58 protein-coding genes (2 of these 58 cut by a window edge) are annotated in these 55,704 nt (G+C 69.9%); 39 read left to right on the forward strand and 19 right to left on the reverse strand.

The annotated features are described in order from the left end of the window. The 4 genes in view from LX88_RS32725 to LX88_RS32740 are tightly spaced (at most 24 nt apart) and all read right to left on the reverse strand, a layout consistent with a single transcriptional unit that may run on beyond the window. Positions 1-1,257 carry the 5' portion of a glycoside hydrolase family 65 protein gene (locus LX88_RS32725; protein WP_258951644.1) on the reverse strand. Its footprint begins 1,059 nt before the window's first position, so only the first 1,257 of its 2,316 coding nucleotides appear in the window; its start codon is at positions 1,255-1,257; its stop codon lies beyond the left edge, outside the window. Beyond that, the gene (locus tag LX88_RS32730) at positions 1,254-1,931 is read right to left on the reverse strand and encodes an HAD family hydrolase (RefSeq protein ID WP_258951645.1); all 678 of its coding nucleotides are present in this window, start codon (positions 1,929-1,931) and stop codon (positions 1,254-1,256) included. Before LX88_RS32730 ends, LX88_RS32725 begins: the two co-directional genes overlap by 4 nt. 7 nt (positions 1,932-1,938) lie before the next feature. After that, the gene (locus tag LX88_RS32735) at positions 1,939-2,157 is read right to left on the reverse strand and encodes a hypothetical protein (RefSeq protein WP_258951646.1); all 219 of its coding nucleotides are present in this window, start codon (positions 2,155-2,157) and stop codon (positions 1,939-1,941) included. 24 nt (positions 2,158-2,181) lie between these two features. Next, positions 2,182-2,883 (reverse strand): VIT1/CCC1 transporter family protein, encoded by a 702-nt coding sequence (locus tag LX88_RS32740; protein WP_258951647.1) that lies wholly within the window; start codon positions 2,881-2,883, stop codon positions 2,182-2,184. Positions 2,884-3,060: 177 nt separating this feature from the next. Between LX88_RS32740 and LX88_RS32745 the strand changes: the two genes are divergently transcribed. Further along, positions 3,061-3,705 (forward strand): hypothetical protein, encoded by a 645-nt coding sequence (locus tag LX88_RS32745; RefSeq protein ID WP_258951648.1) that lies wholly within the window; start codon positions 3,061-3,063, stop codon positions 3,703-3,705. A gap of 219 nt (positions 3,706-3,924) precedes the next feature. Further along, entirely contained in the window at positions 3,925-4,227 is a 303-nt protein-coding gene (locus LX88_RS32750) for an iron-sulfur cluster biosynthesis protein (protein WP_258951649.1), read from the forward strand. A 103-nt stretch (positions 4,228-4,330) separates the two neighbouring features. Here LX88_RS32750 and LX88_RS32755 read toward each other — a convergent pair whose 3' ends face one another. The 3 genes from LX88_RS32755 to LX88_RS32765 all read right to left on the reverse strand — a co-directional run bounded on the left by LX88_RS32755 (position 4,331) and on the right by LX88_RS32765 (position 7,234). After that, complete coding sequence (locus tag LX88_RS32755; RefSeq protein ID WP_258951650.1) at positions 4,331-4,891, reverse strand: LysM peptidoglycan-binding domain-containing protein; 561 nt, start codon at positions 4,889-4,891, stop codon at positions 4,331-4,333. A gap of 164 nt (positions 4,892-5,055) precedes the next feature. Continuing rightward, positions 5,056-6,042, reverse strand: a complete 987-nt coding sequence (locus LX88_RS44445) for a C40 family peptidase (RefSeq protein ID WP_258951651.1) — start codon at positions 6,040-6,042, stop codon at positions 5,056-5,058. 223 nt (positions 6,043-6,265) lie between these two features. Beyond that, positions 6,266-7,234, reverse strand: coding sequence for a C40 family peptidase (locus LX88_RS32765; RefSeq protein WP_258951652.1), 969 nt, complete (start codon positions 7,232-7,234; stop codon positions 6,266-6,268). Positions 7,235-7,455: 221 nt separating this feature from the next. On the opposite strand from LX88_RS32765, the gene LX88_RS32770 reads away from it, so the two are divergent. From LX88_RS32770 to LX88_RS32790, 5 genes are read left to right on the forward strand one after another with little or no spacing between them, the layout of a single operon-like run. Continuing rightward, on the forward strand, positions 7,456-8,448 hold the full coding sequence (locus LX88_RS32770) for an ABC transporter substrate-binding protein (RefSeq protein WP_258951653.1): 993 nt from the start codon (positions 7,456-7,458) through the stop codon (positions 8,446-8,448). 4 nt (positions 8,449-8,452) lie between these two features. Then, on the forward strand, positions 8,453-9,652 hold the full coding sequence (locus LX88_RS32775; RefSeq protein ID WP_258951654.1) for an MFS transporter: 1,200 nt from the start codon (positions 8,453-8,455) through the stop codon (positions 9,650-9,652). A 14-nt stretch (positions 9,653-9,666) separates the two neighbouring features. Then, entirely contained in the window at positions 9,667-10,671 is a 1,005-nt protein-coding gene (locus tag LX88_RS32780) for a hypothetical protein (RefSeq protein WP_258951655.1), read from the forward strand. Between the two features lie 18 nt (positions 10,672-10,689). Then, a complete protein-coding gene (pip, locus tag LX88_RS32785; RefSeq protein WP_258951656.1) occupies positions 10,690-11,607 on the forward strand; it encodes a prolyl aminopeptidase in 918 nt (305 codons plus the stop codon). Continuing rightward, positions 11,604-12,011 (forward strand): DnaJ family domain-containing protein, encoded by a 408-nt coding sequence (locus LX88_RS32790; protein WP_090064929.1) that lies wholly within the window; start codon positions 11,604-11,606, stop codon positions 12,009-12,011. Before pip ends, LX88_RS32790 begins: the two co-directional genes overlap by 4 nt. On the opposite strand, the gene LX88_RS32795 is transcribed toward LX88_RS32790, so the two are convergent. Beyond that, positions 12,012-12,530: a lytic polysaccharide monooxygenase auxiliary activity family 9 protein gene (locus tag LX88_RS32795; protein ID WP_258951657.1), complete on the reverse strand. Its 519-nt coding sequence runs from the start codon at positions 12,528-12,530 to the stop codon at positions 12,012-12,014. 264 nt (positions 12,531-12,794) lie between these two features. Here LX88_RS32795 and LX88_RS32800 point away from each other — a divergent pair, with 264 nt between their 5' ends. The 10 genes from LX88_RS32800 (at position 12,795) to LX88_RS32845 (ending at position 22,315) form a co-directional block, all read left to right on the forward strand. Further along, positions 12,795-13,490, forward strand: coding sequence for a Crp/Fnr family transcriptional regulator (locus tag LX88_RS32800; protein WP_258951658.1), 696 nt, complete (start codon positions 12,795-12,797; stop codon positions 13,488-13,490). A gap of 106 nt (positions 13,491-13,596) precedes the next feature. After that, complete coding sequence (locus LX88_RS32805; RefSeq protein ID WP_258951659.1) at positions 13,597-13,725, forward strand: hypothetical protein; 129 nt, start codon at positions 13,597-13,599, stop codon at positions 13,723-13,725. Between the two features lie 22 nt (positions 13,726-13,747). Beyond that, positions 13,748-14,431 carry a hypothetical protein gene (locus LX88_RS32810; protein WP_258951660.1) on the forward strand — a complete coding sequence of 228 codons (684 nt, stop codon included), beginning with the start codon at positions 13,748-13,750 and terminating at the stop codon, positions 14,429-14,431. A gap of 36 nt (positions 14,432-14,467) precedes the next feature. Then, positions 14,468-16,624, forward strand: a complete 2,157-nt coding sequence (locus tag LX88_RS32815; protein ID WP_258951661.1) for an ATP-binding protein — start codon at positions 14,468-14,470, stop codon at positions 16,622-16,624. Between the two features lie 230 nt (positions 16,625-16,854). Further along, on the forward strand, positions 16,855-18,879 hold the full coding sequence (locus LX88_RS32820; RefSeq protein ID WP_258951662.1) for an ATP-binding protein: 2,025 nt from the start codon (positions 16,855-16,857) through the stop codon (positions 18,877-18,879). 177 nt (positions 18,880-19,056) lie between these two features. Continuing rightward, a complete protein-coding gene (locus tag LX88_RS32825) occupies positions 19,057-19,224 on the forward strand; it encodes a hypothetical protein (RefSeq protein WP_258951663.1) in 168 nt (55 codons plus the stop codon). 175 nt (positions 19,225-19,399) lie between these two features. Then, positions 19,400-20,521, forward strand: a complete 1,122-nt coding sequence (locus tag LX88_RS32830; protein ID WP_258951664.1) for a helix-turn-helix transcriptional regulator — start codon at positions 19,400-19,402, stop codon at positions 20,519-20,521. A gap of 74 nt (positions 20,522-20,595) precedes the next feature. Next, positions 20,596-21,387: a cytochrome c biogenesis CcdA family protein gene (locus LX88_RS32835; RefSeq protein WP_258951665.1), complete on the forward strand. Its 792-nt coding sequence runs from the start codon at positions 20,596-20,598 to the stop codon at positions 21,385-21,387. Positions 21,388-21,395: 8 nt separating this feature from the next. Next, positions 21,396-21,869 carry a redoxin domain-containing protein gene (locus LX88_RS32840; RefSeq protein WP_258951666.1) on the forward strand — a complete coding sequence of 158 codons (474 nt, stop codon included), beginning with the start codon at positions 21,396-21,398 and terminating at the stop codon, positions 21,867-21,869. Between the two features lie 155 nt (positions 21,870-22,024). Further along, positions 22,025-22,315, forward strand: coding sequence for an HPF/RaiA family ribosome-associated protein (locus LX88_RS32845; RefSeq protein WP_372511463.1), 291 nt, complete (start codon positions 22,025-22,027; stop codon positions 22,313-22,315). Here the strand turns inward: LX88_RS32845 and LX88_RS44780 are convergent. Then, positions 22,216-24,069: a PEP/pyruvate-binding domain-containing protein gene (locus LX88_RS44780; RefSeq protein WP_443674880.1), complete on the reverse strand. Its 1,854-nt coding sequence runs from the start codon at positions 24,067-24,069 to the stop codon at positions 22,216-22,218. The two genes, LX88_RS32845 and LX88_RS44780, sit on opposite strands and share 100 nt — an antisense overlap. A gap of 208 nt (positions 24,070-24,277) precedes the next feature. Here LX88_RS44780 and LX88_RS32855 point away from each other — a divergent pair, with 208 nt between their 5' ends. Then, on the forward strand, positions 24,278-24,625 hold the full coding sequence (locus tag LX88_RS32855) for a YciI family protein (protein ID WP_258951667.1): 348 nt from the start codon (positions 24,278-24,280) through the stop codon (positions 24,623-24,625). Continuing rightward, positions 24,625-25,821, forward strand: coding sequence for an RNA polymerase sigma factor (locus tag LX88_RS32860; RefSeq protein WP_258951668.1), 1,197 nt, complete (start codon positions 24,625-24,627; stop codon positions 25,819-25,821). The genes LX88_RS32855 and LX88_RS32860 overlap by 1 nt, the downstream gene beginning before the upstream one ends. On the opposite strand, the gene LX88_RS32865 is transcribed toward LX88_RS32860, so the two are convergent. Together LX88_RS32865 and LX88_RS32870 are read right to left on the reverse strand one after the other, a co-directional pair. Beyond that, the gene (locus LX88_RS32865; protein ID WP_258951669.1) at positions 25,762-26,319 is read right to left on the reverse strand and encodes a copper resistance CopC family protein; all 558 of its coding nucleotides are present in this window, start codon (positions 26,317-26,319) and stop codon (positions 25,762-25,764) included. The two genes, LX88_RS32860 and LX88_RS32865, sit on opposite strands and share 60 nt — an antisense overlap. A gap of 67 nt (positions 26,320-26,386) precedes the next feature. Then, entirely contained in the window at positions 26,387-27,559 is a 1,173-nt protein-coding gene (locus tag LX88_RS32870; protein WP_258951670.1) for an MFS transporter, read from the reverse strand. 120 nt (positions 27,560-27,679) lie between these two features. On the opposite strand from LX88_RS32870, the gene LX88_RS32875 reads away from it, so the two are divergent. After that, a complete protein-coding gene (locus LX88_RS32875) occupies positions 27,680-28,075 on the forward strand; it encodes an ATP-binding protein (protein ID WP_258951671.1) in 396 nt (131 codons plus the stop codon). Between the two features lie 82 nt (positions 28,076-28,157). After that, entirely contained in the window at positions 28,158-28,559 is a 402-nt protein-coding gene (locus LX88_RS32880; RefSeq protein ID WP_372511464.1) for an ATP-binding protein, read from the forward strand. Here LX88_RS32880 and bla read toward each other — a convergent pair. Further along, entirely contained in the window at positions 28,552-29,451 is a 900-nt protein-coding gene (gene bla / locus LX88_RS32885) for a class A beta-lactamase (protein ID WP_258951673.1), read from the reverse strand. The genes LX88_RS32880 and bla overlap by 8 nt on opposite strands. 59 nt (positions 29,452-29,510) lie before the next feature. Here bla and pdxY point away from each other — a divergent pair, with 59 nt between their 5' ends. After that, a complete protein-coding gene (gene pdxY / locus LX88_RS32890) occupies positions 29,511-30,362 on the forward strand; it encodes a pyridoxal kinase PdxY (RefSeq protein WP_258951674.1) in 852 nt (283 codons plus the stop codon). Here pdxY and LX88_RS32895 read toward each other — a convergent pair. After that, on the reverse strand, positions 30,340-30,996 hold the full coding sequence (locus LX88_RS32895; RefSeq protein WP_258951675.1) for a GntR family transcriptional regulator: 657 nt from the start codon (positions 30,994-30,996) through the stop codon (positions 30,340-30,342). The two genes, pdxY and LX88_RS32895, sit on opposite strands and share 23 nt — an antisense overlap. Before the next feature lie 9 nt (positions 30,997-31,005). Continuing rightward, positions 31,006-34,518 carry an ATP-binding protein gene (locus LX88_RS32900; RefSeq protein ID WP_258951676.1) on the reverse strand — a complete coding sequence of 1,171 codons (3,513 nt, stop codon included), beginning with the start codon at positions 34,516-34,518 and terminating at the stop codon, positions 31,006-31,008. A 94-nt stretch (positions 34,519-34,612) separates the two neighbouring features. Between LX88_RS32900 and LX88_RS32905 the strand changes: the two genes are divergently transcribed. From LX88_RS32905 to LX88_RS32950, 10 genes are all read left to right on the forward strand, one after another. Continuing rightward, entirely contained in the window at positions 34,613-35,992 is a 1,380-nt protein-coding gene (locus tag LX88_RS32905) for an extracellular solute-binding protein (protein WP_258951677.1), read from the forward strand. Next, positions 35,985-36,851 (forward strand): carbohydrate ABC transporter permease, encoded by an 867-nt coding sequence (locus tag LX88_RS32910; RefSeq protein ID WP_258951678.1) that lies wholly within the window; start codon positions 35,985-35,987, stop codon positions 36,849-36,851. Before LX88_RS32905 ends, LX88_RS32910 begins: the two co-directional genes overlap by 8 nt. After that, positions 36,848-37,669 (forward strand): carbohydrate ABC transporter permease, encoded by an 822-nt coding sequence (locus tag LX88_RS32915; protein ID WP_258951679.1) that lies wholly within the window; start codon positions 36,848-36,850, stop codon positions 37,667-37,669. Before LX88_RS32910 ends, LX88_RS32915 begins: the two co-directional genes overlap by 4 nt. Further along, positions 37,669-38,652, forward strand: coding sequence for an ABC transporter ATP-binding protein (locus LX88_RS32920; protein ID WP_258951680.1), 984 nt, complete (start codon positions 37,669-37,671; stop codon positions 38,650-38,652). The genes LX88_RS32915 and LX88_RS32920 overlap by 1 nt, the downstream gene beginning before the upstream one ends. A gap of 2 nt (positions 38,653-38,654) precedes the next feature. Beyond that, complete coding sequence (locus LX88_RS32925; RefSeq protein ID WP_258951681.1) at positions 38,655-39,347, forward strand: phytanoyl-CoA dioxygenase family protein; 693 nt, start codon at positions 38,655-38,657, stop codon at positions 39,345-39,347. Between the two features lie 130 nt (positions 39,348-39,477). Then, positions 39,478-40,299, forward strand: coding sequence for an ABC transporter permease (locus tag LX88_RS32930; RefSeq protein ID WP_258951682.1), 822 nt, complete (start codon positions 39,478-39,480; stop codon positions 40,297-40,299). Then, positions 40,296-41,300 (forward strand): ABC transporter substrate-binding protein, encoded by a 1,005-nt coding sequence (locus tag LX88_RS32935; protein WP_258951683.1) that lies wholly within the window; start codon positions 40,296-40,298, stop codon positions 41,298-41,300. Before LX88_RS32930 ends, LX88_RS32935 begins: the two co-directional genes overlap by 4 nt. Before the next feature lie 11 nt (positions 41,301-41,311). Further along, complete coding sequence (locus LX88_RS32940) at positions 41,312-42,103, forward strand: ABC transporter ATP-binding protein (protein WP_258951684.1); 792 nt, start codon at positions 41,312-41,314, stop codon at positions 42,101-42,103. Positions 42,104-42,243: 140 nt separating this feature from the next. Continuing rightward, a complete protein-coding gene (locus tag LX88_RS32945; RefSeq protein ID WP_258951685.1) occupies positions 42,244-44,274 on the forward strand; it encodes a PQQ-dependent sugar dehydrogenase in 2,031 nt (676 codons plus the stop codon). Continuing rightward, positions 44,271-45,200: a LamG-like jellyroll fold domain-containing protein gene (locus LX88_RS32950; RefSeq protein WP_258951686.1), complete on the forward strand. Its 930-nt coding sequence runs from the start codon at positions 44,271-44,273 to the stop codon at positions 45,198-45,200. Before LX88_RS32945 ends, LX88_RS32950 begins: the two co-directional genes overlap by 4 nt. Positions 45,201-45,253: 53 nt before the next feature. Here LX88_RS32950 and LX88_RS32955 read toward each other — a convergent pair whose 3' ends face one another. Together LX88_RS32955 and LX88_RS32960 are read right to left on the reverse strand one after the other, a co-directional pair. After that, positions 45,254-45,808 (reverse strand): DUF4232 domain-containing protein, encoded by a 555-nt coding sequence (locus LX88_RS32955; RefSeq protein WP_258951687.1) that lies wholly within the window; start codon positions 45,806-45,808, stop codon positions 45,254-45,256. 88 nt (positions 45,809-45,896) lie between these two features. After that, on the reverse strand, positions 45,897-47,072 hold the full coding sequence (locus tag LX88_RS32960; RefSeq protein ID WP_258951688.1) for an SGNH/GDSL hydrolase family protein: 1,176 nt from the start codon (positions 47,070-47,072) through the stop codon (positions 45,897-45,899). A 66-nt stretch (positions 47,073-47,138) separates the two neighbouring features. Here LX88_RS32960 and LX88_RS32965 point away from each other — a divergent pair, with 66 nt between their 5' ends. Next, positions 47,139-47,678, forward strand: a complete 540-nt coding sequence (locus tag LX88_RS32965; protein ID WP_372511466.1) for a class I SAM-dependent DNA methyltransferase — start codon at positions 47,139-47,141, stop codon at positions 47,676-47,678. A gap of 13 nt (positions 47,679-47,691) precedes the next feature. Here the strand turns inward: LX88_RS32965 and LX88_RS32970 are convergent, their stop codons facing one another. Then, positions 47,692-48,510, reverse strand: a complete 819-nt coding sequence (locus LX88_RS32970) for a LysR family transcriptional regulator (protein ID WP_258951690.1) — start codon at positions 48,508-48,510, stop codon at positions 47,692-47,694. 83 nt (positions 48,511-48,593) lie between these two features. Here LX88_RS32970 and LX88_RS32975 point away from each other — a divergent pair, with 83 nt between their 5' ends. Next, a complete protein-coding gene (locus LX88_RS32975) occupies positions 48,594-49,463 on the forward strand; it encodes an MBL fold metallo-hydrolase (protein WP_258951691.1) in 870 nt (289 codons plus the stop codon). A 29-nt stretch (positions 49,464-49,492) separates the two neighbouring features. On the opposite strand, the gene LX88_RS32980 is transcribed toward LX88_RS32975, so the two are convergent. Beyond that, positions 49,493-49,843, reverse strand: a complete 351-nt coding sequence (locus tag LX88_RS32980) for an MmcQ/YjbR family DNA-binding protein (RefSeq protein ID WP_258951692.1) — start codon at positions 49,841-49,843, stop codon at positions 49,493-49,495. 334 nt (positions 49,844-50,177) lie between these two features. Between LX88_RS32980 and LX88_RS32985 the strand changes: the two genes are divergently transcribed. From LX88_RS32985 to LX88_RS32995, 3 genes are all read left to right on the forward strand, one after another. Beyond that, entirely contained in the window at positions 50,178-50,912 is a 735-nt protein-coding gene (locus tag LX88_RS32985) for a carbonic anhydrase family protein (RefSeq protein ID WP_258951693.1), read from the forward strand. A 94-nt stretch (positions 50,913-51,006) separates the two neighbouring features. Continuing rightward, the gene (locus LX88_RS44785) at positions 51,007-51,276 is read left to right on the forward strand and encodes an MFS transporter (RefSeq protein ID WP_443674881.1); all 270 of its coding nucleotides are present in this window, start codon (positions 51,007-51,009) and stop codon (positions 51,274-51,276) included. 380 nt (positions 51,277-51,656) lie between these two features. Beyond that, a complete protein-coding gene (locus LX88_RS32995; RefSeq protein WP_258951694.1) occupies positions 51,657-52,865 on the forward strand; it encodes an MFS transporter in 1,209 nt (402 codons plus the stop codon). Here LX88_RS32995 and LX88_RS33000 read toward each other — a convergent pair. Beyond that, positions 52,772-53,365 carry a DedA family protein gene (locus LX88_RS33000; RefSeq protein ID WP_258951695.1) on the reverse strand — a complete coding sequence of 198 codons (594 nt, stop codon included), beginning with the start codon at positions 53,363-53,365 and terminating at the stop codon, positions 52,772-52,774. The two genes, LX88_RS32995 and LX88_RS33000, sit on opposite strands and share 94 nt — an antisense overlap. Before the next feature lie 108 nt (positions 53,366-53,473). Between LX88_RS33000 and LX88_RS33005 the strand changes: the two genes are divergently transcribed. Beyond that, a complete protein-coding gene (locus tag LX88_RS33005) occupies positions 53,474-54,826 on the forward strand; it encodes a gamma-glutamyltransferase (protein WP_258951696.1) in 1,353 nt (450 codons plus the stop codon). Between the two features lie 100 nt (positions 54,827-54,926). Next, positions 54,927-55,704, forward strand: the 5' portion of a protein-coding gene (locus LX88_RS33010) for an MFS transporter (RefSeq protein WP_258951697.1). Its footprint extends 386 nt past the window's final position; 778 of the gene's 1,164 nt are visible here — the first part of the coding sequence; its start codon is at positions 54,927-54,929; the stop codon falls past the right edge of the window.

Consider the following 55,704-nt stretch of genomic DNA (forward strand, 5'->3'; position numbering starts at 1 on the left):
CGCCGGCCAGTACGCGCTGCACTCGGCGCCGTTGATCGAACGCCACGGGAACGCGGCACCCTTGAGCCCCAGCACCTTCGCCCGCTCGCGAGCCTTGTCCAAAGTGGAGTGACGCCAGCGCAGGGCGTCGCGGGCCGCGTCCGGGACCGTGTAGGTGAGCACCGGGAGCACGAACATCTCGGTGTCCCAGAACGCATGGCCGTCGTAGCCCGGTCCGGTGAGACCCTTGCCGGGGATGGCACGGGACTCGCCGCGCGCTCCGGCCTGTAAAATGTGGAACAACGCGAACCGGATCGCCTGCTGCAGCTGGTCGTCGCCCTCGATCTCGATGTCCGCGACTTCCCAGAAGTCGTCCAGGAACTCCCTCTGCTCCTGCAGGAGCCCTTCCCAGCCCGTCTGGCAGGCGCCGGCGAGCGCGGCCTCCACCTGGGCGCGGAGCGCGGGCGTCGAACGCTGGCCGGACCAGCCGTAGGCGATGTACTTCGTGAGTTTCAGACAGCCGCCCGCGGGCACGTCGACGGCCGCGGTGAACCGGGCCAGGTCGTCCTCCGCGCGGATCTCCGTGCGGGTGTCGACACCGTCGACGTCGATCTCGTGGTCCATCGCGGCGGCCATGCGCAGGCCGGACACCTTGGTGTGGTGGCACAGCACGGCCCGCGTCTTCTCGGCCATCGTGAAGTCGTTGACCAGCGGGGAGTCCAGTGCGGCGGCGACACGCGGGTCGCTGCTGCGGCTCTTGTTCGGCTCGTTGGCGAGCAGGTCGGACTGGACGACGAGCTGCAGGTCGTCCATCGGCTCGACCTCGTAGCGGATGGCCGCGACCGCGCGCTGCGTGAACGACACGAGCCGTTCGCTGCGCACGGTCACACGCCTGCCCGTCGGTGACTCCCAGACCGTGCGGCGGCGCAACGTGCCGGAGCGGAAGTCGAGCGTGCGTTCGTGCTCGATGGCGTTGCCGTAGCGCATGTCCAGCGGCTCGTCCTCGACCAGCAGCCGGATGATCTTGCCGTCGGTCACGTTGACGACGGTCTGGCCCGCCTCCGGGTAGCCGTAGCCACCCTCCCCGTACGGCAGCTGGTGCTCTTCGTAGAAACCGTTGAGGTACGTGCCGGGCAGGCCCCTCGGCTCGCCCTCGTCCAGACTGCCGCGCATGCCGATGTGGCCGTTGGACAGCGCGAACGTCGACTCGGTCTGGTGCAGGTGGTCCACGGACAGGCCCTGCCAGCGCAGCTGCCACGGTTCGACGGCGTAGCTCATGACAGCAGCTCGTCGAGCTCGTCGACGACCACGTCGGCGCCACCGGCCTTGAGGGCCTCCGCCTGGTCGCCGCGGTCGACGCCGACGACGAACCCGAACCCGCCGTCGTGCCCTGCCTTCACGCCCGCGAGCGCGTCCTCGAACACGGCGGCGTTCTCGGGTGCGGTCTTGAGTCTTCTGGCGCCCTCGACGAACGAGTCCGGCGCCGGTTTGCCGCGCAGGTTCGACGCGATGATGACGTTGCCGTCCACCAGCGCGTCGACGTAGTCCAGCAGGTTGCCCGCCCGCAGGACGCGCATGGCGTTGGCGGACGACGTGACGACGCCGATGGGCATGCCCGCCGCCCTGGCCGCCTTCAGGTAGTCGACCGAGGCCGGGTACGGCGTGATGCCCTGCTCGTCGATGATCGCGTTGACGAGGTCGTTCTTCTGGTCGCCGATGCGGCGCACCTCGTCCTCCGGCGGCGTGAGGCCGCGTGAGGTCAGGAAGCTGCGCACGCCGTCGTAGCGCGGTTTGCCGTCCACGTAGGCCAGGTAGTCCTGTTCGCTGAACGGCTGCCCCATGGCCTCGAACGTCTGCCGCCAGGCCTGCCGGTGCAGCACGGCCGTGCTCGTGAGCACGCCGTCGAGGTCGAAGAGCAACGCGGTGATCTTCTCCGGGATGCCGAGGCTCATGTCTCGATCATGCACCCGTCGTACCGACATCGCCGCGTTCTTCCGCGAGCCGTTCGTCCAGCGGTCGTGGGTGAGCCTGCTCGTACTCCGTCATCCCGTACTTGGTGGACTCCGCCCAGCCTTCCTCCGGCTCGGTCTCCAGCGGGTCGCGTCCGAGGTTGTCCTCGTCCAGACCCTCGAAGTCCTCGCTGTTCTCCTGGACGTAGGCGCCGCGTTCTTCGCTCATGGGCTCCCAGTACCCACTCCGGCGCTATCCGATGCTTTGGCCGACCAGCGAGCCGATGGCGTACGTGACGCCCATCGCGATCAGCCCGCCGGCGATGTTGCGGACGACCGCGCGCCGTTTGCCGGCGCCGCTGAGCCTGGCGCTGATGAAACCCGTCAGGGCGAGGGTGAGGACGGCGGCGGCGACGGTGACCGGCACGCGCAGGCCGGTCGGGGTGAGGGCGATCGCGGCGAGGGGGAGGAGCGCGCCGATCGTGAACGACACGAAGCTCGCGATGGCGGCGCCCCACGGGTTCGTCAGCTCGTCCGGGTCGATGTGCAGCTCGGCGTCGGCGTGGGCGGCCAGCGCGTCGTGTTCGGTGAGCTGCCGGGCGACCTCCTGCGCGGTCTGCTCGTCGAGGCCCTTGTCCTCGTAGATCTCCTTGAGCTCCTCGAGCTCCTGCTCGGGCGTGTCCCGGAGCTCTCTGCGCTCCTGGGCGAGCAGGGCGCGTTCGGCGTCGCGCTGGCTGCTCACGGACACGTACTCGCCGCTGGCCATCGACATGGCGCCCGCGAAGAGGCCCGCGAGGCCCGCGACGAGGATCTGGGAGCGGTCCGTGGTGGCGCCTGCGACGCCCACCACGAGGCTGGCGGTCGACACGATGCCGTCGTTGGCGCCGAGCACGCCCGCGCGCAGCCAGTTCATCCGATCGCCGGTGACCTCGTCGTGAGGCTCGTGGTGGGTCATTTCCGCAGGTTAGCGCCGGTCTGCCGGCTCGTGGGGCGACCACGCCGCGCACCGTTCGGGCTCTGCTGAACGGGTGAGTTTTCCCTGGTCAGAGCTTGGAGGTTCATTTTTTGTCAGACCCCCGTGGCAGCATGTCGAACAGGTGTTCGTGTGCGTGCTAGAGGAGGTCAGTCCCCGATGCAGATCGAACCCAACCGCTGGCCAGGCCGCGTGGTGCCGTCCACCGGTTCCGACGTGGACGTCGCCGTGGAGTCCCTGTGCGTGCGCGCCTCGTGGGCCGATGCCGACCGCCGCTGGGTGCGGCGCCTGCTCGAGCCCTGGTTCCGGGCGGGCTGGAGCGTCGACGCCCTGCTCGTCGCCATCGACAAGAAGCCGGACGGCACCAGCCAGGGCCGCCCCCGTTCCCGCGCGCAGGTCGCGCACGAGTTCCTGCGAGCCCGCCTGCGCACCTGGACGGCGGACGGCGCGGGCCTCGCCAAGCCACCGCTGGCGGGCATCTCCCTCGGCGAGTGGTACCGCGTGAACCGCCGCAACGCCGCTCTGAACGCCCCTCGCCGGGGCGGAGCCCTCAGCTCGCAGGGCCGCCAGGCGCAGGCGGAGACGCGTGCCCTCGCCCACCGGCGCGACCCGGTGGAGCGCAGCCGCGAGAAGGGTCGCCGCAGGCAGGAGGTGCTCGACAGCCTGCTCGTGCCGGGGCAGGAGGTGCCGTCGTTCGCCGACTCGTGGCGGCTGGTCGCCGACCTGATCCCGGTGCAACGGGTGTGCTCGGCCTGCGGGCACGTGCGGAACGAGGTGTCGAGGCAGGCGCACCGCGTCGCCTAGAGGCGGCGGTGTGCCGCTCGAGACCGTCCGGCCGGGCGGCGAACCAGCTTCGGCACCGGTAGCGTTCCCAGCTGCGGGATCGCGTCCTAGTCGATCACGAACATCGGCCCTGCCCCCATGCAAAGGGCCTTCTACCTGCGACTTCGGCGAACGGCGGTTGAAGTCGGCCCAGGCCGGGAACACGGAACGAGTTTCTTGTTTCCGATGTAAGGGGCCGACATGCTCGAAGTCACGCCGATGGCCGCCGAGGTCATCAACGAGCTGACGACACAGTCAGAGGGCGCCACCGACGACATCGGCCTGCGTTTCGCCCTGGCCACCGAGCAGGACAGTCAGGCGGCGCTGGAGCTGTCGCTCGGCGAGGCCGTCGACGGCGACGAGGTGGTGGCCGCCCCCGCGGGCGCCAAGGTCATCCTGGAGCCGGCGGCCGCCCAGTACCTGGAGGACAAGGTCCTCGACGTGCGCCAGGACGACGAGGGCAACCCCGCGTTCGCGATCGCGCGCCAGGAGACGTCCGACTGAGGTTCTTGGTCAGGTGGGATCAACGATGATTCCCCGGCATGCGAATCGGGCCGGACCCCTCCGCGAGAAGGGTGTCCGGCCCGATTCGTGACAGCCCCCGGGCTCAGGGAATGGTCAGCACCTGGCCGGGGTGGATGAGGTCCGGGTTCGCGATGCCGTTGGCGGACGCGACCTCGCCGTAGCGGTTGCCGTCACCGTAGAAGCGCTCGGCGATCGCCCAGAGGGTGTCGCCACCGGCGACGGTGTAGGTCTGCACGGCCGGAGCGGCGGGCGCGGCCGGAGCCTCCTCGACCGGCGCGGGAGCAGCAGCCTCGGGGGAGGCCTGCGGCGAGTCGGTGTTGGTGTTGGAGGCCCACTTCGCGCCACCGTCACCACCGAACACGACCAGGTTCCTGTCGTCCTGCAGGACCAGGCGCGCGCCCTCGTTGCCCTGCGTGCCCGTGGACCACACGGCGTTGTCCTCGCTCGTGTAGAGCACGAAGTTGCCGTCGGCCTGCAGTGCGGCCCGCACCGCGCCCTTGCCGTCGGTGCCGCTGGCCCACACCGTGCCGGTGTTCTCCGACAGGACCAGGTTCCCGTCGGACTGCAGGGTCAGCATGTACCCGTTGGCGCTGGTCAGCTGCTGGCCGCGGGTGAGTTCCTGCCCGGCTTGCAAGGTGTCCACAACAAACTCCACTTCGGACGATGACGACCGCCCGAACCGGCGGCGCCCGAAGCGGAACCTAGTCAGGCCGGCACCGTGCCGCCGGGTCAGCGGCGCACGTGCACCCGAGGGAGTGAAAAACGCCCCCTGCCCGGAGGCAGGGGGCGTTCAGCACGAGGAGGAGATCAGCCCTCGATGCGCCGGATGCCCGAGATCGGTCCGATCGAGTCGATGTCGGCGATCTTCACCGGCTGACCCTCGGTCGACGCGTGCACGGCGCGAATGCCGTCCACCGCCATCGCCACGTGGGACTGGCTTGAGTAGTAGACCAGGATGTCGCCGGCCTTGACCTCGCCACGGCTCACCGGGCGACCGGCGGCCGCCTGCGCGTAACTGGTGCGGCCGATGCTCACGCCCGCAGAGCGGTACGCGGCCTGGATCAGCGACGAGCAGTCCCAGGAGTTCGGACCGTTCGAGCCGTAGACGTAGGGCTTGCCACGCTCGCCGAGCGCGAACTGAAGAGCGCGGCCCGCCGTACCGGCCGGCACCGAGATGTTCGACATGTCGCCGGACGCGGCCAGCTGGCTCTTCACCGTGTTGCTGAGCGACCGGTACTGGGCCGTCGCCTCCGCGAGCTGCTTGTCGAGATCGGCCTTCTTCTGGTCCATCTCGGCGAGGAGCTTCTTCGACGTCTCGGTCGCCTCGTTGGCCGACTTCGTCGCCGCGTCGGCCGCGTTGACGGCGTCGGTCAGCTTCTGCAGCGCGTCCGCGTTGTCGGCCGCGAGGATGTTGATGGCCGACATGCGGTTGAGGAAGTCCTGCTGCGAGTCGCTCACCAGCAGCGCGGAGATCTGGCTGAAGTTCGCGCCGGAGTTGGTGGCCTCGGTGAGGAGGTCGACCTGACCGCGGAGGGACTCCTCGGCCTTCTGGGCGTTGGCCAGGTCGCCCTTGGCCTTGTCCAGCTCACCCTGCTTGGCCTTCAGGTCTTCCTGGGCCTTGAGGTGGTCCTGGTTGAGCTTGGAGGCCTGCTCGGACAGCTCGTTGAACTTCTTGAGCGCGTCCGCGGCATTGGGCTGTGCGGTGGCCGGTGCCGTGGGGAGTGCCGCCGCGACGACTGCTGCCGTCGCTACGAGAGCTCCACGCACGATGCGGCGTGAGGGTTGCGACACCACGTCGCGGTTCCTCCTTTTTCCTGGCAGTCGCCCCCGCGAGAATTACTCCGCGTGAGGCGACAACCTTGGCGGGTGCCCCGAGTGGGTTAACTGCTGGGCCGAAGGTCTCGGCAAGGTTACGGAATGACCTTGCTCTCGTCTACCACCGGGGGCCCACCAGTTCACCGGCCAGCACGCTCTCACAGTCGCCCACGTGGGTTTATCGCGGGGTAGGAGAGACGCGTCACCCGACAACCCGGCGAATCACCGAAATAGGCCCGATCGAGTCGATGTTCGCGATCTTCACCGGCGTGCCCTCGGTGGACGCGTGCACCGCTCGGGTGCCGTCCACGGCCATCGCCACGTGCGACTGACCCGAGTAGTAGATGATCAGGTCACCCGGCGCGACCTCGCCGCGGCCCACGCCACGACCGACCTTCGCCTGGTCGTAGGTGACGCGCGGGATGGACACCCCGGCGGCCCGGTAGGCGGCCTGCATCAGCGACGAGCAGTCCCACGAGTTCGGTCCGTTCGAGCCGAACACGTACGGCTTGCCCTGCTCGCCCAGAGCGAAGGTGAGCGCGACACCGGCCGCACCGGCGGGCGCGTTCACGGTGACCTTGGGGCCGGGAGCGGCCAGGGTCTGCTTCTGCGGCGCGGACAACGACTGGTACTTCGTCCGCGCGGTCGACACCTGCTGTTCCATGGCGACCTTGCGGGTGGAGACGTCCGCGGCGAGCTTCTCCGCGGCGGACGCGGCGTTGGTCGCGTCGGTGCGGGCCTTCGTGGCCTCGGCCAGCGTGGCGCTCATGCGCGACACCGCCGCGTTCTGGTCGGCGGCGATGATGTTCATCGCCTGCATGCGCTCCAGGAAGTCCTGCTGGGACGTCGAGGTCAGGAACGCCGAGAGGTCGTTGAGCCGGGCGCCCTCGAACGTCGCCTCGGTCAGCGTGTCGACCTGGCCGCGGAACTGCTCCGACTCGGCCAGCGCCTTCTTCTCGGCCTCGGTGGCGGTGACCACGATCCCGTTCGCCCTCGACAGGTCGCCCTGCGCCTTGAGGTGGTCCTGGCTGAGCTTCTCCGCCTCCCGCGTCAGGTCGTTGTAGACCTTCAGCGCGTCGTCGGCGGGTTGCGCGTGCGCCGAAGGCATCGACACCACCGTCGCGGCGATCACGGCGGCCAAAGCGGTAGTCCTTGCAGCACGGCCGGGCACGCGGCCTCCTCAGGAGTCGGAATCGGCTTCTGAGGAGGCCTACGGCCGAACGGGTGCCGGGGTTCAGTCGAAGTGGACGAGCGGTCCTTTCCGGCCTTTTTCGCTTCCGCAGGTGAACGCCTGGTCGCCGGGCGATTCCGCACGGTGACGCACCTACCGCGAATTCCCGGTTCCCAGACCCTCTTGATAGGTTAGGCAAGCCTAAATCAGGAGGTGGACAGGTGTGCAGGACAGTCGCCGCGGTTCTACTGCTCGGCCTAGTGGCCGGGTGCGGAGGAAACGCTCCCACGGAGCAGGGAAGTGGCCAGTGGTCCTTCAAGGACGATCGCGGTAAGGAGGTCACCGCGCCGAAACGGCCGGAGCGCGTCGTCGCGCAGGTGTCCGCCGCGGGCGCCCTCAAGGACTACGGCATCAACGTCGTCGGCACGTTCGGCCCGCTCAAGCGCGCGGACGGCACGACCGACCCGGAGGCCGGCAGCATCGACCCGAGCCAGGTCACCGACGTCACCGGCCCCGGCTACGGCGAGATCGACTTCGAGAAGTTCGCCGCGCTGAACGCCGACCTGGTCGTCGCCGGCCACTACCCCGAGGTCTCCGGGCTCTGGCACCTCACCGCCGAGTTCGAGGAGAAGGTCCTCAAGGTCGCCCCGACCGTCGGCATCGGCCAGTCGAAGATCCAGCTTCCGGACGGGATCAAGCGCTTCAAGGAGCTCGCGAAGTCGCTCGGCGCCGACGTCGAGTCCGCGAAGGTGAAGGCCGACGAGGAGGCGTTCACCAAGGCCGCCGACAGGCTCAAGACCATCGGCAAGAAGATGACGGACGCGAAGCAGAAGATCCAGGTGATCGGCGCGGACCCGAAGCTCCTCTACGTCGCCGTGCCCGCCCGCAACCCCGACCTCGACTGGTACGTCAAGGAGCTCGGGCTGCCGCTGCTCACGCCGGACAAGCCCGACACCGAGGGCGGCGGTTACTTCCAGTCGCTGTCGTGGGAGAACTCCGGCACGTACAAAGAGCACGTGATCATGTGGGACACCCGCCAGCACGTGCTCACCCCGGAGCAGATGAAGGAGGGCCACCCGGTCTTCCAGGGCCTGCCCTCCGTGCAGGCCGGCCGGTTCGTCGAGTGGAACGCGGTCGCGCCGCTGAGCTACTCCTCCTACGCCGGGATCATGAACAAACTGGCTGACCAGCTGGACCAGGTGTTGGCAAAGTAGCCATGTGCTGACGCTTCTGAAGGAAAACGGCCCGTTGCGCGTGCTCAGCACCGCACGGGTCGTTTCTGTTGTGGGGGACGCGCTCAGTCTCGTCACGCTGATGGTGCACGTGCAGTCCGTGCTGGGGAAGGCGATCGCGGTGGCGGCGCTGCTGCTCGTGGGCGACTTCGCGCCGTCGTTGCTCAGCCCGCTGACGGGCGTCATCAGCGACAGGTTCGACCGGCGCACCGTCATGATCGTCTGCGAGGTCGCGCAGGGCGTGCTGCTGGCGGTCATCGCGCTCACGCTGCCGCCGTTGCCGATCCTGCTCGCGCTGGTGGGCGTGCGGGCCGTGATCGGGCAGGTCTTCATCCCCGCCTCGCGGGCGGCGGTGCCGAGCCTGGTCGCCTCGAAGGACCTCGTGCAGGCGAACACCGCGCTGGGCCTCGGATCCAACAGCGCCGACGTCATCGGGCCGTTCCTCGCCGCCGTGCTGCTGCAGTTCATGGACACCCGCGGCGTGCTGCTCGTGGACGCGGTCTCGTTCGGCCTGTCGGCGTTGTTGTTGCTGCGCCTGCCGAAACTCGTCGTACCGGCCGAGCCGGGGGAGACGGTGTTCACCGACGTGAAGGCCGGGGTGAGCGAGATCTGGCGCAGCCGGGCGCTGCGGATCGTGTTCCTCGGCTTCTGCGGGGTCGTCGCGTGCACCGCCATCGACGACGTCGCGGTGCTGCAGCTGACGATGGGGGTGTTCGGCGAGTCGGAGAGCGTGGCCGGTGTCGTGCTCGGCGCGGTGGGCATTGGTCTGCTGCTCGGCTATGCGTTGCTGGCCAGGGGTTCCGCGCGGTGGAGCATGGTCACGTTGCTCGTCACCGGGTTCCTGATCAGCAGTGCCGGCAACCTGTTCACCGGCCTGGCGTGGGGCGTCGCGTCCGCGTTCGCGCTGCAAGCGGTGCGGGGGCTGGGGATCGCGGCGATGGACGTCGCGCACAGCACGCTGATCCAGCGGCTCGTGCCCGGTGATCGGACAGGCAGGGTGTTCGGCAACTTCTACGGCGGGATCGGTGTGGCGGCCGCGGTGTCGTACATCGCAGGTGGTCTGCTCATCGACGTGCTGGGGCCGCAGCTGGTCCTCGTCATCGCGGGCGGTGCGGGGGTTTTGGTGTCGTTGTGGGTGGTTGCCGCTTCGCGGGCGAGAGGTGTTGAGTGGGAACCAGCCTCTTGAGGGGAGAAGGCGATGTGGGGAAACGCATTGCTGTTCTCGCTGTTTCGCTGCTGCTGACCGGGTTGACCGCCTCCGTCGCGCGGGCGGGCACCGGGGTCGTGCCCGCGTCGACGTCGTGGACGTCCGCTGACCGGGGGTTCGTCCTCGGGCTCGACACCCTGTGCCAGACCGCGAACTGCCCGCAGCTCGTCCGCACGCTCGACGGTGGCGCGTCGTGGACGCGGGTGAGGACTCCGGTGCTGTCCGTGCCGGAGACCGACCGGCTGCGGGTGCTGTTCGCGAACGACGCGGCGGGCATGGTGACCGACGGCGAGCAGCTGTTCGTCACCAGCAACGGCGGCACGCGCTGGGAACCGTCCGGGGTCAAGGGAACCGTTGGCGCGCTCGGATTCGACGACTCCGGGTTCCTCGCGGTGATCTACGACGGCACGTCGTCGCGGCTGTTCCACCGCGAGCTGTGGTTCGGCTCCTGGCAGCCGGTGCCGGGCGTCGAGGTGAAGGGCCGGTCGCGCGGTGAGATCGCTCCCGGTCAGGTGTCGCTGGCCACGATCGGCGTGGAGAGCCGGTACTGGACGCGGTCACCGGCGGGCTGGCTGGAGGAACCGGCGCCGTGCACGGAGTTCTCGGCCACCCGGCTCGGCACCGCCGGCACCGATCGCTATGCGTTGTGCAGCTTCGACCCCGGCTTCGGGAACATGACGAAGGAACTGCGCCAGGCTGCGGGCGGCGGACCGTTCAAGACCGTCAGCGTGCCGCCGCGCGAGGGCATCACGACGGGTTTCGCGGTGTCGCCGGGAGCCGCGCTCGTGGCCGCGACCGGGCGCGACTGGTCGTTCGTGCACCGCGGTACCGGCGCGAAGTGGGACACGCCGCTCACGCTGGGCGGGCCGCCGTTCGAGGACCTGGCGTTCTCGGACCCGCGCCACGCCACGCTGGTGCGCGGCGGGCCCGGCCAGGAGTTCGCCGAGGTCCACCGGTCCGACGACGCCGGACTGACCTGGAAGATCTTGTCGGTGTAGCTCGGTACGCTCTTTTCCATGGAGCCCTACGACCACGGCATGCTCGACGTCGGCGACGGCAACCAGATCTACTGGGAGACCGTCGGCGACCCCGGCGGCAAGCCCGCCGTGTTCCTCCACGGCGGTCCCGGCGGCCCGGCGAAGGGCGCGCGGAAGTCGCTCGACGCGGAGAAGTTCCGCATCGTCATCTTCCACCAGCGCGGGTCCGGCCTGAGCACGCCCCACGCGAGCGACCCGGCCGCGGACATGGGCGTCAACACCACCGAGCACCTGATCGCGGACATGGAGAAGCTCCGCGAGCACCTCGGCATCGAGAAGTGGTTGCTGTACGGCGGTTCCTGGGGCACGACGCTCGCGGTCGCCTATGCGCAACGGCATCCCGGACGCGTCTCGGAGATGATCCTGATCGCGGTCACGTTGTCGTCGCAGCGCGAGCTGGATTGGCTCTACAAGGGCGTTTCCCGGTTCTTCCCGGAGGCCTGGGCCAGGTTCAGCGCGCACGCCGGTGGCGCGCCCGACGTCGTCCGCGCGTACGCGGAGCTGCTGGAGAGCCCGGATCGCGGCGTCCGGGAGCAGGCGGCGCTGGAGTGGTGCCGGTGGGAGGACACGGTGCTGTCGCTGGAGAACTTCGGCAAGCCGGACGTGTTCGCCGACCGTGCGTCGGACGAGTTGATCGCACTCGCGCGGATCATCGCGCATTACTACTCACGCGGCGGTTTCGTCGACGACCTGCTGGGTGGCGCCGGCGAGCTCGCCGGCATCCCGGCCGCGTTGATCCACGGCCGCAGGGACATGAGCTGCCCGGCGGACACGGCCTACGCGCTGGCCCAGGCGTGGCCGGACGCCGAGCTGACCCTCGTGGACGACAGTGGCCACAAGGGCAGCCCCGCCTTCGGCGAGGCGATCGGAGCCGCGGTCAGGAGGTTCTCCCCGTGACACAACGGAAACCGCCCGGAATGGGCTTCGAGTCGTGGATCGACAGGCAGATCCGCGAGGCCCAGGAGCGAGGTGAGTTCGACGACCTGCCGAGCGCGGGAAAACCGTTGCCCGGTGCGGGTGAGGCGCTCGAAGAGGACTGGTGGATCAGGAGGAAGGTCCGGGAGGAAGAGGGCACGACAGGGTTGCCCCCTTCCCTGGTGCTGCGCAAGCAGGCCGAGACCGCCAGGGCCCGTGCCCTGGCGGCCGCGACCGACGAGGAGGCGCGCTCGATCATCGAGCGGATGAACGCGGAGATCCTCGACGCGCTGCGGAAACCGTTGTCCGGTCCGCCGTTGAACCTGATGCCGTTCGACGTCGGCGAGCTGCTGCGTGAGAGGAAGGGGACCTCACGCGGTCAGTGATCAGCTCGCGTTGATGTCGATGCAGGAGTAGAACGCCATCGGCGTGTCAGCGATGTTCCACACGGCGAGGACCTTGTGCCGGCCCGCCGAGCCCACGTTGACGGTGTGCGACACGCTGGCCGGGGGCTGCTGGTTGTTGCCGCTGAACGTCGCGACCTTGCGGCCGTCGACGAAGTAGTCGTAGTCACGCGTGCGGTGGCGCGCGGTGAACGTCCAGTTGAACGTCGCCGAACGGCCGGTGTTGGTGACCTTCCAGCCCTTGTTGTCGTTGCTCAGCTCCGCGAACTGCGACAGGTTGGCGTGGCAGCTCTGCAGACCCTTGGGGCCCTCCACCGACTGCGGCTCCCAGCGGATCGCACCGCAGTTCAGGGCAGCGTTGCTGGCGCACTGCGCCTGACGGCTGGCAGGTGAGTTCACATAACCGTGCGCGAACGCCGTGCCGGAGGGGAGTGCCACGACGATCAACGGTGCAGCGAGAACGCCGGCCATGGCGGCCGTAACCTTGCGTCCAATCTTCATGTGTCTTCCTTTGCCTTGATGTGTGCGTACTCCCGTTACATCGCGGCGGCGATTGAAGGTCTAGACCATACCGCGCGTAATCGCGGTGCCACAAGACGTGTCTGCCAGATCAGTCAGGTCATGTCCTGTCCTGGCGGAGTTGTCCGGACGTGCTCGCCGGGCACAGCCCCGTCGAGTTCGAGCGGACAGGACACCGTTGGTCGGTTGACTGCGGTGTTGATCTCACTACTCTGAGTACATCTGTTTGCAATCGAACGGGGGGCGATGGACGGTCGGGTCCGGGGTTCGTTGCTGGCGATGCTGTCCGCCGAGGATTCCGCGCTGGTGCTGGGCAGCGGTGTGCGGCGGGCGTTCGGGGTCGATGATCTGCTGGTGCGCGAGGGTGATTCGTCGGACTGCGTGCACATCGTCGTCGAAGGCTGGGTCCGGATGTCGACGGTGAGTGCGGACGGGAACGAGGTGCTGCTCGCGTTGCGCGGGCCGGGGGACGTCGTGGGGGAGTCGGCGGTGTTGGTGGACGGGACGCGCGGTGCGACTGTGCACGCCATCGGCCGGGTGGCTGTCGTGCAGGTGCCGGACCGGGTGTTCCTCGACCTGGTTGCAACGAGGCCCGGTATCGGGTTGGCGTTGGCGCGGGGGATGGCGCTGCGGTTGCGTGAGGCCGACGAGGTTCGGGTGCACATGGCGACGCTCGACGTCACTCGGCGGATCGCCCGTTACCTCCTGCGCCTCTCGCAGGTGCACGGGGTCCAGTCGGAGGACGGGCTCGGGATCGATCTTCCGCTGACCCAGCAGGACGTCGCCAACCACCTCGGCGCCTCGCTGCGGCAGGTCTCCCGGTCGCTGGCCGTCCTGCGCGAACGGGGCGCGGTGATCACCGGCCGCAAACGCCTGACCGTCGCCGAACCTGGTCTTGTCGCCGCCTTGGCAGGTGGAGTTCCGCCGACCTCGCCGTTGTGAGCCCTGTGTCGTAGAACATCGCCGCGCAGGCCCTGACGATGGTCCCAAGCCGGGGCAGGAGTGAGGAGTTCGCGACATGCGAGTGCGTTTCCGGGGGAAATCAATCATGACCTTGCTCGTCTGGGCATTCGTAATCGGCGTCGGCGCGGGGGCGCAGTTCTCGCCTCAGTCCGACGGTCATCAGGAAAACGTGGGCAAGACCTGTTCGGTGACAGCTCCTCACATCACCTCGTGACCGCGTCGACAAGGGAGTCAGCGTGGAGAATCCACCCAAGTTCAACGCATCGGTGTCCATCGGTGGCAACGCGCACGGACCGGTAGCCGCGGGCAGCGACATCATCATCGGAGCGACCGATCAGGCCGGTCCCCACAAGGCGTCGCCGGGCGGCGACCTGTCGGGCGTGCACCGGGTCGTGGTGACCACCGATGTCCAGGGGTCCGGTCGTCATGACAACCTGGGGCAGCGTCACCTGCGGCGAGTGCTGGCGGAATCCCTCGCGGCGGGAGCACGGGAGCTCGACCGCCAGGTCGACATGTTCGACAGGGGTGACGGCACTCTCGTGGTGCTGCCCGAGACGGTCACCGTGGTCGAAGCCGTGGACACCTTTGCCGAGGCGGTTGTCCGTGCGGTGCGTGAGCACAACCAGGTCGCCGGCGTGGACTACCGGATCGACCTGCGGATCGCGGTGCACGCGGGCTACGTCGACAGGGTCGACGCGCAGTGGTCGGGTGCGGCGTTGGTGCACGCGGCCCGGCTGGTTGACGCTCCCCCCGCCAAACACGCTCTCGCCGCGTCGGCCGCGTGCGCGGCGCTGGTCCTCTCCGATGTCGCGATGCAGGTGGTCGACCAGGGCTACAGCCGTGTCGGACCGGCCGCCTATCAGCAGATCCCGTTGAGCGTCAAGGAAACCTCGGGTCATGGGTGGCTGCGCTTGCTGTAGCGGCCACGTTTCTTGGTCGCAGAATCGAGGGGGAACGTGAACGAGACCGAAGGCTTCGGTGTCCATGTCGACGGGCACGCCTACTCCAGTGTTGTAGCCGGGCACCACAACTTGGTCATCGACGCCCGCAACGGGTCGGTGTCGCTGCAAGTCGAAAAAGAACGGCCCCAGCCGGTGCGCCGGAAGTTCGTCTCGATGCTGCCCAGGTCGTCGAAGCCGCCGTTCGGCCGGGACGCCGAGGCTGCCGCCCTGGCCGCCGACATCGCCGCAGGCGGGGTGATCCAGTTGTGCGGACCGGGAGGCATCGGCAAGAGCACCCTGCTGCGCCACCTCGCCCGGACCGTCCAGAGTGGACCGGACGGGACGGTTTTCGTCAGTCGTGCGCACCACCAGGCCGGCGACCTCGCTCAGGAGATCTTCGAAGCTTGTTACGACACCTGGGGTTATGCGCCGTCGGCCGCCGACCTGCGCGGGTTGATGGCCGGCATCCGGGTCACGGTGTACGTCGATGACGCAGACCTGGAGGCCGACCAACTCCGCCGGCTCGCGGACCTGATCCCGGACGCGACCTTCGTCCTGGCCAGCCGGGAGTCGACACTGCTCGGCGACACGGTGGTGCACGACCTGCGTGGACTGGACCAGGACGCGGCGAGCCTGCTGATGTCCGAGGCGCTCGGCCGTCCGCTGCGGGACACCGACGAAGCCGCCATGGCTGCGCTGTGCCAGGCATCGAACGGAAACCCGCTGCTGCTCGTCATGGCCGCCGGACTGGCCCGCTCCGCCCGTCCCCGGCCCGGTGGTGCGGAGCTCCCGCAACCCGGTGCCGTGCCCCACCTGATCCCGTCCCTGCTCGCACAGCTCGACACTCCGGACATGACCGTGCTGTCCCTCCTCGCGACACTGGAGGACGCCGAACTGGCCCCCGGCCACATCCGTGACCTGACCGGGGAGTCCGACTCGGACGGCATCAGCGAACGGCTCACGGATCTGGGGTTGGCGGTGCGCGGCGAGAACGGCTACCACTGCGCGCCCGGCGTGGTCGCAGCACTGCGGAACCACGACACCTCCGGGCTCCGCATCGAGTTGCTGTGCCAGTACTTCACCTCCTGGGCGTCAACCCCTGCCACCGACCCCGCGCGCGTCGCCCACCACAGCCGGGTGTTCGAACGGCTTGCGACCCTGGCGACCACGGCGGGCCGGCCTGACCTCGCGGTCGCCCTGGGCCGTGCCGCCTCTCCCGCGCTGGCACGCTCGCTGCGGTTCGACGCTTGGGGCCGGGTCCTCGGCCGGGGCTGGACGGCTGCACGCCGCGGCGGCGACCGGGAAGCCGAGGCGTACTTCGTTCGCGAGGAGTCGTTCAGGTCCAGGGTGACGGGAAGGCACGTCATCGCGGCCGCCTTGGCCGTCCACGCCGTCACGCTCATGAACTCCATGACCGACCTCGGCGGCGCGGCCGTGCCGCCGAGCCTGCCCCCGCCACCAGATCCCGGCATCACCCCGGAAACACCAGGAGACCTCGCTCAGCTCGACGATCACATGTCCGCACTGGACAACGACATCGCCGATCCCGTCGTCGACCACTTCCCCGACGTCTCCTACCCGGATCCTTCCTGGTCGGATGCCGGCTTCGGTTCCGGCACGGCAGGCCAGGAGCCGGTCCCGGACACCGGTTGCGGGGATGGCGGTGTGAGCGACGCGAGCGCGGGCGCACCACAGGCCACCGCGTCAGTCGCACCCGCCGCGGCCCCGACCGTCAGCGCTGCCGCGCCAGCGGCCGGTGTGGCCGGCACCGCGGGGACAGCAGCCGCCGGGGCCGGTTGGCTGGGACTCCTCCTCACCGTTGTGCTCGCCATCATCGTCACCGTGGTGGTGAACAACTCCATTCGACCGACTGGCGTCCTCGGCAACTGGAAGGACGCCGAAGGCGGTGGACTGACGGTGAAGAAGTCCGGACCGGGCTCGTACACCATGGCCATCGGCTGCGACGGGGACATCCTGCTCATCGGCAACGACTTCCAGGTGTCCGGAACCGCCCCACTCCACGACGGATACGCCTGTGGCCCCGTCCTGGGCCGGGTCAGGATCAGCATCACCGCGTCCGCTGACGGTGAGACCGGCACGTTGGTGGTGACGGCTCAGACCAGGTCGGATGTCCAGTGCTACTCGTGCGGCACGTTCGGACTGACCCGCTGACTCCGGCGAGTTCGTCCTGACAGGACACCGGCTGTTGCTTGCGGACCGCAGGCCACGACCTCGACACTCCGCGAAGTTCAGCCGGAGGGAACCGGTCAGCCCGTCTCAGCAGGCGGCCGGTTGCCGCCTGCTGAGAATCGGCGTTGGCGCAGTTCAAACCGGTTTGTGAGCGGTATTGCATTTCTCGGTCGCCGATCGTTCGCTTCGCCCTCGCTCCTAGAATCGCGCGCATGTGGTGGTCGGTGGACTCGCGCTCTCGTCTGGTGGGACGCGAGCGGGAGCTGACCACCGTGCGACGGCTGCTGCGGCGGCACCGGCTGGTGACGCTCGTCGGTCCCGGCGGAGCGGGGAAGTCGAGGCTGGCGGCCGAACTGCGCCTCGGCGACACCGTCGTCGAGCTGGAGCCCGTGCGCCGGCCGGACCTGCTGTGGCACGTGATCGCGTTCTCGCTGGACGTGTGGGAGAAGCCAGGGCTGCCGCTGCACGAGACCGTGCAGCGCGCACTGGCCGATCACCGCGTGCTGGTGCTGGACAACTGCGAGCACCTGATCAACGAGGCCGCCTCGGCCGTGGCGGAACTGCTCGCCGCGTGCCCGCGCCTGCGCGTCCTGGTGACCAGCCGCGAACCCCTCGACCTGGCGGGGGAGATGTGCGTCGAGGTCGGCCCGCTGCCTCCGGCGGACGCGCGGCAGTTGTTCGTGGAATGCGGTGGTGCCCCGGAGCTCGCCGACTCGGTGCGGGACCACCTGCCGCTGGCGATCGAACTGGCCGCGGCGCGCACCGACCTGCCCGCGCGCCACCGCACGCTCGACGCCGTGATCGGGTGGAGTTACGACCTGCTGACACCGGCCGAGCAGTCCGCGCTGCGCAGGCTCTCCGCGCTGATCGGCGACTTCGACCTGAACCTGGCCGCCGCGGTGTGCGGCGACCGGGCGGACGTCGTGCAGCTGATGGCCTCGTTGCGCGCCAAGTCATTGGTGGTGCGCTCGCCGTCGTCGTCGGGCGCACGGTTCCGGCTGCTCGAGTCGATCCGCCTGTTCGGCCTGGCACGCCTGGAGGAGAGCGGCGAGACGGACGCGACGTTCGACCTGCTGGCCGACTCGCTGACCGCGACGATCCAGTCCATCTCGTCGGCCCCGGTGGTCACGGCCCGAATGGACACATGGCTGGAGAGCCAGGAACACCAACTGCTGCAGGCCGTCGGCCGCATACCGCGCACCGACCCGCGCCACACGTGGCTCGTCGCGGGCGTAGTGCACGTTTGGTACCTGCACCGCTCCTACAACGAGGCGATGCGCATGGCTGCCACCGCTTTGGCGCACGGCCCGCTGACGTCGCACGCGGAACTGCTGCTCTTCCGCGCGGCCTGGCTGGCCGGCTTCACCGGCGACAGGACCGCTGCGCTGCGGTACGCGGAGGCCCTCGTCGCGCACCCGGCCATGAGCCAGCCGGCCTGGGAGGCCCGCGGGTGGAACACGCTGGGCTACGCGCGGGGGATCAACTCCGACCTCACCGGCGCCCACACCGCCAACGAACGATCGGTAGCCGCAGCGCGCTCGCTGGGCGACCCGGAACTGTTGATGACGTTCCTGAACAACCACGCCTGGCTCCTGATGCGCCTGGACGACCTGACAGCAGCATTCGCGGCAGCACTGGAATCGCTGTCGCTCGGCGTCCTGGACGGCTTCCGCCTGATGGCCTGCCGGCACACCGCTGGCGTGATCGCGCTGGCGGCGAACGACGTGGACCAGGCCGAGCACCACTTCACCGTCGCCCTGCGAGCAGGAGCTCCCGCGGCCGTCTCGGAGGCAGGCCTGCTCGAAGGTCTGGGCATAGTGGCGGCACACCGAGGCGACGCCGACCGCGCCGTGGTGCTGATGGCCGCCGCGGCCGCCACCCGCCGGAAACGGGGCTCCCACCAGGAGGAACCCTGGAACAGCATGGTGGCGGACGCACGCGACCTGGCACTGACCTCCGCCGGCCCGCGGCGGGCCTCGCGCGCCTGGGCACTGGGCGAGCGGCTCGACCAGGCCGGGCTGCTCGCGTACGTGAACGCGCCACGGCAGCACGGACCGCTGACCGCGCGGCAGCGGGAGATCGCGGCCCTCGTCGCGGACGGGCTGACCAACACCGAGATCGCGGTGCGGCTGGGGATCTCGGTCGCGACCGTGCGGTCGCACGTGACGCAGATGTTGTCGCGACTGGGGTTGAGCTCGCGGACCCAGCTGGCGGCGCGGACGGCGAGGGCCCGGTGAGCCGGCGTGGCGGGTCTGCTGGCGTTGGGTGTGTTGAGGGGTGTGCAGGATCTGCCCGTGGTGCTGATGGTGACGGCACGATGAGCGGGCGTTCCGGATCGGCTGGAGGCGCGGGGCGCGCTGAGCGGTGTGCCGGATCTGCCCGTGGTGCTGGAGGCGGGGGCGCGGTGCGCTGGCGTGCCGGGTCGACTGGAGGCACGGGGCGCGTTGAGCGGGGCGGTGGACCTGCTGGCGGCGGGAGTGCGACGGGCCGAGGCGTCGGATCTGCCCGCAGTGCCGGCGGCGAAAGCGTGGAGAGCCGGCGCGTCGGACCTGCCGGTGGTGCTGGCAGTGTGGGCCCGGTGAGCCGGCGTGTCGGACCTCCCGGTGGTGCGGGCCCGGTGAGCTGGGGTGCCCGCGGCGCTGGCGGCGGCGCGACGAGCCGGAGCGTCAGACCTGCTGACTACCGTGGGACGCGGGGGACCCAGAGCCGGAGGGGACCCTTGCGCGAGCCTGCCCCGCAGCGCCCAGGTGGTGCCGGATGACGTGTGAGGAGTGCGGCGCCAAGCTGACCACCGCCAAGTACTGCTCCGGCGCGTGCCGTCAGCGCGCGTACCGAAGGCGTGCTCGCGGTGTCGTGCCCGCCTCGCCGCGCCTCGACACGTTCGCCGGCCGCAGCACCGAGCTGGCCGAGCTCACCACGCTGCTGGCGCGCAACAGGATCGTCACCGTCACCGGGCCGCCCGGGGTCGGCAAGTCGCGGCTCGTGCACGAGCTGGTCGCGAACCGGCAGCACGTCCTGCTGGTGGAACTGGCGGACATGACCAGGGTGCTGGACTTGCTCGCCGGCGCCCCGCAGCCCGGTCTGCTGGTGCTGGACGGCTGCGAGCGCGTGCTGGCCGGCTGCGCGGAGCTCATCGCCGCGCACCCCTCGCTTCGCGTTCTGGCGACCAGTCACGAGCCGCTGCACGTGCCGGGGGAGCAGGTGTACCGGCTCAAGCCGCTCGGTGCGCGCGATGCGAAGCGGTTGTTCGTCGACCGGGCGGTGGCGCTCGACAGCGAGTTCGACGAGAACGCCGCGCTGCTGGACGTCGTGTGCGCACGGCTGGACCGGTTGCCGCTGGCGCTCGAACTCGCGGCACGACTGGTGCGCGTGCTGACGCTGGAGGAGATCGTGACGCGGCTGGACGACCGGTTCGCCGTGCTCACGACGGGGCCTCGGGACGCGCCGGCGCACCACCGGTCGCTGCACGCCGCGTTCGACCGGTGTTACGCGTTGCTGTCCGAGGCCGAGAAGGTCGCGCTGCACAAGTTCGCGCTCATGCCGGGGACCGTCGGGCAGGAGATGGCGGAGCGGCTGCGTGCGCGGTCGCTGCTCGAACCCGACTTCACGATGCTCGAGTCGGTCCGGCAGTTCGCGTTGCCGGGGGTGTCGGTCACGACGGCGCGTCCGCAGGCCGAACCGGAGGAGGGCGCGCTCTCGTGGCGCGACGAACGGCTCCTGCGCGTCGCCGCGATGGTCGCGGAAGGGCTGACGAACAAGCAGATCGCGGACGGGCTGCACGTGTCGCTGCGGACCGTGGAGGCGGACGTGCGCGACCTGAAGTCCGTGCTGGGCGTGCGGTCGCGCGCCCAGATCGCCGCCTGGACCACACAGGCGTGACTTCCTGCAGCACGATCTCGCCCGGTGGCGAGTCCGCTGTTCGACCGGCACTCCGCGGCTCTAGCCTCAGCGTCGTGAACGAGCTCGCACTCGCGGTCGTCGCGGGAATGGTGGCCACGGTCAACCCGTGTGGATTCGCGATGCTGCCCGCCTATTTGGCGCTGGTGGCACGAGACAGCCCGGCGAGGGCCTTCATGTCCGGTTTGGTGATGACGGCTGGATTCGTCACTTTCTTCGGCGCATTCGGAATTCTCGTGAGCCCGGTGGCCGCCACTCTCAAGCGCTATCTGCCGTTCGTGACGGTCGTGATCGGGCTCGTGATGGTCGTCATCGGCGTGCTCCTGGTGCTGGGCGAGGACCTCTACTTCCGGCTGCCGAAACTCCAGGCAGCGCCGAAGAGCCTGTGGTCCATGTACGGCTACGGCATTGCGTTCGCCATCGCCTCTCTCTCGTGCGCCATCGGTCCGTTCCTCGCTGTGGTCGGTGCATCGCTGCAGACGGGCGTGATGGCGTTCTTCGCGTACGCGCTCGGCATGGGACTCATCGTCACCGTGCTCGCCGTCGCGGGTTCGGCGCTCGCACCGCACATCAGGAAGGTGCTGCCCCACGTCGGCCGCATCGGTGGCGTCGTCCTCATCGCGGTCGGCGCGTACGTGACCTACTACGGCGTCTACGAGCTGCGGTTGTTCCTGGCCGGGGGCAGCGCGATCGACCCGGTCGTGCGCGGCGCCGGACGGTTCCAGAACGTGCTCGTGCAGCTCGTCGGAGCGCTGGGGCCGTGGCCGTTCGTGGTGGTGCTGGCGATCGCGGGCGCCTGGTGGCTGAACCGGAGGCGGCGCAAGGCCGTACGTCCAGGCAGGAGGTGAGGAGCCGTATGCGCATCCTCGGACTGCTGCTAGGGATCCTGCTGCTCACCGGCTGCGCGGAGAAGGCGCCGACGCCGGAGAAGTTCCAGTTCACCGCCAAGACGCTGGACGGCGAGGAGTTCCGCGGCGACAAGCTCGTCGGCCAGCCCGTCGTGCTCTGGTTCTGGACGCCGTGGTGCCCGTCGTGCAACGCCGAGGCCGAGACGGTCGAGGCGCTGGCCGAGCGGCACGGCGAGGTCCAGTTCGTCGGGGTCGCGGCGGAGGACCAGCTCGACGCGATGAAGAAGTTCGTGAGCGACCACAGGATGTCCGGCTTCCCGCACCTGGCGGACCTGGACGGCGCGGTGTGGAAGCGGTTCGGTGTCACCGCGCAGCCGACGTTCGCGTTCGTGGGCACCGACGGGTCCGTGGAACTGCTCACCGGCTCGCCCACCGAGGAGCAGCTGGACCAGCGAGTTTCCGCTCTGGTACCGAAGTCTTGATCCCCGTGACATCGCGAGGTCCCGTGCTCGCACCATTTTCTCGGTAGAAAGTCCCTGGCTTGTCGGGACCAACGCCTGGTTCGGCGTCGCGTCCGGATTCGTATCGTCGAACCGGCCCGTGGCGGTGCCGCACGGCCTTGAGGAGGCAGGTGGCGATGGACTACATCCAGGTCTCGCTCGGGGAGGCCATTCCCGAGCAGGCCAGGGACTACGCGTCCGATCGGATCGGCTCGCTGGACCGCTACGCGCCGGACCGCGTCGACTTCGCGTGGGTCAACCTGACCTCGGACAAGTCCGTGATCCACGCGCACGCCCGGCTCGACCTGAAGTGGGTCGAGGTGCAGGCCTACGCGGAGGGCGACACGGTCACCGAGGTGATCGACCTGGTGCGGGAGCGCATGCGCCGCCAGCTCGTCTCGATGCACGGCGCGCTCGCCCACAACTGACCGCGGCTCAGCGCACCTTCCGCACGGTGCCCCGAGCACCGTCCACCCGGACGACGTCGCCCGTGGCGATGCGGGTCGTCGCGTTGCCGCAGCCCACGACCGCCGGGATGCCCAGCTCCCGCGCCACGATCGCCGCGTGCATAGGCCTGCCGTTGAGCGGGAACGCGGTCCAGCAACGAGGTCTCGCCGCCCAGCACGTCGTCGATCGGCGGGAAGAACAGGGCGTCTCCGGACGACGTGAGCTCCCCGGCCCGCAGCACGAACGCCCGCATCACCCAGAACGCGCGCACCATCTCGGAACGCGCCTGCTCGCGGGACCGCGCCCCGGCCCCGATCCGCGCCAGCCGCCGCTCGATCCGCCGTGCCCGCTGCGGATGCGCCGCCACCAGCCGGTCCCAGGCGGCCGCCCGCGCCGCCGCCTGCCGCTCCAGCAACGCGACGGGGTCCGCCAGCGCGTCCAGTTGCGCGGTCATCCACGCCGGGTCCTCGGCGGGACGAGGTTCGTGGATCTCGAACTCGTCGTGGGACCGATGTCCCCACCGCTGCGCGTACTCCTCCCGGCTCAGCTCTTCCGAGCGCACCTGTGCCAGCCCGATCAGCGGTCCCACGCTCGACAGCCCTTCGCCCGCGTGGAACCCGGTCAGCAACGTAGCGGCGTCCTCCTCGCCGGCCAGCGCCACGAGCTCGCGCCGCAACGCCGCCCGTCCGCCACCGGCCATTCGCGCGCCGGCGTCGAGGATCGGGCACACGAACCGCAACAGCCGGTCGATGTCGTCGTGCCACAGCGCGAGCAACGCTTCGGGCGTGGCACAGGCGGCGATGGCCCGCCGTGCGGCGGCACAGCGCGCGGGGTTGTCGCGGACCAGCCCCGGCAGCCGCGTCCGGTACAGGAACTGCTGCTTCAACGGCTCGCCCGCACCCCGCAGCACCGCGCCGAGGATCGCGGCCCGTGACATCGGCAGCGGCGGCACGGTCACACCGGCCGGGATGCGCCCGAACGTCTCCTCGCCGGAGCGCAGCATCTCACCGGCCTTGCCGACGGCAGCGCCGAACGCGGTGAAGGTGCTGATGTTGAGGTAGAAGCGGCCGCCGATGTTGCCGGAGATCCGGTGCGGCCCGATCGCCGCGTTCGACAGCACCCGCACCAGCGACCACGTCACCGGCGTCATCGCCTCGGGCACGGCCTCGCCGACGTTGCCGTTGGACCACAGGTGGTCGCCGTCGAGCGTGTCGTTCCACTCGACCCGCGACGACGTGATCGGACGCGCCTGCAGGATCTGGAACTCACCCCCTGCCAGCGCCCACTCGATGTCCATCGGCGTGCCGTAGAGGGCTTCGATCCGTGCACCCAGGGCGATCAGTGGCGCCTTCTGGTCGCCGGACAGGGCGTCGGCCGGGTTCTCCGTGCCGCTGACGAGTGCCTCACCGAGCCCGCGGACCGCGTCGACCACCGGCTCGGCCCGCCCGGTCACCGGGTCCGCGGTGAACAGCACGCCGGAGAACTCCGCGGGCACCATCCGCTGCACGACGACCGCCATCTCGGCCGAGGTGATCCCGTTGTGCTCGCGGTAGGCGACGGCGCGTTCGGAGCTCAGCGAGTCCCAGCACCGCAGGACCGCGTCGAACAGCCCGTCCTCGGACACGTTCAGCACCGTGTCGTGCTGGCCCGCGAACGACAGCCCCGGCAGGTCCTCCGCGGTCGCCGACGACCGCACCGCCACCGGCCCGCCGAGCTCGCGGAACGCCTCCAGCACGCCCTCCGTCGACCGTTCGCGGTAGGCGCGGGTCGTGAGGTGGAACCCGGCAGGCCCGCGCGGACGAGCCTCGCCAGCGACTCGCCCTTGCCGCCGGCCACGGCCAGCACCGCTCGCGGGTCGTCGAGGGGGAGGATCAGCGGGATCATGTCGCCATGGTCGTCGAAACGGGCCCGCCCCGTTCGTACAAAGGGCGAAAGGAGACACCATGACGCAGAAGTACCTGCTCAGCATCTACCAGCCCGACGGTGAGGCCCCGCCGCCCGAGGTGCTCGACCCGATCATGGCGGACCTCGCCTCGCTGAACGAGGAGATGCGGGCCAAGGGCGTCTGGGTGTTCGCGGCCGGCCTGCACCCGCCGTCGACCGCGACCGTGCTCAGGACGAAGGACGACGACGTGCTGATGACGGACGGCCCGTTCGCCGAGGGCAAGGAGCACATCGGCGGCTTCACCGTCATCCAGGCCGCCGACCTCGACGAGGCGCTCGAGTGGGGCCACCGGCTCGCGGGCGTGCTCAGCCCGTTGTCGATCGAGGTCAGGCCCCTCGCGTCCTGATGATCGAGGACGTCTTCCGGGCCGAGTACGGCCGTGCGGTGTCCGTCCTGACCCGCCTCCTCGGCGACATCGACCTCGCCGAGGAGGCGGTGCAGGACGCCTTCGCCACGGCTGTGCTGCGGTGGCCGGTCGACGGCGTCCCGCCCGCTCCGGCCGGCTGGATCATCACGACGGCCCGCAACCGCGCCATCGACCGGTTGCGCCGGGAGGCCAAGGGCCACGAGAAGCAGGCGCAGGCGGCACTGCTGAACCACGAACCGGAAGAGCAGGAGGCAGGAGACGTGCCCGACGACCGCCTGCGGCTGATCTTCACCTGCTGCCACCCGTCGCTGGCGCTGCCCGCCCAGGTCGCGCTGACGCTGAAACTGCTCGGCGGCCTGACGACGGCGGAGATCGCCAAGGCGTTCCTGGTGCCGGAACCCACGATGGCGCAACGGATCGTGCGCGCGAAGGGCAAGATCCGCGCGGCCCGCATCCCGTACCGGGTGCCGCGCGAAGCGGATCTGCCCGACCGGCTGAAGGCCGTGCTGGCCGTCATCTACCTGATCTTCAACGAGGGTTACCTCGACCGGGCGGAGCTCGCGCGGGAGGCGATCCGGCTCGGCAGGGTGCTCGCGGGGCTCATGCCGGACGAGCCCGAGGTGTGGGGGCTGCTCGCGTTGATGCTGCTCGTCGCGTCCCGCCGGGAGGCGCGGCTGCGCGACGGCGGGATCGTGCTGCTCCAGGACCAGGACAGGGCGCTGTGGAACGCGGACCTCGTGCGGGAGGGCCAGGACCTCGTGCGCCGCTGCCTGCGCTGGAACCGGCCGGGTCCCTACCAGGTCCAGGCCGCGATCAACGCCGTGCACAGCGACCCGCCGACCGACTGGCACCAGGTCGTCGCCCTCTACGACCAGCTGGTGGTGTTCACGCCGAGCCCCGTCGTGGCCCTGCACCGCGCCGTCGCGCTGGCCGAGACGGAAGGCCCGGAGCGGGCGCTGCTGGAGGTCGACGCGCTCGACCTCGACCGCTACCACCTGTTCCACGCTGTGCGCGCAGACCTGTTGCAACGGCTCGGGAGAGATCCGGCCGCGGCGCTGGAGGCCGCGCTCGACCGGGCCGGGCACCCGGCCGAACGCGAGCTCCTGGCCGAACGGCTACGGGTTCTCCGGCTTGCGGCGGCGGACCAGGAGGATCGCGCCGACGACGACCGCTAGCCCGATCAGGATCCACACCCAGACCGGCACGCCACCGGACTCCGAGGGCGTGCTCGACGGGGGCGCGTTCGACACCGGCGCGCTCGGCGTCACCGACGACGGAGGGGCGCTCGCCGACGTGGACTGCGCCACGACGGTCATCGTGAAGCTGAACGTGCCGTTGACGGTGTCGCCGTCGTCGGACTTGGCCGACCAGGCGATCGTGTGCGCGCCGGACTTGGCCGCGGTCGCGTCGATCTTCGCCGTGATCGTCCTGTCCACGGCCTGCACCTGGGTGACCGGCACCTTGGTGCCGTCGGCCCCCGTGACGGTGACCGCGTCCCCGTCCGGCAGCTGGACGGGCGCGCTGAACACCAGCTCGATCTGCTCGGGTGGAGCCGCCAGGGCCGCGCCGGACGCCGGATTGCTGCTCTTGAGCTCGGCGTGGGCCTGCGCGGGGACGGCCACGGCCGTCGCGGCGAGCAGTGCCAGCACGAGCACGCTTAGGTAACGCGTCACGTGCGCAGCGTAGTGGCTTCGTCGATCAGTCCGGCAGCCTCAGTTCGCACCGGAACAGCGGCCGGCCTCACCCCACCGGCCGGGAGACCTGCGGCGTCACCGGGACGAACGCCAACCCCGTAGCGACCAGCGCGGCCAGCGCGGCGGCGAGCAGGGGCGCGAGCGGCTCCACCTCGTACAGCAGCGCGCTCAGCATCGGCGCGACGATGAACGTCAGGCCGCTCGTGGTGGTGACCAGCCCGGCGACCAGGCCCTGGTGCCGCGGCCCGACGCCGAGCGAGGCCGCCGCGGCGAACCCGGTGAGCGCGAGACCGGCGCCGACCGCCACCACCAGGAACGCCAGCGCCATCAGCGCGGACGACGGCGCCACCGCGAGCAGTGCGTAACCGGCCACCGAGACGGGGGAGCCGATCCGCATCAGCCGGATCGGGGACCACTTCAGCAGCGGCACGAGCAGCCCCTGCGTCAGCACGAGCCCTATGACGGAGGAGAACAGCACGCCCTCGGCGCTGCCCGTGGTCTCCCGCAGCCTCTCCGAGGAGAGGTACACGACGACGACCTGCGCCATCCCCAGTGACAGGTGCAGGAAGAAGCCGGTGCCGAAGGCGGGCACCAGTTGCAGCGGCTGGGCCTGCACCGGTTCCCCTTCCTGCGGAGCGAGAGGCTTCATGGTGACGAGGACCAGGAGCGAGAGCAGCAGGGCGACCACAGGCGCGACGTACAACGGCAGCCACAGGGACGCCACCGCGAGCGCGCCGCCGACGACCGGGCCGATCACGCTGCCGAGGCTCTGAGCGGCGCCGACGAAGCCGATGGCTCGGGTGCGCGCCGTCTCGCCGTGGGCGGAGAGACCCGCGACGGCGAGCGCGGTGACGAACACCGCGGCGAGGCCCGCGCCGAACAACGCGGAGCGGAACACCAGCACCAACGCGAACGCCACGTCCGGCGTCAGCGTCTCGTCGAGGCCGAACGCCACCGCCGCGGCGAAACCGGCGGGTCCGGCCACGCACAGCACGAGTCCGGCGAACAGCACGGGACGCGGTCCCACGGCGTCGAACAGCAGTCCCCAGAGCAGGCTCGCCACGGTGATCGTCACGGAGGCGACCGTGAACACCAGGCTCAGCTGGAAGGGGGTGAGGGCGAGTACGCCGGCGAGCGGGGCGACGACGCCGATGAGCATCTGGTGCAACGAGTACATGACCAGCAACGCGGCCAATAACGGCGTCAAGTACCTGGGCATGCTGTTCCCCCTGGAGTCGCGGCGAGCCGTGAGGGTAGTTCAAGTTGATGAACGATTGGTTTGGCGGCGGATGTACTCGGGTAACCGGCGGCCGAACTGATCAACTGACCGAGGAGCGGTTTGGCTCGCGACCAGGCAGCCAGGACGGGTGAGGCGGCGGATCTGCCCCTGGGCAGGCAACGACCGTCACTCGCCGCTGTCCGCCGCTGGGTACGGCTGGAGTTGATGGGCGAGGACACCGACGCCGTCGCCGATGTGTTGCTGGTGGTGAACGAGCTGGTCAGCAACGCTTACCGGTACACGTCGGAACCGTCGTTCCTGCGCGTCGTCGTGGAACCCCACAAGATCCGCATCGAGATCGCGCACGATTCCCGTGCCCACCCGCCGTTGCGCAAGGTGTCCCGGCCGCAGCGCGGCTACGGTCTGGTCCTGGTGGCCCGGCTGTCGGATCGCTGGGGTGTGGACAGGGCTCACGGTGACACCGTGGTCTGGGCCGTTCTTCCCAGGGAGACGTGATGGCAGGCCGGCAGGTTTCGATCTGCGCGTTCCGGGGTACCGAGGCTCGTGCCTTGAACCAGCAGGGCGCTTGGAGATGCTGATGGGTATTGCAGGACGGTCCACCGAACGAGTGGACCTCGTCCTACCGGAGGGTGTTCTACCGCTCGCGAACGTGCGCGCGGAAGTTCGGCGTCTCCTGAGAGGGATGCACGAGAACGTCGTGGTCGACGTGATGGTCGTGGCCACGGAACTCGTGAGCAACGCCTACCACCACGCCGCCCCGAGTCGACGCGCCCGCGTGCTGTGCCTGCCGGAACGCGAGGTGGTGCGGGTCGAGGTCGACGACGGGACGCCCGGCCGGTTCCCGCAACTCGGCCGGATGGGGTTCCTCGGGCGTCGGCAGCGGGGTCTGCTGCTGGTCAACGGCCTGGCCCAGGTGTGGGGGCACAACCGGTTCCCGGACTCCAAGACCGTGTGGGCGGACGTGTCGACCGTCAGGTGAGGGTCTTGACGACGTAGGCGGCGGCTTCGGCGACGAGGGCCTCGTCGTATTCGGCGTCCGCGGCCGACTTGCTGGACATGACCGCGATCAGGATCGGCTCCCGGCCCGGCGGCCACACGACCGCGATGTCGTTGACCGTGCCGTGGTCTCCGGTACCGGTCTTGTTGGCGACCCTGCTGCCCGCGGGCACTCCGGCCCGGATGCGCTTCGCCCCGGTCACCGTGCGTTCCAGCAGGCCGGTCAGGAAGTCGCGCTTCGCCGGTTCGAGGGCGTCCCCGAGCACGATCCGCTGGTAGTCCGTGCCGAGCGAGCGCGGGGTGGCGGTGTCGCGCGGGTCGCCGGGCGTGGCCGAGGTGATGCCGGGCTCGACGCGGTCCATGCGGGTCTCGGTGTCGCCCAGCTCGCGCAGGTACTTCGTGAGCTCCGCCGGACCGCCGAGGTCGCGCAGCAGCAGGTTGCCCGCCGTGCCGTCGCTGTGGCGGACCGCGGCGTCGCACACGTCCCGCAGCTTCATCCCCGTTCGGACGTTCAGCTTCGTGATGGCCGAGCTCTTCATCAGGTCGGCCTCGGTGTACGTGACGACGGTGTCCAGGTGCGACATCGGGTTGCGGTGCAGAAGCGCCGCCGCGGCAAGTCCCTTGAACGTCGAGCAGAACGCGAACCGCTCGTCCGCCCGGTGTTCGATCGTGCTGCCGTTGTCGCTCATCGCGTAGACGCCCAGCCGTGCGTCGAACTTCTTCTCCAGCTCGAACAACGCGTCGTGCCGCACGGGCGCCGCGCTCGTCGTCGTGGCCGGTGGTGTCACGCTGATCGGAGCTGTCGCTTGCGGAGTCGCGCACCCGGCGAGCGGGAGCAGGGCGAAGGTTTTCAGGACGGTGCGTCGGGCGGCCACCGGTTCACACTATTCGGTCTCGGTGCGGCGCCACGGGAGCGGCGTTCTAGGGTGGGGAAATGAAGGTTCTGTCCATCCAGTCCGTGGTCGCCCACGGCCACGTCGGGAACTCCGCGGCCGTGTTCCCGCTCCAGCGCATCGGGGTCGAGGTCGTCCCGATCCCCACGGTGAACTTCTCCAACCACACCGGCTACGGCGCGTGGCGCGGTCCGCTCCTGCCACCGTCGGACGTGGCCGAGATCCTGCTCGGGGTGGAGGAACGCGGGGTGTTCGGGCAGGTCGACGCCGTGCTGTCCGGCTACCAGGGCGGCACGGGCATCGCCGATGTGATCATCGACGCGGTGCGCAGGGTGAAGACCGCGAACCCGGCGGCGCTCTACGCGTGCGACCCGGTCATGGGCAACGCCAAGTCCGGCTGTTTCGTGGCTCCCGAGATCCCCGTGCTGCTGCGCGACCGGGTCGTGCCGGTGGCCGACATCATCACCCCGAACCAGTTCGAGCTGGGCTTCCTCACCGGCACCGAGCCGGCGAGCGTCGAGGAGACGCTGGCGTCGGCCGACCTCGCCCGCGCGATGGGCCCGTCGACCGTGCTGGTCACGAGCGTCGAGCGGCCCGGCCGGGAGGAGGGCACGATCGAGATGCTCGTCGTGGACACCGCCGGGTCGTGGCTGGTGAACACCCCGCACCTGCCGTTCAAGGCGAACGGCTCCGGCGACGTCACGGCCGCGCTGTTCACCGCCCACTACGTGCAGACGAAGGACGCGGCGCTCGCACTGGAGCGCACCGCGTCCAGCGTCTTCGACCTGATCGACCTGACCTACCGCTCCGGTGAGCGCGAGCTGCGCTTGGTGCAGGCCCAGGAGTTCTACGCGGCGCCGCGGATGCAGTTCAAGGCCGAGCAGGTGCGCTGAGCCGCAAGTGCGCGCGGTCGCCGCGCAGGACGACCCACGACCGTTCGACCGGCGCACCCCGGAGGTCGTGGCCCAGCCACCCGACCGACAGCACCGGTGTGGCGGGGCGGACGTCGAGCAGGCCGGCGACGCGCGGCGTGGCGAGAGCGGTGGTGCACCAGGGACACGGCTCGCCGAACCGGACCTCGTAGGCGTCGGAGAGGAATTTCCGCAGCGGGGTCGTGCGGTCGTAGCGCTCGGCGAAGCCGGGGAACCGGGACGCGTGCAGGTAGGTCGACCGCACGCCGACCGGTTCGTCCCCGCGCACGAGGACCGACTCGACGTTGACCACGTCCTGCGCGCCGATGGTCCTGACCACGACCTGTTCGCGGTCGGCGAGGTCCTGCACGAGCGCGTCGAGGCTGATCCGGCGGACCTGCTTGCGAGGCGCGACGGCGGTGCCCTGCCTGCCGGCCCCGCGCACCAGCCTGCCCTCCAGCACGAGCTCGTCCATCGCCTTGCGAATGGTGGTGCGGGACATGCCGAACACGTCCGAGAGCTCGCGCTCCGGCGGGAACGGGGTGTTGTCGGGCAGTTCGTTCACCAGGTCGAGCAGCCTGGTCTTGGCCTGGAAGTAGCGCGGGATCGCGGGCACACCCGGACGCTATTTCCGGGCGATAACCAGCCACTCATCGCCGGCGTCCGGCACGGAGCCGATCTCGCGGTAGATCCGGAGGGCTTCGCGCCGGTCACCGCTCAGACAGGCGACCGCGGCGTCCTTCCAGCGTGACCAGGACACCTCGGCGAGGCAGTCCGGGCCGTGGCCCGCGGCCGCGAGCACGATCGGCAGGTCGACGCCGATCGGGCCGGTGATCTGGCGGCCGCGCAACAGGGTCAGCAGTTCGCCGGCCTCGACCGGGTCGCCGTGCCGGAGGGCGATGCGGGCTTTCAACGTCAGCGGGTGCTGCAGCTCGCCGGGACGGCCTGTGCTCCTCGCGAGTTCCAGCGCCCGGTCCGCGTCCTCGGCGGCACCGGTGAGGTCGCCGGTCAGCAACCGGACGCGGCCGCGGGCGGCGTGCAGGTGGGACTGGCCGGGGGAGCGGGCGATGGACTCGCCGACGTGCTGAAGGGCTTCCGCGTACCGGCCGTTCCAGAACAGGTCCAGGTACCTCGACGAGTCGAGCCAGGCGATGGTGTCGTCGTCGCCGTGCCTCCGGGCGGCCACCCGCGCTTCGGCCCTCACCGCGAGCCGGGCGTCGGCGTCGCCGAGCACGGCGTAGGCGGTGCCGGTGTTGAAAAGGCACAGGCTGGGCGAGACGCCGGCCGTCCTTCGCTCGGTCACGGCCTGGAGCATGTCGCCGATGCCGTCCGGGTCGCCCTGCTTGACCCTGGCCAGTCCCAGGGCTTCCAGTGCGATGGCCCGTTCGACGCCGGCGGTACCCCGCAACGCCTCCAGCGCGGCGCTGACCGCGTCGTCCAGCCTGTCCACGAGGGTCAGGGAGTGCGCGAGGTACGCCTGCACGCCGGGCACCCGCTCGTCCGGCCCGGCCAGCGCGAGGAACTCGATCGTGCGGTCGAGGTGCCGTTCGGCCGCCGCGTGGTCGCCCTGGTGCCACGTGGCGCGCCAGGACGACCGGGAGGCCTCCGCGGCGCCCGCGAAGTTTCCGGCGTCGCGGTGCAGTTCGACGGCTTCGGTCAGCTCCCCGAGCCCTTCGCCGTTCCACGCCAGGCACGATCCCAGCAACGTGAGCAGGCCGGCCTTGTCGGAGTGGCCGGGTGGGCAGACGGCCAACGCGGCGCGGTAGCACCGGATCGCGGTGTCCCTGGCGGCCAGGGAGGTGGCTCTGCGGCCCGCGTCGGTCAGGGCCGTCCGCGCCTTGCGGCCCATGATGTCGCACGGTTTCCCCGAGGCCTCGGCGATCCACACCGCCTCCTGGAAGTGGTACGCGAGCAGGGGAACGTGCTCGAGCGGCAGCGCCTGCACCCACTCGGCCGCGTGGTAGTGCTTCATCGCCTTGGTGCCCCGCGGAACCCGGTCGTAGGCGACGTCGCGCACCAGCACGTGGCTGAAGGCGTACTCGGCCTCGCCGAAGACCTTGCTGGGCTGGCGCTTGAGGAAGTCCCGCTGTGCCAGCACCTCCAGGCTGCGCGCGATCTCGGCGGCGTCCCGTTCCGCGACGACCGCGACCGCGCCCGGCCAGACCGCCGGGCCGAGGACCGCGGCGTCCTGCAGCACGGACCTCTCCAGCGGGGGCAACGAGTCCAGCCGCGCGCCGATGACGGTCTGCACCGTCTCCGGCAGGGCGTCCGGGGCGCCGTCGCGGAGCATGCGGACGTACTCGGCGGCGAACAGCGGGTTGCCCGCCGCCCGGCGCAACAACGTCCGCACGTCCGCCACGACGTCGTGGCGGGCCATCAGGGTCTCGAGCAGCCGTGCGGTGTCCTCTTCGGACAGTGCGTTCAGCGTGATCGACTCACCCCGGACCGGCGGCCCCGGGCGTGCGGTCAGGAGCACCAGCAACGGCACGTCGTCCGCGGTGTCGGCCAGTCCGTGCAGGAAACCGAGCAGCAGCTCGTCGGCCCAGTGCACGTCCTCGACGATCACCACCAGCGGTTCCTCCGCCAGGTGCTCGACCAGCCTGCGCCACGCCATCAGCACGTCGCTGCCCTGCGGCCCGGCACCGGCCAGCGCGCAGAGCTGGGTGACGAGCCACGGGTCGTCGCTGATCGCCTGGATCTTGGCGGTGACCGCGGCGGCGTCGTCGCTGTCGAAGATCCGCGCGTGACTCCGCACGATCTCCGCCAGCGGGGCGAACACGTCGTCGCGCGCGAACGGGGGCGTGCGGCCGGTGAGCGTCCGGCGGCCCGTGGCGAACTCCCGGACGAGCCTGCTCTTGCCCACGCCCGGCTCGCCGACCACCGTGACCGTCCTCGGCCGGCCCGTCGCCCTGACCTGCTCGTAGGTCTCGGCGAGCGCGGCCATCTCGCGCGAGCGGCCCACGAACGGCGAGTCGTCCCCGGCCGGCGTGAGCGCCCTGTCGGTCACCGGGCACGTCCTCACCTCGCCCTTCCCGGTCTGGGCCAGCAACCGCAGACCGGCGTCGAGCACCGTGCCGCCGACCTCGACGCGATCGCCGGACGTGACCAGCGCCGGTCCGGTGGACACCGCTGCGGCAGCCGGGTGTTCGCCGGTGATCTCGAACGCGGCCCGCACGGCCCGTGCGGCGTCATCCTCGCGGTTGACCGGCGCCCCGAACGCCGCGCAGACGGTCGAACCGAGTGTCGTGACGGTGGTGCCGCCGAAGTCCTCGACGTGCCTGAGCACCTGTGCGACCGCGGTCTCCAGCCGTTCGTCGGCGGCCTCGTCCGCGCCCGGCAGCTCCAGCCGGACGACGAGGACGCTGACCTTCTTGCGTTCCAGCATGGTCCGCGCCGGGCCGGGGGTGGCCGCGAGGGCCGGGTCCTGGGTGAGGATCGCCCGTTCCAGCGCGGCCAGTTCGGGCCCGGGGTCGATGCCGAGCTCGGCGGCGAAGCGTTCCCGCGCCGCGCGGAAGACCGCGAGCGCGTCCGCCTGCCTGCCGGACCGGTAGAGCGCGAGCATCAGCTGGCCGCACAGGCGTTCGCGCAACGGATGATCGCTCACCAGCGCCTCGAGCTCGGCGATCACCTCGCGGTGGCGCCCGCACGCCAGTTCGGCGTCGAACCTGTCCTCGACCGCCACGTCGCGCAGGTGCGTGATCTCCACCAGCGCCGGCCACGTGACGCCGTCCGCCACCAGGTCCGCGAGCACGGGCCCGCGCCACAACGCCAGCGCGTCCCGCAGGATCGTGGCCGTCTGCTCCGGCCCCGGCGCGCTCGCGGCGCGGTGCAGGGCGGCACGGAACCGGTGCAGGTCAACGCGATCCGGTTCCGCGCGCAGCAGGTAGCCGGGCTTGCGGGTGACGATGTCGAGCCCGGCCTTGCGCAACGCCGACACGACGTTGAGCAGGATCCCGCGTGCCGTGGGCGGGTGCCCGCCGGGCCACAACGCCGCCGTGAGCTCGCTGATCGACACCACGCGGCCCGCGTTGAGCAGCAGGAGACCCAGCGTCGCCCGGCGGGTGAACCCGCCGACCCGGTGCTCCCTGCCGTTCACGCGGACCTGCAGGGGACCGAGTACCGCGAACTCGACAGACATCGGTCTGGACCATACCGCCGATCACCGCACCGGACGGGTGCCTTCCGCGCGCTGAGAGCTTGTGGCCGCCGTGATCCAGTGCCATGTTGGACCGATGGGGCGAACAAAGGTGTTCGGGCTGCTGGTGGCGTGCGGGCTGCTGGCAGGATGTCTGGGGCAGACGCAGAGCGGTGATCAGGCGCGCAACGCCGACGCCAAGGAGATCACGCTGACGATCGTCGCCAACGCGGCGGTGGGCGGGAAGAACGCGCGCGGGGCGAACTGGATCCAGAACTGGGTGATCCCCAGGTTCACCGAGGTGCAGAAGGCCAAGGGCGTCACGGCGACGATCAAGTTCGAGCAGAACGGCACCGGCGACGAGGACTTCAAGACCAAGGTCGCACTCGACCTGAAGACCGGCGGTGGTGGCGACATCATCGAGATCGACGGCATCTGGCTCGGCGAGTTCGCGCAGGCCGGGCAGATCAAGCCCCTCGACGAGGTCGTCGGCGACACCGGCTGGGACGGCTGGAACCAGATCCCCGAAGCCGTGCAGGGGCTCGGCGAGTTCGACGGCAAGCGGTACGGCGTGCCGATGGGCACGGACGGGCGCGTGCTGTTCTACAACAGGAAGTTGTTCGCCCAGGCCGGGTTGCCCGCCGACTGGCAACCGAAGTCGTGGCAGGACGTGCTCGACGCGGGGGCGAAGCTCAAGTCCCTCCAGGGCGTGACGCCGATCCAGCTCAACGCCGGCAGCGCGATGGGCGAGGCCACGACCATGCAGGGCGTGCTGCCCGCGCTCGCGGGCACCGGCAGGCCCGTCTACGAGAACGGGAAGTGGCAAGGGGATTCGGCGCAGGTCAAGGACGTCCTCGCGCTCTACCGGAAGATCTACGGCGGTGGGCTCGGCGATCCCGTGCTGCAGCAGGAGGCCAACGGCCGGCAGCGCTCGTTCACGCTGTTCAGCGAGAACAAGATCGGCGTCCTGCTGGAGAGCGACTACTTCTGGCGGTCCGTCGTCGAGCCGAAGAACGGTGTGGCCGCGATGGCGGACCGCGACGCCGCCGTCGGCTGGGCGCTCGTCCCGGCCAGGGAGCCCAAGGCGGGCGTCGGCGGGCAGGACTTCGTGAGCATGTCCGGCGGAGGCGTCCGCGTGATCAACCCGAACACCCAGTACCCCAGGCAGGCGTGGGAGTTCATGCAGTTCCTCAACTCCGCCGAGGCCGTCAAGGAGTCGCTCGCCGGCACCGCGCAGCTCACCCAGCGCCAGGACGTGAACGACCAGGTGCTCGGCGGCGACCCGATGCTGTCGTTCATCGCGGAGAAGGTCCTGCCGATCACCCGGTACCGGCCCGGTCTCGCCGACTACCCCAAGGTGTCGGCCGCGCTGCAGCAGGCGACCGCGGACGTGGTGTCCGGCGAGAGTCCCGACGACGTCGCGCGGGCCTACAGAGAGGCGTTGGTGAAGGCGGTCGGCGAGCAGAACGTTGGATAGCTCCGGCCTGGGCGTCCGGCGCGCCGTCGGGTTCGTCGCGCCGGCGCTGCTGCTGATCGGGATCTTCCTGGTCTTCCCGGCGCTGTGGACGCTTTACATCGGCATCACGAACTACCAGCTCACCGGGGCCGCGGCGGCGAACCCCCAGGTGGTCGGCTTGGACAACCTGGTCGAGGCCGTCCGCGACCCGCTGTTCACCAACTCGGTGTGGCTCACGGCGTTGTTCGTGCTGTTCTCGGCCGTCATCGGGCAGAACGTGCTCGGCTTCCTGCTCGCGTGGCTGCTGCGCTCGGTCAGCCCGTGGCTGCGGCGCACCACCGAGGGCCTGGTGCTGCTCTCGTGGATCCTGCCCAGCACGGTCGTGGCGTTCCTGTGGTTCGCCGTGCTGAGCCGCGACACGGGCACCCTGGGGCTGCTGCTCGGGCAGCCGGAGACGTCGTGGCTGGTGCAGTACCCGATGACCAGCCTGATCGTCTTCAACATCTGGCGCGGCACGGCGTTCTCGATGCTGCTCTACACCTCGTCGCTGGCCGCGGTACCACCCTCGCAGCTGGAGACCGCGCGGCTCGTGGGCGCGTCGGGCTGGCAGACCGTGCGGGACGTGGTGTTCCCGCACATCCGCGGCCACGTGCTGACGAACACGCTGCTGATCAGCCTGTGGACGGCCAACGACTTCACGCCGTTCCTGCTGACGTCCGGCGGCCCGAACCACCAGTCCGAGGTGCTGCCGGTGCTGATCTACCGGCAGGCGCTGGAAGGCGGTCAGCTCGGGTACGCCTCCGCGATGTCGATGCTGTTGCTGGTGGGCAACCTGGCGATCGCCCTGGTGTACCTGCGGCTCCTGCGGAGGCGGGCATGAGTCCTCTGTGGATCATCCGGCGGATCGGCTTCTACGTGCTGATCACGGTGGTGCTGGCGTTCTTCGCGGTGCCGATGCTGTGGCTGGCCTCGGCACCGTTCGACGCGAAGCCCGGACTGGGGCTGCGCTGGCCGGACTGGACGTTGCGCAACGTCGTGGCGACCTTCGAGCACCCGTACGCGCTGACGTCGCTGGTGAACTCGCTGGTGCTGTGCGCGGTCGCGACCGTGGTGACGACGGTGCTCGCGGCGCTGGCGGCGTACGCGCTGTCGCGGGTGCGGATCCCGGGCCGGGACCTGTTGCTGTACCTGCTCCTGCTGCTGTCGAGCGTCGTCACGGGCACGGCCGCGATGGTGCCGATCTTCGTGATGATGCTGCAGCTCGGTTTGATCAACTCCCAGTTCGGCACGGCGCTGGTGATCGCGGGCGGCATGCTGCCCGCGGCCATCTTCATCCTCAAGGACTTCATGGACGCCGTGCCGCGGTCGTACGAGGAGTCGGCGCGGGTGTTCGGCGCCTCACCGCGGCAGGTGCTCGCCCACGTCGTGCTGCCGGTCGCGCGGCCCGGTGTCGCGACGATCTTCGTGTGGGCGTTCGTCAACGCCTGGGGCAACTTCCTGCTGCCGTTCCTGCTGCTGCGCGACGTCGGCCAGCAACCGGCGGCCGTGCTGCTGCGCACCCTCTACGACGAGGGCGGCAGCGCCAACCTGACCGTGATCCCGGTGTTCTCGCTGCTGTACTCGATCCCGGTGGTCGTGCTGTACCTGTTCGTGAGCAAGCGGTACGGGTTCCGATTCCACGGAGGCATCAAGAGCTGATGGCGGGCATCACTGTCGAGGACCTGTCCACCGTGTACCCCAACGGGGTGCGGGCGGTGGACGGGCTGGACCTGGAGATCGCCGACGGCGAGCTGTTCGCCCTGCTCGGCCCGTCCGGCTGCGGCAAGACCACGTTGCTGCGCACGATCGCGGGCCTGGAGGGCGCCACCGGCGGGGCCGTGGCGATCGGCGACCGCGACGTCACGCGGCTGCAGCCCGGTGAGCGGCGGATCGCGATGGTGTTCCAGGACTACGCGTTGTTCCCGCACATGACGGTGTCGGAGAACATCGCCTACCCGCTGCGGGTGCGGGGCGTCGCGAAGTCCGTGCAGCAGGAGACGGCCGTGCGCACGGCCGGAGGACTGAGCCTGGGCGCGCTGCTGGACCGGCGGCCCGGCCAGCTCTCGGGCGGCCAGCAGCAACGGGCGGCGCTCGCCCGCGCGGTCGCGGCGTCGGCCGAGGTGCTGCTGCTGGACGAGCCGCTGTCCAACCTGGACGCCCGGCTGCGGCTGGAGGCGCGGACGTTCCTCAAGAAGCTGCAGCGCGAGCTGGCGCTGACGACGGTGTTCGTGACGCACGACCAGGCTGAGGCGCTGGCGCTGGCCGACCGGATCGCGGTCATGGACGCGGGCCGGATCCGGCAGCTCGGCACACCCCGGGAGGTGTTCCAGCGGCCCGCGGACACGTTCGTCGCGAACTTCATCGGCTCGACGCCCATGAACCTCGTGCCGCGCGGCTCGGAGATCATCGGCGTGCGGCCCGAGTACCTGTCACCCACCGCTGAGGGACTGTTCACCGGCGAAGTGTCCATTGTGGAGAACCTCGGCGTGACGTCGCTGGTGACGCTGGACTGCGGCGAGGACCAGATCGGCTACGTGGTGCCCGAGGACGACGAGCCCGCGATCGGCTCGACGGTGACCGTCGGGGCCTCGCCCGCACGCGTTCTGCGCTATGACAAGGAGACCGGCCTACTCGTGAGGTGACGATGTTCCAGACCGATGGCTACGAGACGCACTCCAGCGTGCTCGCGCCGGCGAAGTTCGAGGCGCTGGCCGCGCACTTCGAGGCCAGGCTGGCGGCCCTGCCCGACGGGCAGCGCCCCGAGCACATGGACGTGCCGCACCTGACCGACCCCGCCCTGTTCGAGTGGCTGCTGGACCCGGACGTGCTGGACCTCGTCGAGTCGCTGATCGGCCCGGACATCGCGCTGTTCTCGTCGCACTTCATCTGCAAACCCGCCGGCGACGGCAAACCCGTGCCGTGGCACCAGGACGCGCACTTCTGGCGCGACAGCATCTCGCCCGCGGGCGACGCGATCACCGTGTGGCTGGCGATCGACCCCTCGACCGTCGAGAACGGCTGCCTGCGGGTGATCCCCGGCAGCCACCTCGCGGCCGCCGAGCACACCGACGCCGCCGACTCGTTCTTCAACCAGGAGACGGAGGTGGACGAGTCACGCGCTGTCGACGTGGAGCTGGAGCGCGGGGCGTGCAGCGTGCACTCGGCCATGCTGGTGCACGGCAGTCCACCGAACCGCAGCACCTTGCGCCGTTGCGGCTACACGATGCGGTACATGCCGACGACGGTCCGGTATATCGAGCCCGGCGGCCGCGGCATCTACCTTGCGCGCGGACGCGACCACGCCGGCAACGCCTACAGCTCTCCCGAAGACACCTGATAATCGCCAATAGTCGTGAAAATCGATTCAGTCGTGCCGAACCTCCCTGTGATCGATCCTCCGCCTTGACCGTTCAGCAGACCGGACATAGCGTACTTGGAAAGCGCTTTCCGAGACCCCGGGGAGTTTCGTGGACACGGATCGGACGGACCGCTGGCGCGGCGTCGTGGAGCGGACGTGGCGTCCGGTCGCGTTGCTCGCCGCCTGCCTCGCCATCTGGCACCTCATCACCGTCACCGGCATGGTCGAGGCCTATCTCGTGCCCTCACCGGCCAAGACCTTCGGCCTGCTGGTGGACAAGTGGTCGTACCTCTGGGGTCACACCTGGGTGACGACCTACGAGACCGTCCTCGGGTTCGTCATCGCGGGAGTCCTCGGCGTGCTCATGGCCGTCGCGATGGTCTACTCGAGGACGATCGAGAGCACCGCCTACCCGATCCTGCTGTTCGCCCAGGTCATCCCGAAGATCGCGATCGCGCCGCTGTTCGTGGTGTGGCTCGGTTTCGGCTTCGAGCCGAAGGTGATCGTGGCCGTGCTGATGGCCTTCTTCCCCGTGGTCATCTCCACCGTCACCGGCCTCAAGTCCGTCGACACCGAGATGCTCGAGCTCGCCGCGACGATGGGCGGCGGCCCGGTCAAGACGTTCGTGAAGATCCGCTTCCCGGCCGCGCTCCCGCACCTCTTCGCGGGTCTGAAGGTCGCGGTCACCCTCGCCGTGACCGGTGCCGTGGTCGGCGAGTTCGTCGGTTCCAACGAAGGCCTCGGCTACGTGATCCTGCAGGCCAACGGCAACATGGACACCCCGATGCTGTTCGCCGGCCTGATCGTCATCTCGCTGGTCGGCGTCCTGCTCTTCCTCCTGCTCGACCTCGCCGAGAAGCTGATGCTGCCGTGGCACGCCAGCCGGCGCGGCGCCGCCGTCACAACCCTTCTCGCGAAAGGCACGGCATGAAGAAACTGCTCGCAGGTCTTCTTCCCGCGTTGCTGCTGGTCGCCGCCTGCGGTGGCGGCGACACGACGTCCGGGGCCGGTGGTGAGGTCAGGGAGGTCACGCTCACCCTCAACTGGTACCCGTACGGCGAGCACGCGCCGTTCTACTACGGCGTCAAGCAGGGCATCTACGAGAAGCACGGCATCAAGCTGAAGATCCAGGCGGGCCAGGGCTCCGGCAAGACCGTCACGGCCACCGGCGCCGGCCAGACGGACTTCGGCTGGGCCGACACGTCCGCACTGGCCACCGCGGTCGAGCAGGGCGTGCCGGCCAGGAGCATCGGCGTGTTCCTGCAGACGACCCCGGCGTCCGTGCAGTTCTTCACCGACAAGAACATCAAGAAGCCGGAGGACCTGAAGGGCAAGTCCGTCGCCACCACGGCGGGGGACGCGCTGACGAAGACGTTCCCGGCTTTCCTGAAGCAGAACGGCATGCAGGAGTCCGACGTCTCCATCCAGAACATCGACCCCGCGGGCAAGATGGCCGCGGTCATCTCGAACCGGACCGACGTGCTGCTCGGGTTCGCGTCCGACCAGGGGCCGACCATCAAGGAGAAGTCCGGCAAGGACGTGGGCTACCTGCGCTTCTCGGAGTTCGGGTTGAACTACTTCAGCAACGGGCTGCTGACGTCGAAGTCGATGCTGCAGAAGGACCCCGAGCTGGTGAAGAAGATGGTCACGGCCACGCAGGAGGCGTGGGCAGAGGCCGAGAAGGCACCGGAGGCCGCGGCCGAGTCGATGAAGGGCGCCGCCGAGCAGCTGCCGTCGCCGACCGTGGTGCTGGAGCAGTTCAGGACGACGCTGACACTGCTGCACACCGACGCCACCAAGGGCAAGGCGCCGGGCGTCAACACCGTGGAGGACTGGAAGAAGACCATCGAGACCTTCCAGAAGACCGGCATCATCAAGGAAGCCTCCGAGCCGTCGGCCTACTGGGAAGAAAGTGTTGCCCCGAAGGGATGAGCGCAACAGGGATGAGCACAACTCTGGGAACCACCTCTGCTGTCGCCATCGATGACGTCTCCGTGCGGTTCCAGTCGAAGCGCACGGAGGTGACCGCGATCCAGCAGGTCTCCATCGACGTGGCGCCGGGCGAGTTCGTGTCCATCGTCGGGCCGTCCGGCTGCGGCAAGTCGACGTTGCTGAAGCTGGTGTCCGGCCTGCTGAAGCCGTCGTCGGGCACGGTGACGTTGCTCGGCGAGCAGGTGCGCGGGCCGCGTCACGACATCGGGTTCGTGTTCCAGCGCGCGGCGTTGCTGGAGTGGCGGTCGGCGCGCAGGAACATCCTGCTGCAGGCCGAGATGCGCGGGATGAACTCCGCCGAGGCGGGCAGGCGGGCCGGCGAACTCATCGAGATGACAGGGCTTTCCGGGTTCGAGAACGCGTTGCCGCACGAGCTGTCCGGTGGCATGCAGCAGCGCGTGGCGTTGTGCCGTGCGTTGCTGCACCAGCCTCGCGTGCTGCTCATGGACGAGCCGTTCGGCGCGCTGGACGCGTTGACGCGCGAGCAGATGAACGTCGAGCTGCACCGGGTGTGGCGGGAGACCGGCACGACGGTGCTGCTCGTGACGCACTCGATCGCGGAGTCGGTGTACCTCGCGAACCGGGTGATCGTGCTGACGCGACGGCCCGCTGTGGTCAAGGAGGTCATCGAGGTCGACCTGCCCGCCGAACGGGACTACTCCGCGACGATGGCGCGTCCGGAGTTCGCGTCGGCGACCGCGCACATCCGCGACCTCCTCGGAGCCGTGACAGGACAGGACTGATCGTGCGGCAACGGTTGTAACCACCTTATTAGCTGGGTAGCGTTCGGGTTCCGTCGCGTTGGAAAGCGCTTTCCGTCGCCGTGCTGCACGGCCTGGCCCACAGGGTGGTGGGGATGTTCCGACGGTTATCTCGTTTGACGGTGACAACCTTCGTGCTCTCGACGTTGCTCGTGCCCGTCGCCTCGGCACAGCCGGACGTGCCGATCGCCGACCCGTTGCCGACACCGGGCGCCTCCGGTATCAGCCTGGAGCTGACCGAGGCCGCGCAGCTGCCGAAGTCGCAGCCCGTGCCACCGCCGACCGACACCAGACTAGTGCGCTACAACAGGATCAACTACCTCGGCGAGGTGCCGGACGGCTCCGGCCGGATGTTCGTGCCGGACATGAATGGCAAGCTCTACCTGCTGCACGGCGGAGTCCAGCACGCGTTCCTCGACCTCGGAGCGGTCATCGGCCCCGACTTCCACACCCACCGCGGCCTGGGGAGCGGCTTCGGGTTCGCCGCGTTCCACCCGGACTTCAGGAGCAACGGCACGTTCTACACCGTGCACACCGAGACCGGCTCGGCACTCACCACGAAGAAGCCCGACCTGCCCTCGCCCGCGGACACGCAGGTGCACGGCGTGATCACCGAGTGGACGGCCTCGGACCCGCGCGCGGACGTCTTCACCGGCACGCACCGCGAACTGCTGCGGGTCGGCTTCGCGTCGTACATCCACGGTTTCCAGGAGATCGGTTTCAACCCGACGGCGCGCCGGTGGGACGAGGACCACCACCTGCTCTACGTCGCGTCCGGTGACGGCGGCATCGGCGTCTCGACCACGGTGCCGCAGGACCTGGCGCTGCCACAGGGCAAGATCCTGCGCATCGACCCGGCTGGTCGTGACGGCGTCAACGGGCAGTACGGCGTCCCGCGCGCGAACCCGTTCGTGCGCAAGGCAGGCGCGCTGGGCGAGATCTACGCGTACGGCATGCGCGACCCGTACCGCTTCAGCTGGGACCGCGTCACCCGCCGGATGTACATGGGCCACATCGGCGAGAAGGCCGTCGACGCGGTCTACGAGGTCCGCAAGGGCGCGAACCTGGGCTGGAGCGAACGCGAGGGCATCTGGGAGTACCGGCGCGGCGACCCGTCGTGCGGCGTGTTCCCGCTGCCCGCCGACGACGCGAAGCACGGCTACATCTACCCGGTCACCGGGTTCGACCACAACCGGCTGCCGTCCCAGCGGCCGTGCGCCGACAGCGGCAACGCGTTGATGGGCGGCTTCGTCTACCGCGGCTCGAAGATCCCGGCGTTGCGCGGCAAGTACGTCTACGGCGAGGGCGTGAAGGGCCTGCTCTACTACGCCGAGGAACGCGAGATGCGTGCAGGCCGGCCGATGGCCCCGTCGCGCGAACTGATGGTCCACGTCAACGGACAGCTGACCACGATGAAGGCACTGGTGAACGACCCGAACCGCGTCGACCTGCGCTTCGGCCAGGACGCGGCCGGTGAGCTCTACGTGCTGGCGAAGGCGAACGGCAAGATCTGGAAGGTGACGGGTGCCCGCACCTTCGCCTCCTGCGCCGCGGGCCACGACGTCGTCGCCGGGACCGGCTCCGCGCGGTCGTGGCAGCCGGTGACCCCTGCGCTCTGGCAGTTCCCCGGCCGTGAGGTCGTGCTGGCCCAGCCCGGCGTCGCACGACCGGGTCCGCGCCGCCCGTTCGAGTACGCGGTGCTGCAGAGGGGACCCGCTTTCGGCTCGGTGCGGGTCGACGCCTCGGTGCGGTTGGACACCCCGGTCGCGGAGTCCAACCGGGACGTGATCATCGTGTTCGGCCACCGGTCGGACACCGAGTTCTACTACGCGCACCTCTCGTCGGACAACAAGATCTACCCCCACAACGGCATCTTCGTCGTGAACAACGCCGACCGGCTGCGCCTGGACCACCAGTGGGACCCGGTCCGCTCGGTCGGCGCGGCCCCCGCCGTCACCGACACGGCGTGGCATCGCGTGCGGGTCAAGCATTGCGCCGACTCGGGCGAGATCGCCGTGTACCTGGACGGTTCGCCGTACCCGTTGATGACCGCCGTGGACAAGACGTTCGCCTCGGGCCGCGTCGGCTTCGGCTCCTTCGACAACGTCGGCAGGGTCCGCGACCTGCGAGTGCACGGCAAGGGGATCCGATGAGGCGGCTGGTCGTTCTAGGGTTCACTGCGTTGTTCTGCATCGGCTTGGCCGCACCGGCGCAAGCCACGTTCGGCACGGTGCTGCCGACCCTGCAACGCAACCTGGTGTCGCACTACGACTTCGAACACCCGGTGCGCGGCGACAAGGCCCTGGAACAGGACAGAGGCCGTTCGGGGACGGCGTTGCAGCTGATCAACGGCGGCGCCGGCATGCGCGTGCGCGACGGAGCGTTCCGGCGCAGCCGCAACTCGGTGCAGCTGAAGCAGATCACCCCGGCGGCCGCCGGCAACGACGACTGGAAGGCGGGCCTGTACAGCGAAACCGGCGTGCCCACGCTGAACGCGTTCAACGGGGCACGCCAGGCGTCGATCATGGGCTGGGTGAAGATGACGGGCCAGAACCCGGCCCCGAACTCGAACTCCGCCGACCCTTCCGACCTCTACGGCGCCATCGGCCTGGCCGGCGTCCTGACCGGGGACTCCAACGGCCACGCGGTGCGCGCACTGCTGGAACTGATCCAGGTCGACGGCGAACTGAAGCTGGTCGCCCTGGCCCGCAGGCTCGACGGCGGCGACTCGCAGACGTTCGCGGCCACGGAACCGTGGCAGAAGCTTTTGCCGCAGAACGAGTGGGTGTTCCTCGCGGCGACGTTCGACTTCGACACCGGCACGATGGCCCTGTACCGCAACGGGAATCCGCTGGCGGGCAGGTACGTCGCCGCAGGTGACCCGTGGAGGCTCGAAGGCGAACCGGAACCGGACCTGGCGTCCGCGACCGACCCGCGCGGGTACAAGATCGGCGGCAGCTACCCGCAGAACACCCGCGAGGGCAACGCCTGCAACTGCCGGATGGACAGCCTGATGTTCCTCGACCGGGCCGCCCACCCGTGGGAAGTGCGCCTGCAGTACCGCTGGATGAACGGCTAGAGCCTGTATCGAAGTCTGGCCCGCGATAGCCGGGCCCGACTTCGATACAGGCCCTAGTCGAACACCAGGACGCCCTGGGCGGCCGGCTGCATCGTCCCGACCTTGGCCTCGCTGACCTTCAGCGTGGTCAGGTCGGCGATCGGCCGGCCGTCCGTCCCGATGAACGCCACCTTCACCGGCACCATGCCCGGCAGTTCGGCGGTCATCTCGTTGATGGCGAACGAGTTAACTTCGTCATCGACGTCGAGCTGCACGCCCGCGAACGCGGTCTGCCCTGGCTGCAGCGTGATCGACGGACCCTCGCCGGGCACCAGCTTCTGCTCCACCGGGATCGCGGCGGGCTGGTTCGCGGGGTTGGTGAAGGCGAGCTTGGGCCAGCCCTGGAACGTGATCGGCGCGGTGCCCTGGTTCGTCGCGGCCAGCAGGCCGAGGCCTGGCTTGCCCTGCATGGTCAGTTCGGCCTTGACCGCGGGCTGCTGCTTGTCGCTCGTAGCGCTCGCCGACGTGAACGTGTTCGTGCCGGCCGCCTCGCCCTGGGGTGCCGGGCTCGGCGAGCCGCAGGCCGTGGCGCCGAGCGCGAGAGCGGCGGCGAGAATCGTGAGACGCATGCGTGACCCCTGACCCGGTGGTTCGTGTTGATCTCCATCGGATGTCCGGGCCAGGGGGTCGCGCAAACCCGCACCGCTCGATCGGGTGTCATAGGGTGGCGACCCGCACCGCCTTCGCCATCGCCTCGAAGCCCTTGTCGCCGGGGTGCAGGTGGTCGCCCTGGTCGTAGTCGGGCTTGATCCGCTGCGGGTCGGCCGGGTCGCGGATCACCTGGTCGAAGTCGACGACGGCGTCGAAGTCGGGGCTCGTCCGGATGAACGCGTTCACGGCCTGGCGCACCGCCTCGAGCTCCTCGGTGTAGCTGTTCCAGCCCTTGAACGGCGTGATCGTCGCGCCGATCACGCGCAGGCCGCGGTCGTGCGACCGGGACGCGATCTGCTTCAGCGCGGCGATGATCTTGGCCGGGTCGGTCTGGTGCGGGGTCTGCTGGATGTCGTTGATGCCCTCGAACACGATCACCGAGCGGACGCCGGACTGGGTGAGCACGTCGCGGTTCAGCCTGGCCAGGGCGTTGGGGCCGGCCCAGTCGCCGTCGAGCAGCAGGCGGTTGCCGCTGATGCCCGCGTTCAGCACGCCCAGGCGGGTGTTCACGCGGTCGGCGAGCTGGTCGGGCCAGCGCAGGTTCGCGCCCCACGTCGAGTTCGCGCCGTCGGTGATCGAGTCGCCGAGTGCCACGACGCTGCCCCGCAGGCTGGACGACCTGACGTCCACGCCCGAGACGTGGTGCCAGTTCGTGGTGCGTTCGCGGTAGGCGGCGGCGGACTCGTCGGCCGTGTGGTTGCCGTCGCGGGTGAAGTACGAGTTCTGCATCGTGAGCTGGTGGCGCGTGACGGGGCCGCCGGGCTCCGGCGTGTAGATGCTCACCAGCAGGTCGGAGTCGGCGGGCACGGTCAGCGCCACGCCGTCGCTGACCACGTCGGCACCGGGCGGGGCGGTGATCGACTGAGCGCCGCCGAACGTCAGCGTGCGCATGGTGCCGGGCAGCGCCAGGGGAGTGTCCGGACCGGCTGCGCGCGCGACCGTGACCTGGCCGAACAGGATCGGCGTGCGGCCATAGGCGTTGGAGAGCCGGACGCGGATCTCCTTGCCGCCGGCGCTGACGTGCACGATGTTGCGCACCGAGAAGTTCGGATAACCGTTCTCGGTACCGGGGACCGCCGAGGACGGCGCGGTCGCCCACGTGCCCACCCAACGCGGCGGTGCGGCCTGTGCGGGCGAGGCCGCGGCCACGAGCAACGCCACTGCCAGCAGAAAGCGCGTCATACCTCGACCTTGGCAGCGCTCCCACATGTCCGCCATCCGCCGATCTACGGATCTATGATGCGACTCGTGTGGAACGGGGCGGAGTACCAGCGCAGGTTCGACTCGCTCGCCGAGTCCGGGATGGACGTGCACGGCGAGGCGACCTTCGTGCGCGCGTTCGGGCCGGCCTCCGTCCTGGACGCCGGCTGCGGCACCGGACGGGTCGGCATCGAGCTGGCGAGGCACGGCATCGAGGTGGTCGGAGCGGACGTCGACGCCTCGATGCTCGCCTACGCGCGCGAGCAGGCGCCGGACATCGCGTGGGTGCGGTCCGACCTGGCCGAACTCGACCTGGGCCGGACGTTCGACGTGGTCGTCATGGCGGGCAACGTGCCGCTGTTCACCCCGCCCGGCACGCAGGCCGCGCTCGTCGCGGGTGTGGCGCGGCACGTCGGGAACGTGCTGGTCGCCGGGTTCAGCCTGGACCGCGGCTACACCGCCGAGGACTACGACGACCACTGCGCCCAAGCCGGGCTCACGCTGGTCGAGCGGTTCGCGACCTGGGACCGGAAGCCCTTCGAGGGCGGCGACTACGCGGTGACCGTGAGCCGTCTCGACAGGCCCTGACCGCGCAACGTGGTCAGCGGTACGCCTTCGCCGCGGCTTCGACGAAATCGAGCGTGAGCGGTTCGTCGGAGATCCACGCGATCACGACCGGGCTGGGCGGCATGTCGGCCAGCGGCACCACGACGAGCTCGCCCAGGTCGTGACCGAGCGGCGCCAGGCCCACGGAACCGTTCCACAGCACGGACTGCACGCACTCCTGCACCGCGCGGACGGTCGGGCCGGTACGTGGTCTCCCGCCGTTCCAGTAGTTCCGCCAGATCTCGTCGGTGCCGTCCGGGAACTGGAACCAGTCGCGACCGGCGAGGTCGTCGGTGGTGATCCGTTCCCTGCCCGCGAGCGGATCGTCGCGCCGGAGCACCGCGCCGACCGGGTCCTGCCGCAGCACCAGGGTCTTCAGGCCGCTCTCGTCGAACGGGCCGCGCGTCAGCGCGACGTCGACCTGGCCGGTGCGCAGACCGCAGGTCGGGTCGGTCAGGTCGGTCTCGCGCACGCGGATCTCGACCTGCGGGTGTTTGCGCCGGAACGCCGCGGCCAGCCTGGCGGCGCCGTGGTCACCGAGCATGCCGACAGTGATCGTCGTCCTGGCGAGCTTCACGCGGATGCGGTCGGCGTGGTCGAGCAGCGCCCTGGCCTCGGCGAGCAGGACGTGGCCCGCGTCGGTCAGCGTGACGCCGGCGGGGGAGCGGTGCAGCAGCGTGGCACCGAGGTCGCCCTCCAGGTGCTTGATCGCCCGGCTCAGCGGCGGCTGGCTCAGGTGGAGCCGCCGCGCGGCGCGTCCGAAGTGCAGCTCCTCGGCGACGGCGACGAAGTACCGCAGGGTCCGCAGCTCCATGATCAGGCACGATACTCGTGCGGTATCGGGGCTGCGCAGATGGTCTTGGACGCCACCCCGCCCTCGCGGGTGGAGTGGAGTGCATGAACCTCCCTGATCCCGCCGTCCACGTCTCCGGTGCAACCGAGGTGGCCGGCGGCGTGCTGGTGATCCCCAACGAGCACGTCAGCCTGGTGCCCAACATCGGCATCGTCAGCGGCACCGAGGCGATCCTCGTGGTGGACACCGGACTCGGCCTCACCAACGCGTCACGGGTGCGGGACTTCGCCGAAGAGGTGGCGCGCGGCCGGCGCATCCACCTGACGACGACGCACTTCCACCCCGAGCACGCGTTCGGCGCGTCCGCTTTCGAAGACTCCTACCTGGTGAACCGCGCACAGGCAGATGACCTGCGGCGCAAGGGATCCGGCTACCTGCAGCAGTTCCGCGGCTTCGGCGGCACGATCGCCGAACGGCTGGCGGAGGTGGAGATCCCGGTGCCGGACGAGGTGTTCGACGGCGTCCGCGCACTCGACCTCGGCGGCCGCACGGTGCTGCTCCGGCCGACCGGACGCGGGCACACGCTCGGCGACCAGGTGGTCGAGGTGCCGGACGCGGGCGTGCTCTTCACCGGCGACCTGGCCGAGACCGGGCAGTTCGCGATCTTCCCGTGGTTCCCCCCGCACGACACCGACGTCTCCGGGCTCGCGTGGATCGGCGTGCTGGACGGGCTGATCGCCGGCCAGCCCCGCGTGGTCGTGCCGGGACACGGGACGGTCGGGGATGTCGGTGTGCTGCAAGGGGTCCGGGACTACCTGGGCGAACTGCGGGACGAGACGTGGCGGCGGCGCGGCTCCGCCATGGCGCTCGACGAGATCGTGGCCGAGGTGACGGCGGTGCTGGTCGAGCGGCATCCCGAGTGGGCCGGTCGGGAGTGGATCGAACCCGGGGTGGGCTGCCTCTGCGCCGAATAGTCCTGTGTGCTCGATAGCTTCAGTGTTGACTAAATGAAGTCCTCGCCGAGGTGCTCGCGGATGACCTTCTTGGGCACGCACAAGATCCAGGCGCCGATGACGAGCTCGGTCATCTCCTCGACGTCGAGCTCGGCCATCGAGGCGTGCACCCACTGGAAGCGCATGTCGGCCTGGCTGGGGAACGCGAACTTGCGCGGATCGCTCGCGACGAGCGCTTCCCGTTCCTCGCGCGGGTAGCCGAAGCCCAGCACGGTCTCGTCGCGGGAAAGGGCCGCGTAGACGATCTGGCCCACGCGGAACTTCACCCGGTCGCGGATGAGGTGTTCGGTGGTGCGCGGCAGTGTGAGCGCCACGGCGCGGATGTCGGCGACGGTCACCATCGGTCCATCTTGGCGTACACGCTGCGTCAGTGGAGTCACTTCAGGCAAATTCGGCAAATCCGCTTGAATCGGACAATAGTGATCAAGAACGTTCTAGTTCTTCATTTCGAACACCTGGCCTATGCCGTCTCAATTCGAATTTGTGTCGTCAACCAACTGGCCGCTGAAGCCGTTGTTGCAAGTAATTTGCGGCATTCTGACCTGCATGTTCGCACGTCGACGGGCTGAAGCAGTTCAGTTTCGTCCCGGTTGGGGCGGCGGGAATATTTCGGGTCGTTGAGAGCGCGACCACACTCTCTTCCCCATTTCACCCGATCGGGTGAAAAGTAGCGCCATGAACATCAAGCGGTCCCTTCCGGCGCTTCTTCCACTCGTGCTCACCGCGACTTTCTTCGCGAGCGGCGCGGCCGAGTCGGCGACGCCGAAGCAAAGCCCCGTGAACGTCACGTCCAACGCGATCCGGTTCGACCCGCACGCGCCCAAGCTCGACGTGACCTACGGACACTCCGCGCTGGAGTTGAAGTACATCCGCAAGGACGCGGACCAGGCCAACGGCTGCACGACCCGCGACCACGAGGAGACAGAGGAGGCGGAGGTCGAGCCCGGCGCCGGCCACGTCACGGTGGCGGGCACCAGATACGACCTGGTCCAGTTCCACTTCCACACGCCGTCCGAGCACAAGTTCGGCGGCCGCAACACCCCGCTCGAGATGCACCTCGTGCACCGCAGTGCCGAGGGCAGGCTGCTGGTGGTCGGCGTTCCGCTGGTCGTCGGCTCGCACTCCGTCGTGGACGACGTGCTGGCGAAGCTCTCGCCTGAGTGTGGCGCCCCGGTCGACATCGAGCCCATCGACCTCAACCGGTTGCTGCCCTCGGGTTACCACACGCTGCACTACACCGGTTCGCTCACCACGGCGCCGTTCACCGAGGGCGTCGAGTGGTACCTGACCGGCGAGCAGCACGTGTCGGCCGCGACCATCGCGCGGTTCAAGGGTCTGTTCACCGCGGGCAACGCTCGCGCGACGCAGCCGCTCAACGGCCGCACGTTCGTGGACGTCCCGCGCATCTGAGTCGAACAACGAGGCGAGAGGCCGGTTCCTGGCGGAACCGGCCTCTCGCCCTTGCGATCAACCCTTCGCCATCGGCACGACCGAGTTCGTGATCATGGGACTGCTTCCCGAGGTGGCGGCTGAGCTCGGCGGTTCCATTCCGGGTGCGGGGTTGCTGATCTCCGGTTACGCGCTGGGCGTCGTGATCGGCGCGCCGTTGCTGACCGTTCTCGGCGGGCGCCTGCCGCGCAAGATGCTGCTCGGGCTGATGGTGCTGTTCATCGCGGGCAACCTGGTCTCCGCGCTCGCGGACACCTACGGCGTGCTGATGAGCGGTCGCGTGGTCGCGGCACTCGCGCACGGCGCGTTCTTCGGCTCGGCGTGATCGGGCTGCTCGGCTGTTCGGCGCGGCCGGGTTCGCCACGGTGCCGCCGCTGCAGATGCGGGTCATGCAGACCGCGGCGGGCGCTGGCGTCGGCGGCGAACATCGCGGCGTTCAACCTGGGCAACGCCGCTGGTGCGTGGCTGGGCGGGCTCGCGATCGGGCACGGTCTCGGCTACACGCGCCGAACTGGATCGGAGCCCTGCTCGCGGTCGGTGGCCTGGCGATCGCCGTGGTGTCCGTGCTACTCGAACGGCGTGTGAGCAGCGGCACCGCCCCGGAGTCTTCTGAAGCGCGTCAGAAAGACCGTAAAATCGTTCCAGTAGCTAACTGGTCTCTGCTGCTGACACCCATTGGGGAAAGCCTTGAACAGCACCCGCGCCATGACCGCTCTCGCGCTCGGCGGGTTCGGCATCGGTACGACCGAGTTCGCGACGATGGGCCTGCTGCCGCAGATCGCGGAGACGTTCGGCATCCCCGACTACGAGGCGGGCCACGCGATCAGCCTCTACGCCGCCGGTGTCGTCGTCGGCGCCCCGTTGATCGCGGTGCTCGGGGCCAAGCTCCCGCGCAAGGGCATGCTGATCAGCCTCATGCTGGCGGTCGCCCTGGGCAACGGGTTGTCGGCTGTCGCGCAGGACAAGTCGTTGCTGCTTCTCGCGCGGTTCGTCGCCGGACTGCCGCACGGCGCGTTCTTCGGCATCGCGGCCGTTGTCGCCGCCACGCTCGTCGCTCCCGAACGGCGCGGCACGGCCGTTGCCCGTGTGATGGTCGGTCTGACCGTGGCGAACCTCGTGGGCGTGCCTCTCGCGACAGCGGCGGGGCAGCAGATCGGCTGGCGCACCGCGTACCTCGCGGTGGCGGTGATCGCGCTCCTCACGGCCGCGGCGATCGCGGCCTGGGTACCGCTGGTGCCCAAGGTCGAGGGCGCGTCCATGAAGGCCGAGGTCCGCGCGTTCGGCCGTCCGACGGTGTGGTTCGCGATCTTCACCGGCATGATCGGCTTCGGCGGCATGTTCGCCGTCTACTCCTACGTCGCCCCGCTGACGACCGAGGTCGCCGGGCTGCCCGGCGGGGTGGTGCCGTGGGTCCTCGCGGTGTTCGGGCTCGGCATGACGCTCGGCGCGACGTTCGGCGGCCGGTTCGTGGACCGCTCGCCGACGGGCTCGGTGTTCGGCGGGCTGATCGCGGTCTGCGTGATCCTGGTGCTCTTCGGGCTCACCGCGACCATCCCGGCCTTCCTGTTCCTCTTCCTGTTCCTGCTGGGCTTCACCATCCAGATCCTCGCGGCGGCCCTGCAGATCAGGCTGATGGACGCCTCGCCGGACGCCCCGTCGCTCGCGGCCTCGTCCAACCACTCGTCGCTCAACGTCGCGAACGGCGCCGGCGCGTGGCTCGGCGGCCTCGCCATCGCGGCCGGCTGGGGCTACACCTCGACGGCGTGGGTCGGCGTGGCGCTGTCGGTCGCCGGCCTGGCGATCGCGGTCGCCTCGGTGCTCTACGAGCGGCGCGCCTTGGTCCGCGAGACCACGAACCAGACGAGGGCGATGGCCAGCGCCGCCAGCACGACCGTCGACACCCACCCCAGGTAGCGGTCGACCAGCTCGTAGTTGTCGCCGAGCGCGTAGCCGGCGAGGATCAGCGCGCTGTTCCACACGAGGCTGCCCGCCGCCGTGTAGAGCGTGAACTTGAGGATCGGCATCCCGGACACACCTGCCGGGATGGAGATCAGGCTCCGCACGACCGGCACCATGCGCCCGATGAACACGGCCTTGGTGCCGTGCTTGTCGAACCACTCGTCGGCCTTGTCCACATCGGACGCGGTGACGAACGGGATCTTGTCCGCGACCTTGCGCAGCCGCTCCACGCCGAGCCACGCGCCCAGGCCGTACAGCACCAGGGCGCCCACGACCGACCCTGCGGTCGTCCACAGGATGGCGGCGACCAGCGAGATCTTGCCCTGGCCGGCGGTGAACCCCGCCAGCGGCAGGATCACCTCGCTCGGCACCGGGGGGAACACGTTCTCCAGCGCGACCGCGAGGCCCGCGCCGGGCGAGCCCAGCGCCTCCATCAGGCGAGTGATCCACTCCATGGTCGTCGAAATACCCGTTTTGCCCGGGGTTCCAACCTCGGCGGGCCGAGTGGTCGGCGTACCGCACCCAGGTCTACCGTTGACCGCCTTCTCTTCTGGAGGTCGACGGTGCGAGGCGCGATCGCGGCGGGCCACCCGCTCACCGCACAGGCGGGCGCGGCGATGCTGCGCGCCGGTGGGAACGCCGTGGACGCGGCGGTGGCGGCGATGCTGACGTCCTGCGTCACCGAGCCGTTGCTGACCGGCCTCGGCTCCGCCGGGTACATGATGATCGCACCGGCCGGGGAGACCCCGGTGCTGCTGGACTTCTCGGCCGTCGCACCGGGACGTGGCACGACGGGGGACCGCGCTCCGCTGGACCCCATCACCGTCCACTTCGGTGACGCGCAGCAGGAGTTCCACGTGGGACCGTCCTCGGTCGCCGCGTACGGGATGCCCGCCGGTGCCGCGAAAGCCGCGGCCTACGGCCGTGCGCCGCTGCACGAACTGGTGGCCACGGCGGCGATGCACGCCCGTGAAGGCCATCGGGTCAACAGGTACCAGGCGTACGTCACGTCGCTGCTGCTGCCGCTCGCCCACAGCGCGGGCCTCACCGCGTTCGAGGAAGGCGAACTCCTCGTGCAGCCCGCACTCGCCGAGGCCCTCGACCGGCTCGGCAGCGACGGCGCGGCGCCGTTCTACACCGGCGACATCGCGGGCGCGATCACCGACTGGATCACCTCGAAGGGCGGCGACCTCACCCGCCAGGACCTGGAAGCCTACGAAGCCGTGCGGCGCGAGCCGTTGCACGTGCGGCATCGCGGCCGTGACATCCACACGAACCCACCGCCCGCTGCGGGCGGTGCGTTGCTCACGCAGATGCTGGAAGCGTTGCCGGACAACCCGTCGCAGCAGGACCTCATCCGTGCGCTCGCCACCCCCAAGGCGCACCTGAACCGCCTCGGCTCCACCACGCACATCTCCGTGCTCGACGCGGACGGCACGGCGTGCAGCGTCACCACCACGAACGGCGCGGGCTCCGGGATCTCGATCGCCGGCGTGCACCTGAACAACATGATGGGGGAGGAGGACCTGTCGCCGGACGGGTTCTTCAGCCACGCGCCCGGCGACCGGCTGCCGTCGATGATGGCGCCGACCGCGGTGACGAGGCACGGCCAGGCCGAGCTCGTGCTCGGCAGCGCGGGTTCGAGCCGGATCTGCGGCGCGATCCTGCAGGTGCTCGTGAACGTGCTCGACCGCGGCATGCCCGCCCAGGACGCCGTCGACGCGCCACGAATGCACCTCAGTGGAGACCACCTCCACGTCGAACCGGGAATTCGACCGGAAAGTGAACTCCCGGTTACCCGTTTCCGCGCGCCGAGCATGTTCTTCGGTGGGTGCCAGGTGGTCGAAATGACCGAATCCGGCCTGCTCAGGGGTGGTGCAGATCACCGTCGGGACGGAGCGGTCCTCGTGGTGTGAGATTTTGACCGCATCATGGGATATCTAGTTTCCTGATTGCCCGCTCAAAGAGCACGATTGGCGAGTGACGGCACTCAGCGAGAGAACATCCTCGCCGTTCTTGTCCCGTACTTTCCTCCAACTCTCCGGCATCAGCGTCGTGTCGGGCGTGTCGATGGCGTTCGCACTGCCGTTCGGCTCGCTGTTCCTCACCAGCGAAATCAAGGTCACGCCGTTCCAGCTCGGCTTCTTCCTGATCGTGAGCCCGGTCGCGCAGGTCGTGGCGAGCACGATCATGGGCAGGCTCTCGGACGGCCGGGTGCAGCGCCGGTACCTGCTCGCCGCGGGCGGTGTCGCCGGGGCGATCGGCTACGGCCTGTTCGCCGTGCTGCGCGACTACTGGTTCCTGCTCGGCACGTCCGTCGTGTTCATCGCGATCACGGGCGCCCTGCTGCCGCAGCTCTTCGCGTACGGCCGGCAGGTCTCCCAGGGACCGTCGATGGTCGTCAGCGTGCTGCGAACACTGCTTTCGGTCGCGTGGGTCGCCGGACCGCCGGTGGCCGCGCTGCTCGTCGCGAAGACCGGGTGGATCGGTCTGTTCGCGTCCACCGCCGTGCTGCAACTCGGTGTCGCGGTCCTCGCCCTGACGCTCCCGGTGCCACCCGCGCGGGCGGAGGAGGAGAAGGCGGAGGAAGCCGCCGGCTCCGCGGGCGGCACCATGGTGGTCGTTTCGGCCGCTTTCCTGTTCCTGCAGGGGGCTGTGGGCCTCGCGGTGAGCGGCCTGCCGTTGTTCATCACCACCGAACTGCACGGCACGGCCGGTGACGCCGGGATCGCGATGGGCCTGTGCGCCGCGCTGGAGATCCCGATGATGCTGTGGTTCGGCTCGCTGGCGAACC

This window comes from Lentzea californiensis (assembly GCF_024648825.1).
Lineage (GTDB): Bacteria > Actinomycetota > Actinomycetes > Mycobacteriales > Pseudonocardiaceae > Lentzea > Lentzea californiensis.

What these genes read in the sequence shown, in the direction of transcription:
- LX88_RS32730 (WP_258951645.1), bottom strand. Translation starts at nt 1,931, where the DNA reads ATGAGCCTCGGCATCCCGGAGAAGATCACCGCGTTGCTCTTCGACCTC.
- LX88_RS32735 (WP_258951646.1), bottom strand. Translation starts at nt 2,157, where the DNA reads ATGAGCGAAGAACGCGGCGCCTACGTCCAGGAGAACAGCGAGGACTTC.
- LX88_RS32740 (WP_258951647.1), bottom strand. Translation starts at nt 2,883, where the DNA reads ATGACCCACCACGAGCCTCACGACGAGGTCACCGGCGATCGGATGAAC.
- LX88_RS32745 (WP_258951648.1), top strand. Translation starts at nt 3,061, where the DNA reads ATGCAGATCGAACCCAACCGCTGGCCAGGCCGCGTGGTGCCGTCCACC.
- LX88_RS32750 (WP_258951649.1), top strand. Translation starts at nt 3,925, where the DNA reads ATGCTCGAAGTCACGCCGATGGCCGCCGAGGTCATCAACGAGCTGACG.
- pip (WP_258951656.1), top strand. Translation starts at nt 10,690, where the DNA reads ATGGAGCCCTACGACCACGGCATGCTCGACGTCGGCGACGGCAACCAG.
- LX88_RS32795 (WP_258951657.1), bottom strand. Translation starts at nt 12,530, where the DNA reads ATGAAGATTGGACGCAAGGTTACGGCCGCCATGGCCGGCGTTCTCGCT.
- LX88_RS32800 (WP_258951658.1), top strand. Translation starts at nt 12,795, where the DNA reads ATGGACGGTCGGGTCCGGGGTTCGTTGCTGGCGATGCTGTCCGCCGAG.
- LX88_RS32805 (WP_258951659.1), top strand. Translation starts at nt 13,597, where the DNA reads ATGACCTTGCTCGTCTGGGCATTCGTAATCGGCGTCGGCGCGGGGGCG.
- LX88_RS32820 (WP_258951662.1), top strand. Translation starts at nt 16,855, where the DNA reads ATGTGGTGGTCGGTGGACTCGCGCTCTCGTCTGGTGGGACGCGAGCGG.
- LX88_RS32830 (WP_258951664.1), top strand. Translation starts at nt 19,400, where the DNA reads ATGACGTGTGAGGAGTGCGGCGCCAAGCTGACCACCGCCAAGTACTGC.
- LX88_RS32840 (WP_258951666.1), top strand. Translation starts at nt 21,396, where the DNA reads ATGCGCATCCTCGGACTGCTGCTAGGGATCCTGCTGCTCACCGGCTGC.
- LX88_RS32845 (WP_372511463.1), top strand. Translation starts at nt 22,025, where the DNA reads ATGGACTACATCCAGGTCTCGCTCGGGGAGGCCATTCCCGAGCAGGCC.
- LX88_RS32855 (WP_258951667.1), top strand. Translation starts at nt 24,278, where the DNA reads ATGACGCAGAAGTACCTGCTCAGCATCTACCAGCCCGACGGTGAGGCC.
- LX88_RS32860 (WP_258951668.1), top strand. Translation starts at nt 24,625, where the DNA reads ATGATCGAGGACGTCTTCCGGGCCGAGTACGGCCGTGCGGTGTCCGTC.
- LX88_RS32870 (WP_258951670.1), bottom strand. Translation starts at nt 27,559, where the DNA reads ATGCCCAGGTACTTGACGCCGTTATTGGCCGCGTTGCTGGTCATGTAC.
- LX88_RS32880 (WP_372511464.1), top strand. Translation starts at nt 28,158, where the DNA reads ATGGGTATTGCAGGACGGTCCACCGAACGAGTGGACCTCGTCCTACCG.
- pdxY (WP_258951674.1), top strand. Translation starts at nt 29,511, where the DNA reads ATGAAGGTTCTGTCCATCCAGTCCGTGGTCGCCCACGGCCACGTCGGG.
- LX88_RS32900 (WP_258951676.1), bottom strand. Translation starts at nt 34,518, where the DNA reads ATGTCTGTCGAGTTCGCGGTACTCGGTCCCCTGCAGGTCCGCGTGAAC.
- LX88_RS32905 (WP_258951677.1), top strand. Translation starts at nt 34,613, where the DNA reads ATGGGGCGAACAAAGGTGTTCGGGCTGCTGGTGGCGTGCGGGCTGCTG.
- LX88_RS32915 (WP_258951679.1), top strand. Translation starts at nt 36,848, where the DNA reads ATGAGTCCTCTGTGGATCATCCGGCGGATCGGCTTCTACGTGCTGATC.
- LX88_RS32920 (WP_258951680.1), top strand. Translation starts at nt 37,669, where the DNA reads ATGGCGGGCATCACTGTCGAGGACCTGTCCACCGTGTACCCCAACGGG.
- LX88_RS32925 (WP_258951681.1), top strand. Translation starts at nt 38,655, where the DNA reads ATGTTCCAGACCGATGGCTACGAGACGCACTCCAGCGTGCTCGCGCCG.
- LX88_RS32935 (WP_258951683.1), top strand. Translation starts at nt 40,296, where the DNA reads ATGAAGAAACTGCTCGCAGGTCTTCTTCCCGCGTTGCTGCTGGTCGCC.
- LX88_RS32940 (WP_258951684.1), top strand. Translation starts at nt 41,312, where the DNA reads ATGAGCACAACTCTGGGAACCACCTCTGCTGTCGCCATCGATGACGTC.
- LX88_RS32950 (WP_258951686.1), top strand. Translation starts at nt 44,271, where the DNA reads ATGAGGCGGCTGGTCGTTCTAGGGTTCACTGCGTTGTTCTGCATCGGC.
- LX88_RS32955 (WP_258951687.1), bottom strand. Translation starts at nt 45,808, where the DNA reads ATGCGTCTCACGATTCTCGCCGCCGCTCTCGCGCTCGGCGCCACGGCC.
- LX88_RS32960 (WP_258951688.1), bottom strand. Translation starts at nt 47,072, where the DNA reads ATGACGCGCTTTCTGCTGGCAGTGGCGTTGCTCGTGGCCGCGGCCTCG.
- LX88_RS32970 (WP_258951690.1), bottom strand. Translation starts at nt 48,510, where the DNA reads ATGGAGCTGCGGACCCTGCGGTACTTCGTCGCCGTCGCCGAGGAGCTG.
- LX88_RS32975 (WP_258951691.1), top strand. Translation starts at nt 48,594, where the DNA reads ATGAACCTCCCTGATCCCGCCGTCCACGTCTCCGGTGCAACCGAGGTG.
- LX88_RS32980 (WP_258951692.1), bottom strand. Translation starts at nt 49,843, where the DNA reads ATGGTGACCGTCGCCGACATCCGCGCCGTGGCGCTCACACTGCCGCGC.
- LX88_RS32985 (WP_258951693.1), top strand. Translation starts at nt 50,178, where the DNA reads ATGAACATCAAGCGGTCCCTTCCGGCGCTTCTTCCACTCGTGCTCACC.
- LX88_RS44785 (WP_443674881.1), top strand. Translation starts at nt 51,007, where the DNA reads ATGGGACTGCTTCCCGAGGTGGCGGCTGAGCTCGGCGGTTCCATTCCG.
- LX88_RS32995 (WP_258951694.1), top strand. Translation starts at nt 51,657, where the DNA reads ATGACCGCTCTCGCGCTCGGCGGGTTCGGCATCGGTACGACCGAGTTC.
- LX88_RS33000 (WP_258951695.1), bottom strand. Translation starts at nt 53,365, where the DNA reads ATGGAGTGGATCACTCGCCTGATGGAGGCGCTGGGCTCGCCCGGCGCG.